The organism is Sciscionella sediminilitoris (assembly GCF_000737195.2).
GTDB lineage: Bacteria > Actinomycetota > Actinomycetes > Mycobacteriales > Pseudonocardiaceae > Sciscionella > Sciscionella sediminilitoris.
Genome location: NZ_JALM01000036.1, coordinates 56,328 through 109,852, shown reverse-complemented (window position 1 = coordinate 109,852; position 53,525 = coordinate 56,328). Strand labels below are relative to the sequence as shown.

Genomic DNA, 53,525 nt, shown 5'->3' with positions numbered 1-53,525 from the left:
TCGGGATCGACGACGGCCACCATGCCGACACCCATGTTGAACGTGCGCTCCATTTCCGCACGGTCGATGCGCCCACGCTGGGCGATCAGACCGAACACCGGAGCGGGGTTCCACGTGTCCCGGTCGAGCACGGCGGTCAATCCTTCCGGGAGCACCCGGTCGAGGTTGTTCGCCAGCCCGCCACCGGTGATGTGCGCGAAGGTCCGCACGCTCGTCTCCGCGGCGAGCGCGAGGCAGTCCTTGGCGTAGATACGGGTCGGTTCGAGTAGTTCTTCACCGAGGGTGCGGCCGAATTCCTCGACGTGCCCGTCCAACGGCATGCGCGCGATGTCCAGCAACACCCGGCGCGCGAGCGAGTAACCGTTGGCGTGCAGTCCGGAAGCGCCGAGCGCGAGCACCACATCGCCGGGGCGCACCCGGTCCGGGCCGAGCTGGTCGTCTGCCTCGACGACGCCCACCCCGGTGCCCGAGATGTCGTAGTCACCCTCGGCCATCAGCCCGGGGTGTTCCGCGGTCTCCCCGCCGAGCAGGGCGCAGCCGGCCAGCACGCAGCCTTCGGCGATGCCCTTGACCAGCATCGCCACCCGCTCCGGGTCCACGTGTCCCACCGCGATGTAGTCCTGCATGAACAGCGGCTCGGCCCCGCAGACCACGAGGTCGTCCACCACCATGGCGACCAGGTCCTTGCCGATGGTGTCGTGCACATCCATCGCCTGGGCGATCGCGACCTTGGTGCCGACCCCGTCGGTCGAGGAGGCGAGCAGCGGTTCGCGCCACCGCTCCGCCTTGAGGGCGAACAACCCGGCGAACCCGCCGAGACCACCGCGTACCTCCGGGCGGGTGGCCTTCGCCGCGAAGGGTTTGAACCGCTCGACGGCCTCCTCGCCCGCCTCGATATCCACTCCGGCTGAGGAGTAGGTGACCTGCGAGGAACCTGTTTCGTTGCGCACTACGAGATTCTCCAGCCTGAATTGATCAGGGACGCCGTACGGCTTCCTGCGCGCCGTACCCGGCCGGTACCGGTGTACCGGATGCTCCGAAGGCACCCGGATCCGAGTCCGGTGCCGTGTTGTCTTCGGGGTTCTTACCGGCGAGCGCGCCCTTCGGGAGGGCGATCGGGTACTCGCCGTCGAAGCAGGCGGCGCACAACCGGTTGCGCGGCTGATCCGAGGCCGCGGTCATCCCGTCGATCGAGACATAGGCGAGCGAATCGGCACCGATCGAGCGGCGCACCCCGTCCGCATCGAGCCCGTTGGCGATCAGTTCGGCGCGGGTGGCGAAGTCGATGCCGTAGAAACACGGCCAGCGCACCGGCGGGGAGGCGATCCGCACATGCACCTCGACCGCGCCCGCCTCGCGCAGCATGCGCAGCAGGGCGCGCTGGGTGTTCCCGCGCACGATCGAATCGTCCACGACCACGAGCCGCTTGCCCCGGATCACCTCGCGCAGCGGGTTGAGTTTGAGCCGGATACCGAGCTGGCGAATGGTCTGCGAGGGCTGGATGAAGGTGCGCCCCACATAGGCGTTCTTGACCAGGCCCTGGCCGTACGGGATACCAGAGCGCTGGGCGAACCCGACCGCGGCCGGAGTCCCCGACTCCGGGACGGGGATGACCAGATCGGCCTCGGCGGGCGCCTCGTCCGCGAGCCTGCGCCCGATCTCCACCCGGGTGGCGTGCACGCTACGCCCGGCGATGGAGCTGTCCGGGCGGGCCAGGTAGACGTACTCGAAAACGCAGCCCTTCGGCTCCGGAGTGGCGAACCGCGAGGAACGCAGCCCCTCGGCGTCGATCGCGATCAGTTCACCCGGCTCCACCTCGCGCACGAAGCTCGCGCCCACGATGTCCAGCCCGGCCGTCTCGCTGGCGACCACCCAGCCGCGCTCGAGCCTGCCGAGCACGAGCGGGTGCACGCCATGCGGATCGCGGGCCGCGTAGAGCGTGTCCTTGTCCGAGAACACCAGGCAGAACGCGCCGCGCAGGGTGGGCAGCAGGCGCATCGCGGCCTGTTCGAGGGACAGTGATTCGCTCCTGCTCAGGTGCGCGAGCAGCCCGCACATCAGGTCCGAGTCCGAGCTCGAACCGGTCAGCCCGCGCATCGGTTTGAGCCCGGCAGCCTCCGAACGTTCGCGCAGTTCCTCGGTGTTCACCAGGTTGCCGTTGTGCGCGAAGGTCAGCCCGTTGCCGTCTCCGGTGTCCCGGAAAATCGGCTGTGCGTTCTCCCACACCGTCGATCCGGTGGTCGAATAACGGCAGTGCGCCACCGCGAGATGCCCGCGCAGACTGGTCAGCACCTTCTCGTCGAAGACCTGGCTGACCAGCCCGAGATCCTTGAACACCACGATCTGCTTACCGTCGGCCACGGAGATCCCCGCCGCCTCCTGACCACGGTGCTGCAGTGCGTACAGCCCGTAAAAGGCCAGCTTGGCGACGTCCTCACCAGGGGCCCAAACGCCGAACACGCCGCATTCCTCACGCGGCTCCCGCTCGCCAACGACCTGTTCAGCTGTGGATTCGGTGGCCACGCAATCGCTCCTCGCCAGGGGCATCCGTATACGTCAAGAGTGTACGTTGCCCGAACCCGCACACCTGCACATCGGGTGCCGCCGCACAGATCACCGACCAGCCGAAATCAGATAATCTGATCCCATGCGGGAGATGACGGCGACCGAGGCCAGCCGGAACTTCAAGGCGGTGCTCGACCGGACCGAACGGGGCGAGACGATCGCGCTCACCCGCGGCGGGAAGCGGATAGCCGTGATCGCGCCCGCCGACCAGACGAACGGGGCCGCCGTCCGCGCGGCCATGCGGCGCTGGGCCGAGCACCCGGGAATGTCCGATGCGGCCGATGAGCTTGCCGGGCACCTCGCCGCGGCCCGGAAGCTCGCCACCGCCGAAGCGGACACGGATCCATGGGCCGAGTAGTCCTGGACACCGGTGTGCTGATCGCCGGGGCGAAGAAGGAGCCACTGCCCGAACTGGGCGACGCCGACGACATCGCCATCCCCGCGCTCGTGGTCGCCGAATTCCTCGCCGGGGTCAAGCTGGACCAGGACGAGCAGCGCGCCGCGGCCATCCGGGGATATCTGGGCTCGGTGCTCGAGGTGGCCCCGGCCCTCGAGTACGACGATGCCGTTGCCGAGCACCACGCGGAACTGCTCGCGCACACCCGACGGTCCGGGGAACCACGCGGTGCCCACGACCTGGTCATCGCCGCGACCGCCCGCGCCTACGAACGCACCGTCTACACCACGGACGCGCGCGCCCGCTTCGATGCCCTTCCCGGTGTCGAGTGCGTGGTACTCGGCAGTGCTCAGGCGGGCCGCAGCGCGTAGCAGTAGAACAGCACGAGCGCCACGCTGACCGCGATCGCGGTCAGCACCGGGACGGCCGAGAAGACCGCGGTGAGCGCGAAGTCGGCACGGCGCTCGGGTGCCCGCTCGGGGCCGAGCCAGCGCAGCCGGGCGCGCACGGCGTCCCGGGACATGCCGAGCGCGGGAACCGGGGCGCTGGGATGCCCGTCGGCGAGCGTGCGCAGGGCGTCCCGCACCGATCCGCTGCCGTGTTCGCGCGCGGCACAGGCATCCGCGGACAGCTCGACGAGCATCCGCAGGATCGGGGGCGCGCTGCGGCACAGCGGAAGGAACGGGAAGGCACGGGCGCAGGCCTCGGCGGCGAGCACCAGCAGGTGATGCCGTGCCCGCAGATGGGCGTGTTCGTGCGCGAGGATGGCGGCGCGCTGCGGGGCGGGCAGCTCGGCGACGCCCTTGGTGACCACAACGGTGCCGTTGCGCCCGCCGAGGCTGTACGCGACCGGGGCGTGCTGGTCGAGCCAGAACACCGTGGTCCCGCGCCAGTCGTGTTCCTCGGCACCGCAGGCGCGCACCAGCGAGAGGTGGGTGCGCCGCCAGCGCAGGTTGCGCACCAGGACCCGAGCGGCGACGAGACCGAACCAGGCGAGCGCGCCGAACAGCACCGCACCGACCAGTGGCGCGACGATCAGGCGCAAGCCCGGCACCCCGCCGGAACGGGCGACGTTCACACAGGTGTGGGTCATGCCGATGATCCCGTCCACGTCCGCGCGGGCGGGGAAGGCCAGCAGGGCCGCGGAACCGAGCGCAGCGGCGAGCATCGTGGCCAGCGATCCGGTCCAGGCCAGCAGCGCCAGCCTCGGGTGCACGCCCGGATCCACGGCGATGCGCAGATACCGCGGGGCGAGCAGCCCGATCAGGAGCGCGGCGAGGAACAGGCCGAGTGCGAGCGTCATCGGTCCTCCCCGAACACCTTGCGCAGCAGTTCGGACTCGCGTTCGGTGGCGGATTCGGCGAAGTGCAGCAGCACCCGTTCGGCGTTCCCGCTGGATTCGAGCACCTCGCGCAGCAGCTGGGCGCCCGCCTCCTCCCTGCTGCGCGCGGGAAGGTACGCATAGGCGCGCCCATCGCGTTCCCGGTGCACCCAGCCCTTGCCGTGCAGGTTGTCCAGCACCGTCATCACCGTGGTGTAGGCGAGCGGCCGGGCGGTGTCCAGGTGCTCGAGCACCTCCCGCACCCGCTGGGGCCGGTCGGCGCCCCACAGGACGTCCATCACCTTGCCCTCGAGCTCACCGAGACCGTGCACGCGGCCACCTCCTCCGCTCCTAGGGTACCGATGTGCACACTCTGCTCCCCACGGCGACGACGACCGAGGAACACCAGCGCGCGGCCCGGATCGCGGTACTGCCCATCGGCAGCCACGAACAGCACGGCCCCTGTCTGCCGCTGGCCACCGACACCGTGATCGCGGCGACCATCGCGGGCGAGCTCGCCGCCGCCCATCCGGTGCGCCTGCTGCCCGCGCTGCCCATCTCCTGTTCCCAGGAACACGCGGACTGGCCGGGCACGGTGAGCATCTCGGCGCGCACCCTGGACGCGTTCGTCCGGGATGTGGCCGCCTCGCTTCCCGAGATCGCGGGCCTGGTACTGGTGAACGGGCACGGCGGCAACTATGTGCTCGGCAACACCGTGCAGGAATCCGCGAACCTGGCGCTGTTCCCCAGCCCGCTCGACTGGGCGCGGGCGCACGAGGCAGCCGGTGTGCTGACCCATCCGGACGAGGACATGCACGCGGGCGAGCGGGAAACCTCGATCCTGTTGCACGCACACCCCGAGCTGGTGCGGCCCGGCTACGAGACGACCGATCACCTCAGCGAGCGCAAGCACATGCCCACACTCGGCCTGCGCCCGTACACCGAATCCGGGGTGATCGGGCGCCCTTCCCTGGCCAGCGCGGAGAAAGGCGCCGCACTGCTGGCGAGCCTGGTCGAATCCTTCGCGGAGTACCTGGAGTTGTTCAGCTGAGCCGTTGTTCCTCGGCGGCGCAGCCGCTCACTACCACCCACGCAGCCTGCCCCGCGGCACCCGAACCGCCACGCAAACCAGCCAAGCCCAGTACAAATTCAACTAGTGCAGGCGCGTGGGTTGGGATAGGGCGCGATGCGCGCATCCCGGCGCAGCAGCAGCACGAGGGCACCGGGCAGAGCGGCGACCAGGGTGAGCACTCCGTAGGCCACCCCGGCGGCGAGCCCGGCCCCCGCGCCGAGGCCCGCGGCACCGAACCCGATGGCGAGCACGGCTTCGCGCGGTCCCCAACCGCCGATGTTGACCGGAAGGGACATCGCGAGCAGCCCGAGCACCACGAGCGGAAGCAGCTCCCCGACTCCCGCGGTGGCCCCGGATGCGCGTGCGGCGATCAGGAACAGCAGCACGTGCCCGAGGAAGGTCAGCACCGACATGAGCAGTACCCCGCGCAGGGCCGAGCCGGTGAACGCGGTCCTGGCTTCGGCGAGAATCCGCATCAGCACCCGGTTCCGGCGCGCGAACAGGATCACGGTGAGCGCCGCCAGCAGTGCGAGCCCGGCGAGCAGATAGATCGCGTACGGGGCGAGCAGGCCGAGCAGTTGCGGCTGGGCGAGCAGGATCAGTACGGCGACCACGATGCCGGTGATCTGGCCCGCGCTGCGTTCCAGTGCGACCGCGCGCATTCCCTTGCCGACGTCCCCGATCAGCCGTCCGTGGTGCAGTCCCCGATGCACATCCCCGAGCACGCCGACCGGGAGCACCGCGTTGAGCAGCAGCGCGCGGTAGTAGTCGGCGATCGCGGTGTCCAGTGGCAGCCGGATGTCCACGGCGCGGGCGATGTGCCACCACCGGCGCGCGCTGCACACCGTGGTGAGGAACCCGATCCCGAGCGCGGCGAGCAGCGTCCCCGGGCGCAGCGCCGCCAGCCCGTGCAGTGCGGAGTCCGTGCCGAGCCGCAGCACGAGGACGAACAGCACCCCGGCGCCGAGCAGCGGTTGCAGTACCGACCACAGCTTGGCGGTCATGCCGGGCCACCTTCCGGAATCGCGAGCAGATCCTCGTGCCCGACGGTAACGCTGAACGGGGTGGCGAGCCGGTGAGCCAGATACTCCTCCGCCGGTCCGGCGAGTTCCGGGCGATACTCCACCGCGGCGCTCACCCAGCCGCGCAGCCATTCCCCGGCGAGCGCGCTCGGTGCCTCGATCCGCCACGGACTCGGTCGCCGGTGCACCCGCGCGCCCGCACGAGCGAAGGAGTCCGCCGCGGCGGCAGCGGCATCCGGGCCGAGCCCGGTGTGCCTGCGCTGGTGCGCGTTGAAGGCCTGTTCCAGTTCGGCATCGAGCGGGTCGGCCGGGGTGAACCGCACCTCGCCGATCACGGTCAGGGTGAGTAGCGCGGGACAGCCCGCGGCTACGCACCCGGTGGCGAGCGCGTCGAGCTGCGCGGTGTCCAGCAGATCGAGCAGCGCGGAGGCGGTGACCAGCGAGGTGCCCGCGAATTCGGCGGGCAGCCCGCCTGCCGCGGTTTCCCAGCTGACCGGCAGTCGCGCGGCCGCGAGCAGTTCCGGGTCCCGGTCGTGCAGGATCCAGTGCTGTTCTCCGGACTGTTTTCCGGAAAGCAGCGGGGCTAGCCAGCGGCCCATGGAACCGGTTCCGGCGCCGAGATCCCGGATCACCGCATGTCCGGGCAATCGGATGAGCTCGGCCAGTTCCCGGGAGCGCGCGGCGGCATCGGCCGGTTCCCGTAGCGCGAGCCAGTCCGCGCTGAAGGTCATTCCAGCACCCTCCCGATGCACCGGACCGTCTCTTCCCATGTGCTCAGTATCGTACGGCGCGCCCGCGCGGCCTTGCGTAGCCGGACGCGCAGCGCTTCCTCGGCGAACCAGCGGCGCAATGCGGCGGCGAAGGCATCCGGATCACCCGGTTCGACGAGCAGCCCGGCCTCCCCGACCGTTTCCCGGACCGCGCCGACCGCCGTGGCGAGCACCGGAATCCCGCGCGCGATCGCCTCGGTGAACACCATGCCGAAGGTCTCGGCGTGCGAGGCGAGCACGAACAGATCGGCGGCCACGTACCGCTGCGCGAGCGCGGTTCCGGTAAGCGGCCCGGTGAACCGAACCCGTTCGCCGATTCCGGTGCGGTCCGTGATTTCCCGGAGATGCTCGGGATTCCCCGGCCCGGTGCAGGTACAGCGCCAGTCGAGTTCGGGCACTCGCGCGAGCGCATCCAGGAGCAGTTCGTGTCCCTTGCGCGGGGTCAGCGAGGCCACACAGAGCAGTTCGCCGCGTCCGTCCGTGCCGGGCGCGAGCGGCGCGGGTTCGGTACCCGGCACCGCGATGTGCACCCGATGCGCGGGAATTCCGTGCCGGTGCACCAAATCGCGTGCGGTGGACTCGCTGGTGGCGATGACCGCGTGCACGGCGCGCAGGGCAACCCCTTCCCGGCGCTCGAGTTCCGGGTCCGCCCCGGTCTCATCGGCGAGCGGGAGATGCACCAGCACAGTGATCTTCAGCCGCTTTGCTTGCGGCACAAGGATGTCCGGCTGTCCACACGCGACAAGTCCATCGATGATCACCTGGGATCCCTGTGGCCGCATGGCGAGTTCGGCGGCCAACTCGATCCGTGCGGACTGATCCTGTTCCGGCCAGGGCCCCGGCAGCACGACCTCACGCAGGCCAAGCCCGGCGGCGATGTGCGCGTTGTAGACGTGCCCGCCGCTGGGCTCCGCCGATTCCGGGATCAGAAACGGGATCACAGCGCGCGTTCGTAGCTCGCCCAGGCGATATGGGATTCGTGCAGGGTCACGGTGATCCCGGAGAGCCCGTGCGCCCCTTCGCCCAGTTCACCCGCGTGCACCCGCTCGGCGAGCCGGTCCGCGATCACCTTGGCCAGATACTCCGTCGAGGTATTGATGCCCGCGAACGCGGGTTCCTCGTCCAGATTCCGGTAGTTGAGTTCGCCGAGCACCTCGCCCAGTTTCGCGGTGGCCCGGCCGATGTCCACCACGATGTTGTCCGCATCCAGTTCGGCGCGGCGGAAACTCGCGTCCACGACGAAGGTGGCACCGTGCAGATTGCGCGCCGGGCCGAACACCTCGCCACGGAAACTGTGCGCGACCATCACGTGATCGCGAACGGTGACACTGAACATGTTTCTACTCCCCTGGATAGGAAATTCGGTGGCACAACCGGGTCGAGTCCACGATCTCCGGCATTTTCTCCGGCAGTTCGGCGAAGGCGCTCTCCCCCGTGATGAGCGCGTCGAAAACCGGCGAGGCGAGGAATTCCACGGCGAGCGCCATTCGCTGCGCGAAATCCCGCCGTGGATGCGCCACCGTGCCGACCTGGCTGGCCCGCACGGTCAGCCTGCGCGAGTGGAAGTCCTCGCCGAGCGGCACGGTCACCGGACGGTCGCCGTACCAACTCAGTTCGAGCACCTCACCGTGCGGCGCGAGCAGTTCGAGGCAGCGGGCCAATCCCTCGGCGCTCGCGCTCGCGTGCACCACGCGATCACAGTTCCCGCGCGCCTGCCCGGGCAGGGCGAACTCCACCCCGAAGGCCGCGGCGACCGCTTCCCGTTCCGGGTTCGTGTCCACCAGCTGCACCCGGACACCGGGGATTCCGGCCAGCAGCGCGGCGACACAGCAACCGACCATGCCAGCGCCGACCACCGCGACCCGATCGCCGAGCAACGGGCGCGCATCCCAGAGCGCGTTCACCGCCGTCTCCACCGTGCCCGCGAGCACCGCGCGGTTCGCGGGCACCTCGTCCGGGATCGGGGTCACCGCGCTCGCCGGGACCACGTACGCGCTCTGGTGCGGATACAGGCAGAACACCGTGCGACCGCGCAGTTCATCCGGGCCGCGCTCCACCCGGCCCACGTTCAGGTAGCCGTACTTCACCGGGAACGGGAACTCGCCCTCCTGGAACGGCGCCCGCATCCGCGCGTACTGGCTCGCCGGAACCCTGCCGTGGAACACCAGGTGTTCGGTCCCCTTGCTGATCGCCGAATAGCGGGTGCGTACCAGCACCTCGTCCGGGCCGGGTGTGGGCAGGTCGAGGCTGCGCAACTCACCCTTTCCTGGAGAATGCACCCAGAACGCCTCTGCCATCGCCCACCCCTCCGTGTTCGGTGCGCCGGGGCAGTCACGGTATCGCGATCGAGGAGTCGTGGGTGCGCAGCGCGAGGAGCCTGGCCGGTGAGGTGTCCCACGGCGGCACCGGATGGGGCGTGCTCGGCCTTGCCGGTCTCGCGCAGGTCGCACTGCTCGCGCTGCTGTGGCGGCTGTTCGGGCTCGGGCTCGCCGGCTGGTTCGCCGGGCTGGGGTTCGCTTGCTGCCTGACCGGGCTGCTCGCCGCCGGGCTGCGCGATGGGCGTACCCGGCTCGGGCCGGCGGATCGGATCACCCTGCTGCGAGCGGTGTTCGCCTGTGTGATCACCGCTCTCGTCGCAGAACACTGTTCCGGATTTCTCCGGGAACAGCGTTCCGAAAGCAGAACAGTGTTCTCGATTCTGCTCGGCCTGACGGCCCTCGCCCTCGCCCTCGACGCGCTGGACGGCCGGATCGCGCGGCGCACCGAGACCGCTTCCGCCTTCGGCGCGCGTTTCGATATGGAGACCGACGCCTGGGTCATTCTGGTGCTCAGCGCCTACGCCGCCACCGTCGTCGGCTGGTGGGCGCTGCTGATCGGCGCCATGCGCTACCTGTTCCTGGCCGCGTCCCGCGTGTTCGGCTGGCTGACCGCGCCGCTGCCACCGAGCTTCGCCCGCAAGACGGTGGCCGCGCTCCAGGGAATCCTGCTCATGCTCGCCATGCTGCTCGGCAATCTCGGGCTGTTCACCGGGCAACCCTCCTTCGGGCAACCCTCCTTTGGGCGACCGGCCGCGATCACCCTCGCCGCGCTGGCACTCGTCCTACTCTGCTGGTCCTTCGGCCGGGACATCCGCTGGCTGCACCGAAACCGGTGACAGCTCGGGCCGTTTCGCGGTGCGCCCGTCCCCCGAGGACCGCCCGCGGACCCGCCGCGCGACCCAGGGAGCGAGGAATTCCACCGCCCAGCGCGCTTCCCTGGTCACGGTCACCGGCAGCGAGGGCGCCCGCCGCGGTGGCAGCGGCCGGGTCCAGCTGTCATCGCTTCCCGGGACCTGCAGTCCGTGCGCGAACCCGGCGGCGAGCAGCGTGTGCCCCAGCGTGTTGAGGTGCAGCCGGTCCAGGCTCCAGATCCGCAGATCGGTGCACACCGGATACCGATCGGTTTCCACGATCGTTGCCCCGTGGCGCTCCGCGATCTCCCGGATCTGCGCGTTGAACCACTCGATGCGCGGCTGCAACCGCCGCGCGATCGGCATGATCACCCCGACATCCGGATAGGTGAGCGTGGCGACCTTGGTACCCGCCGAGCTGAGCGAGCCGATCATCTCCTCCAGGTGACCGATCACCGCGGGGCCGTCGTATCCGGGCCGGATGATGTCGTTGAGCCCGGCGACGACCGTGGCCAGCTCGGGGCGCATCGCGAGGGCCGGATCGAGCTGTTCGGCGTGCACCTCGCCGACCTTCTTGCCGCGCACGGCGAGGTTGGCATAGCGCAGTCCGGGGTTCACCGCGGCCAGGTGTCCGGCGAGCCGATCGGCCCAGCCACGGAAACCCGCTTTGTCGTCCCCGTCGTGCAGTCCCTCGGTCTGGCTGTCGCCGATCGCGACATAACTGGCGTACACGTCGACCACGATACCCAGCGAAACCACTCGGACCCTCCCCGTGGGACCGAGCTCACGAACCGGCCCGGATCGGCTCGCCCGCCGAATGCAGATGCCGCAGCGTTTCTCCATAGGAGGCGAGCAGCCCGGTTTCGTAATAGGGCAACCCGAGTTCCGCGCAGTACTCGCGCACCACGACTTGCGCCCGCGGCAGATTGATCGCCGGCATGTTCGGGAAAAGATGGTGCTCGATCTGGTAGTTCAGCCCGCCCATCGCATTGTCCACGAACCGGCCACCGCGCACATTCCGCGTGGTCAATACCTGGCGGCGCAGATAGTCCAGCTTTTCGCCCTCTTTCAGGGTGGGCATTCCCTTGTGGCCGGGCGCGAAAACCGATCCCATGTAGACACCCCACAGGCATTGGTGCACCACGAGGAACACGATGGCCTTCTCCGGGGACAGCACGAGGAACAGGGCGGCGAGGTAGCCGAGCACGTGCACGGACAACAGCAGCCCCTCGAGCCATTTGTGCTTCATCGGGCTGTTGCGCAATGCGCGGAATCCGGAGAGGTGCAGGTTGATTCCCTCGAGGGTGAGCAGCGGGAAGAAGATGAATGCCTGATAGCGGCCGATGAACCGGGGCAGTCCTTTGCTCGCCCGCGCCTGGTCCTTCGACCACACGATGATGTCCGGCTCCACATCGGGATCGAGTTCCTCGTGGTTCGGATTGGCGTGATGACGGGTGTGCTTGTCCATCCAGCTGCCGTAGCTCATCCCGATACCGAGGTTTCCGGCGATCCATCCGGCGAACTGACTCGGCTTGCGCTTACGGAACACCTGCCGGTGCGCGATATCGTGCGAGACGAGCGCGACCTGGGCGTACATCAGCGCGAAGAAGGCCGCGATCCCGACCTGCCACCAGCTGTCGCCGAGCAGGAAGAACGCGGCGATCCCGCCGAGGTAGAGCGCGGCGATGACCCCGATACGCACGGCGTAGTAACCGGGCCTGCGGTCGAAGAGCCCCTTGGCGGCGATTCTCCTGGAGAGCTTCGCGAAATCGCTCCCGGTTTCCCGCTCTGCCGCGGGCGGACTGAGGGTTTCCGTTGTCATGACCACGAAATTAGGGATCGGAAACCGGAAACGGAGGCCAGCGCGCCCCCATCTTTTCCGGGGGCAGGCCCTACCATGCTGCCCTTCCGGCAGCCACGACCTTGTTGTTATGGTCCGGTCATGTCCGAGATCTCCCGGCCACCGACAGCCGCGGCCGCACGGCTGCTCGGCTGGCTGTGGGTGGCCGCCGGGGTGATCTCCGCCGGTTTCATCGCCTTGCTCGCCACGACCACGATCACCGGCCAGAACGCGGTGTGGTTGCTCGGACTGCCCGCCGCGCTCCTCGCACTGTTCGGGCAGACCCGGCGGGCACGTACCGAGGGGGCATGGAAAACGGGGCCCGCCGTGGTGTTCGCCGCGGTGCTGGCACTCACCCTGGTTTTCCTCGCCGTCCTTGCCTGGCGCTCGGTCGTGCTCGCCCCGATCGGCATCATGGCGGCCATTCCGTGTTTCCTGGCCGCACGGACGCAATTCCGCGACTGAGCACGTCTGGGATGTCGCGAATGGCATAATCGCCGGTGACCGTGGCCGACCAAATCGAGGAGTACGGTTCGCGATGCGCAGCAAGGTCCAGAAAGTCACCCCGCAGACCGGGCAGGTGCAACGACGCCGGGAACACACCGCCACGAAGAAATGATCCGCCCCTTCACGGTATCGCTGTATTCGGAGACCAGCACCGGAAATTCGCCGACCGCGCAGGTACTCGCCGCACTCGACCAGGTCACCACGGTCAGGACCTGCGAGGTTCCCGGGGCGGGAGTGTGCACTGTGGACGAAGCGCTTTCCTTGCTGGCCAACCGAACCCGGATCGGGCTGATCACCTGCACGACGAAACGGCTGGAGACCTGCCGCATCCGGGCAGAGGACGACGGCCCGGTCACGGCGTACTGGCCGCCGCTGGGGCACGTCGGGCCCGGATACCACCGGGACCAGACACACCGGGCCGCGATTCAGCGCCGTCAGGATCTCGGTGACCAACTGCTCCGCGAAGCAGGCACGCACGCCGACGCACTGTTCGGAGTGCACGGCCAGGCACAGTACGTGCGGCCGCCCGCGGACATGCTGCGTGATCGGATCGACCTGCGCGGCACCTGCTATCTGGCGCGGCGGCTACTCGGCGATCGGCTTGCCCGGCTTGGCGAACTACTCGCGGGCCACGGGATCGCCGACGCGCAGTTCCACGACTCCGGGGTGCTGCTGCGCACCCGCTACGAAACACGGCGCCCGGACGAGCTCAACGCGTTCTACCATGCGGTCAACGAACTCGTCCGGGACTGCTTCGCCGCCCTCTCCTAGGGAATCACTTGTCCACGTGGCTGGCCAGCTCCTGCTCACTCGGCCAGCGCCCGCCGTTCTGCCAGAAGAACCGCACCTGCTCGAGCGGCTTGCCCTTGGTCTCCGGAGCGAACGCGAGCACGAACACGAACGAGATCGCCGCGAGCACGCCGAAGATGATGAACGTTGCCGCCCCGCCCAGATCGGTGAGCACGGGCAGGAAGAACTGCGCGACGATGAAGTTCGCGACCAGATCGGCGGTGAGCATGAAGGTCGCACCGAGACCGCGCAGCCGCGCCGGGAAGCTCTCCGAGGCGTACACCCAGACCAGCGAGCCGAATCCGAAGTTGAAGCCCGCGGTGAACACGATGATGCCGATGAATCCGAGCGTGGAACCGCTCTGCAGGTCGCCGGTGGTGAACACGACGATCATCAGCACCGAGGCGACGAGCATGGCACCGATCCCGGTCATCAGGATCGGCCTGCGCCCGAAGCGGTCGATGATGAACAGCGAGATGATCGTGGCCACGAGCGCACAGCCTTGCACGATCGAGGGGAAGCCGAGCGTGGACGCGTTACCGTGATAGCCCATCTGTTCGAACAGTTTCGGGCTGTAGTAGGTGATCGCGTTGATTCCGGTGATCTGCACGAGGAAACCGAGGATCAGCACGAAAACCGTGGCGCGCAGATAGGGCTTGCGGAACATCTCGCCGATGCCACCACCGCGCTCGGACTCCATGTCCTTGTTGATCGCGGCGATCTCGGCGTCCACATCCACACCGGGGTCGGCGCGCACCATGGTCTTGCGCGCCTCCTCGGTGCGCCCCTTCATCAGGTACCAGCGCGCCGTGTCCGGCAACCGGAACAGCAGGAACAGCACCAGAACCGAGGGAATCGCGGAAAGCCCGAGCATGAGTTCCCAGTTGCCCGAACCGGAGAGGCCGAAGTCCACCAGGTAGCCGAGCAGGATACCGGTCACGGTGGCGACCTGGTACCCGACGACCAGCGAACCGCGGATCTGCGCGGGCGCCGATTCGGCGATGAAGATCGGTGCCACCACGAGGGAGAGACCGATCGTGAGGCCCAGGAAGAACCGGGCGATGTCCAGGGTGACGATGTCCCCGGAAAGCGCGGACCACAGCGCGAATATCGCGTAGCCGATCGCCACGAGCACCATCGTGAGCTTGCGGCCGATGGCCATGGAGAGTTTGCCCGCGATCAGCGCGCCGACGATATTGCCCGCCACGAGCACCGAGTTGAGGCTGCCGCTCCCGGCGTCCGAGAGGTTCATGTCCTTCTCGATGAACAGCAACGCCCCGGCCATGTTCCCCTGGTCATAGCCGTAGATGATGCCGATCGTCGCGGCGGCAACCGCGATGAGTTTTCCGAGACCGGATAACTTCGGCCTTGCGGCCGGACTCATTGGCGTCGCTGACAATGTGGATCCCTTCTCCTTACCCAAGCACGCCGAGTAATCGGGTGATCTCGGCTGCGACGGCCGCCCTCGCGGGACCGAGGTATTTCCTCGGATCGACCAGGTCCCCGTCGGCGTCGAGGCTATCGCGGACGGTCTTGGTAAGTACCTTGTTCAGTTGAGTCGCGATATTAATTTTTCGCATCCCCGCCGCGACGGCCCCGGCGATCCCCTCATCGGAAACGCCCGAGGATCCGTGCAGCACAAGGGGAACCGGGACCGCGTCCCGCAGCCGCGCGATCAGTTCCTCGTCGAGCACGGCATCCCTGCTGGTCATGGCATGCGAACTGCCCACTGCCACGGCGAGTGCGTCCACCCCGGTCTCGGCGACGAAGGCCTTCGCCTCTCCCGGATCCGTGCGCACCCATGGGGCGTGCGCGCCGTCCTTGCCACCCACCTCGCCGAGTTCGGCCTCCACGAGCACCCCGGCGGCGTGGCAACGTTCGACGACTGTCCGTGTCCGCGCGACATTCTCCGCGTAGTCCATTGTGGACGCGTCGAACATCGCCGAGCCGAACCCGAGCTCCACCGCCTCCGCGACGAGTTCCTCGCTCTCCGCGTGGTCCAGGTGCACCGCGACCGGAACCGGGGCCTGCTCGGCCGCCCGCAGCGCCGCACTGCCGAGCGGGGCGAGCCCGCCGTGGTAGCGCACGGTGTTGTGGCTGATCTGCAGGATGACCGGGGTGCGCGCGGCCGCGGCCCCGGAAATGATGCCCTCGATGTGTTCGAAGGCGATGATGTTGAACGAGCCCGCGCCCCGGGAGTGGGCGACCGCGTCCGCGAGGACCTCGCTCGTCGGTACCAGTGGCATCTACGCCTCCACCTGATTCGTCGTGACCCGCGCGCGAATCGCACGGTAATACTCGAGATCCACCGAACCGGCCAGTGGCGCCCGCACCGCGGCCGCGGAAAGGGCGACCGCCTCGGTCAGCGTCTCGGCGAACGGGCGCCCCGTGGCCAGTCCCATGGCGAGCGCGGCGACACAGGCGTCCCCGGCACCGGTCGGATTGCCGTGCACGGTTTCCGGTGGGCGCGCCCGCCAGGCCCCGGTGTCGTCCACGCCGAGCAGCCCCTCGGCGCCGTAGGAGGTCACCACAGCGCAGCCGTATTTCCGGTGCACCGCACCGGGATCCGGGGATCCGGGCAGCTCGGCGAGCTCGGCGTCGTTCGGCTTCACCAGCCGCGGGCGCGCGGCGAGCCCTTCGGCGAGCGCAGGGCCCGAGGTGTCCAGGATCGCGGGCACTCCGGCGCGTTCGGCAAGCCGCACCAGTTCGGCGTAGCCGTCGACCGGGACACCGGGCGGGAGGCTGCCGGAAAGCACGAGCACCCGGGCCGAATCGAGCGCCTCGGCCACCATTTCCGTGCAGGCGCGCCATTCCCCGGCGCTCAACTCCGGTCCCGGCTCGTTCACGATCGTCGCGCTGCCATCCGATTCCGCGCGCAGGGTCACCGTCTGCCGGCATTCGCCCGCGACCGGAACGAACCGGTTGGCCAGCCCGGACTCCCCGAGCTCGCGGGCGATGAAGTCCCCGTTCGCACCGCCCGCGATCCCAAGCGCCACAACGGGTTCACCGAGGGAGTGCAGTACGCGCGCCACGTTGACCCCTTTACCGCCCGCGCGCTTGTCCACCCGCTGCGGGCGAAGCGTCTCGCCGATCCGCACCTCGGGAAGGCCGTAGGTGACATCCACGGCGGGATTCGGGGTGACGGTGACGATCACGAGCTGAGCCTCCGCGCGAGTAGTGCGGCACCGACACAGCCCGCCGATGCACCGAGCGTGGCCAGCCGAAGCACCGGCCTGCGATGGAAGGTGAGCCGTTCGTCCAGCCGGGCGGCGAGTGGTTCGAGCAGTCGGGCGCCCGCCCCGAAAACCCCGCCACCGCACACGATCACCTCGGGGCCGAGAATCGTGGTGGCCGCCGCTAGGGCGACGGTGAGCGCGTCGAGCAGCTCGTCCCGCACCGCGGCGCAGTCCGCATCCGTGCCGCCGAGGATGTCCTCGCTGCCGGCCCGGATTCCGGTCCTGCGCTCGTATTCGGCGGCGATCGCCGGACCGGTGGCCACGGTCTCCAGGCAGCCGGTCGCCCCGCAGACACAGGTTTTCCCGGTCCCCACATCGAGATGCCCGAGCTCACCGGCATAACCACCGGAGGAATAGGTCCGGCCGTCGATGGTGAGCGCGGACGCGATCCCGGTACCGATGGGCAGGAACAGGGATGTGGAAAACCCTTTGCCCGCACCGAGAACGGCCTCCGCGAGCCCGCCGGCGCGCACATCGTGCCCGAACGCGACCGTTTCCCCGATCCGCTGTTCGAGCAGCGCGTGCAGCGGGGCGTCCCGCCAGCCGAGGTTGCCGGAGAAGCGGGCGATCCCCGCGGCCTCGTCCACCACACCGGGCAGGGCGATGCCGATCCCGGTCACCGGGGCATCGGCCTTTTCCCGCAGCGCGGCGACCACATCGGCGGCCTCCTCGGCGACCGCGCCCGCCGGATCCCCCGCGTCCACCGGGGTCGGGCGGCCGCACTGCTCGGTGCGCGCGTACGCCTCGTCGAACAGCGCGGCCTTGATCGAGGTCCCCCCGACATCGACGCCGATCACCAGCCCGCCAGTCATGGTCACTCCAGTACGACCGAGCGGGAGAGGTGGCGCGGCTGGTCCGGATCGAGCCCGTGGTGCTCGGCGATGGCGACCGCGAGCAGCTGGGCGCGCACCAGGCTGGCGAGCGGATCGATGTCCTCGTGCACGATCCGGGCTCCGGTGGCGCGCACATCCTCGGTGAGGCCATCCGGGACCTCGCCGAACATCCACACCACGCGGCCCGGTGCGGCGATGCTGATCGGGCCGTGCCGGTACTCGTGCGCCGGGTAGGACTCCGCCCAGCTCCGGGACGCCTCGCGCATCTTCAGCGCCGCCTCGTTGGCGATCCCGACGTTCTGCCCGGTGCCCACGAAGGTGAACTGCTCGGCGTCCACGAGTTCGCGGGTTTCGGTGTCCAGCACCCGCTGCGCCTGATCCGCTGCCGGGAGCACATCCACGCCGAGGTGGGTGCGCAGCAGCGCGAGCGCGCTCGTGGCGAACCGGGTCTGCACCACCGAGCGTTCATCGGCGAACCGCAGATCGATCACCTCGCGGGCGCGGTCCCCGATCGCCTCGGGCACCCCGGTGAGCACGGTGCTGCGGGCCGGATCGAGCGAATCGAGCAGGTGCAGCACCTCGGTCGTGGTGCCGGATCGGGTGATCGCCACGACCCGATCGTAGGCGCGGCCCTTGGGCATCTCCGAGGCCGCGAAGGCATCGGTGATCCCCTGCCCGCGCGCCTCGCGCAGCGCGGCATAGGACTGCGCGATGAACCACGAGGTGCCGCAGCCGACGACCGCGACCCGCTCGCCCTTCTCGGGCAACCCCGCGACGTCCTGCGCCAGTGTCGCGATCTTGCGCCAGCATTCCGGCTGACTGGCGATCTCGTCCCTCACGAACATACCTGCTCCATTCTCCCAAGACTCAGTTAAGCTGCGCGTTATTGCTCTGTCAATGCCTGTTTCGAACATATTTTTGCAACCTCGCTGCAGCCCGCCGGAGCCGCCCTTGACGAGTGGCCCAGGACACACCAAAGATGATCAGCGGGCATCGAAGATGTGCAGAACATCGAAGAAACGGCGGTGCGCGATGGGGCGCTCACTTGGTCGCAGCGGTGTGCTCGTCTGCTGTGTGGTCGCGGCGTTACTGCTCGGCATGGCGGGCAGCGCATCGGCAGGGCAATGGCACCGGAAGAGCCCGCCGATCTCCACCCCGTGGACCGATGCGGTCGGCCCGGGCAATGCCCTTCCCGAGTACCCGCGCCCACAGCTGCAGCGGGAACGCTGGCTCAATCTGAACGGGCTCTGGCAGTACGGCACGAGCAGGGACGCGCTCGACGAGCAGATCCTGGTCCCCTATTCCCCGGAATCGGCGCTGTCCGGAATCCAGCGCCATGACGACCGGATGTGGTATCAGCGCAGCTTCACCGTGCCGAATTCCTGGCGCGGGCAACGGATCCTGCTGCACTTCGGCGCGGTGAGCCAGGAAGCCACGGTGTTCGTGAACGGCAAGCAGGTGGCCAGCCATCGCGGCGGATACGGCGCCTTCTCCGCCGATGTCACCGATGCCATCCGCGGCACCGGTCCACAGCAACTCACCGTTTCGGCGCGCGCGGATGTGGAGAACGGCGCATATCCGATCGGCAAGCAGCGCATCAAACCGGGCGGGATCCTCTACACCGCGAGCTCGGGAATCTGGCAGACCGTGTGGGCCGAACCGGTCCCGAGCACGCACCTGTCCAAGCTGGACGTCACCCCCGATCTGGAGAACGGCGCCTTCCGGGTCACCCCACGGGCCACCGGGCACGCGGCCGTCGAGGTCACGGTGCGGGAGAAATCCGGGCGCCTGGTCGCGAAGGGCATCGGAGCAGCGGGGAAGACCCAGCAATTGCGGATCGCGCACCCGCACCTGTGGAGCCCGGAGAATCCCTACCTCTACGACATCCGCGCGCGGGTGCTCGGCAGCGGGGATTCGGTGCGCAGCTACGCCGGGATGCGCGAGATCGGCATCAAGAAGGACAGCCAGGGCCGCCCGCGGATGGCGCTCAACGGCAAGATCGTGTTCCAGCACGGGCCGCTCGACCAGGGTTACTGGCCGGACGGGATCTACACCGCGCCGACCGATTCCGCGCTGCGCTACGACCTCGAACAGACCAAGGCGCTCGGCTTCAACATGGTGCGCAAGCACACCAAGGTGGAGCCCGCACGGTGGTACTACTGGGCGGACAAGCTCGGATTGCTTGTCTGGCAGGACATGCCCGCGCTTCCCATCGATCTCGGTATCCCGCCGGAGCAGAGCCCGCCGCCCACCGCGGCACAGCGGGCCAATCTGCAGGACGGCCTCCGCGAGCTGATCGACCAGCACCGCAGCGACACCTCCATCGTCACCTGGGTGCCGTTCAACGAGGGCTGGGGCGAATTCGACACCGCACGCATCGCCGAGGAGACCAAACGCCTCGACCCGACCCGGCTCGTGAACGCCGACAGCGGGGTCAACTGCTGCTACTCGGAACCGGACACCGGGGCGGGCGATATCTACGACGATCACACCTATGTCGGCCCGGGCAAACCGGCCGTGCGGGATGCGCGCGCGGTCGTGGACGGTGAATACGGCGGGCTCGGACTCGTGCTCGACGGCCACGTCTGGCCGGGCAAACCGCAGGCCTACGAAATGGAGAAAACACAGCAGCAGCTGACCCGGCGGTACGACGAGGTCAGCAAGGATCTGGCGAAAACGGTGCGGGACAACGGATTGTCCGCGGCCGTCTACACCCAGACCACCGATGTGGAGAACGAGGTCAACGGGCTCATGACCTACGACAGGCGGATCGTGAAAGCGGATCCGCGGACCGTGCGAGCCGACAATCTCGCGGTGATCAAGGCAGGGACAGAATGAACATCAGCAGGCGAGCCGCACTGACCACCGCGATGGCGGCCGGGGCGACGGTGGCCGGGGCGAGCGCGGCTTCGGCTTCGGCACAGCAACCCGTTGCCGCGCAAGCAAAGCAGGTCGGCGAGAACGGCGCGGTCTACCGGCTCCGGCGCGGTTCGCACGAGGCCGTGATCACCGGGGTCGCCGCCGCGCTGTACTCCTGGAAGGTGGACGGCGAGGAAATCCTGGCCACCCATGATCCACGGGTGATGGGCGAGGCCGGTTATCAGGGGAAAACCATTCTCCCGTGGTGCAACCGGATCGCGGCAGGTAAGTACACCTTCGAGGGCACCGAATACCAGGTGCCGATCAACGAGGTGGCCAAGAACACCGCACTGCACGGGCTGCTGAATTTCGTGGAATGGGAACTCGTGCACCACGACGGGCACCGGCTCGTCCTCGAATACACCGAACCACCCTCCTACGGCTATCCGTTCCACCTCCGGTTCCGCATCGGCTACACGATGGACCGCGACGGATTGCAGTGCACGCTGAGCGCGCGCAATATCGGCACCACCAACGCTCCGTTCACCACGGCGACCCACATTTACGTCGCCGCCCCACCCGGTGGGCACGTGGACGATCTGGTCGTGGAACTGCCCGCGGCGAGCTATTACCTCGTGGACGACAATCTGATCCCGACCGGGAAAGCAGCGGTCGCCGGTACCGAATACGATTTCCGCGCACCCCGCAAGATCGGCGCGCAGAAACTCGACACCGCGTTCACCGATGTGACAACGCAGAACGGCCGCTCGCATGCGATCGTGCGCAGGCCGGGCTCGGTGGACATCGAGCTGTGGATGGACGCCGGGCACAACTACTACCAGATGTACAGCGACGACAGCCCTTCCATACCGCGCCCGAAACGCATCGGCCTCGCGCTCGAACCCATGGTCGGCGCCCCGAACGCGTTCAACACCGGGGACGGACTCATCACGATCGCGCCGGGCAGCGCATGGGAGGGCAGCTGGGGACTGCGCGCCGTATAGCTCACCGGCTGGTTATGCTCCCTGCTCACGTACCGCTACAGGGAGGTAACCGATGCGATTCACCACACTGATCGGCAAGGCCGCTGCCCTGGCCGCGTTCACCGGCCTCGCGGTCGCGGGCACGAGCGCCGCCGCGACGAAGGGGGCAGAGCCGCTCGGTGGCGAGGCAGGCGGAAACCACAGCACACACGCCGGGCTGATCGTGATCAACCCACAGGGCAGCGACAGCCTGATCGAGATCGACCGCGCGATCAACCTCGACCTGACGCTGATCAATATCGGCGGCGACCGGAAGAACTAGCCGATTCCGAGGTCCGCGTAGAGCGCGCGGACCAGGCCGATGCTGCGCGGATCCTGACCGCTCGTGCCGCCGCCGAACGCGTTCATCGTGTAGGCGTAGGAAATCCGGTTCTCCGGGTCGGCGAAGGCATAGGACCCGCCCGCCCCGCCGTGCCCGAAGGCGCGCGGATTGGGCCCTGCCTGCCCCGCGCCGTTGAGCATGTACCCGAGCCCCCATGAGGTCGGCACCCCCGCACCGGCGAGCGGACCGATCACGAAGTCCCGCTCCCCCGGCTTGCTCTGGTTGGTGCGCATGGCTTCCATGGTCTGCTCACCGACGAGTTTGCCGTTCGCGAGCGCCCCGTACACGGTGGCCAGTCCGCGCGCGGTGGCCTGGGCATTGGCCGCGGGCACCTCGGCCGAGCGGTACTCCGCGCTGTTCACATCTCCCGGCGGGGCATGGGTCAGCGCGGCGAACAACGCGGCGAGCGGGTGCTCGTCGATGGACCGGATCGGTTCGCTCGGCCGGTCCGGGAACATCCGCTCGAGCACGGACCGGTCCAGCATGCCGATCATGTCCGCGCACCGGTGCTGCTGCTCGAGCGGGGTTCCGACGTACAGATCCGCGCCGAGCGGTTCGGTGATCTCCTCACGCAGAAAGGTGCCAAGCGAACGCCCGGAGATCCGGCGCACCACCTCGCCGACGAGGAACCCGAAGGTCACCGCGTGATAGCCCTGCGCGCTGCCCGGCTCCCACCACGGTTCGGTCGCGGCGAGCCGCGCGCACATGGTGTCCCAGTCCCGCACCTCGGTCTCGTCGAGCTGCTCGCGCGGCGCGATCAGCCCCGCGCGGTGGGAAAGCAGCCAGCGCACCGGGATCTCGGCCTTTCCCGCCTGTGCGAACTCCGGCCAGTACCGCGCCACCGGGGCGTCGAGGTCCAGCTCACCGCGGTCCACGAGCAGATGCGCGCACAGCGCGGTCATCCCCTTGGTCGTGGAGTACACGTTGACCAGGGTGTCCGCCTGCCACGGCCGGGTACGTGCGGCATCCGCGTACCCGTCCCAGAGGTCGACCACGGTCTCCCCGTCCACGGTCACCGCGACCGCGGCGCCGACCTCACCCCGCTCGGTGAAGTTCGCCTCGAACGCCGCCCGAAGCCGGTCGAATCCTGGTGCGCTTGTCCCGCTCAACGCCACGGTTCACCTCCACTTGTTACTTACCTTAAGTTACTATCACAGATATGCCGGGGAAAGCGGATACGCGCGAACTCACACAGGCGGCTTCGGCCATGGCCTACGCGCTGACCCGCGGGCGCATCCACGAGCGGATGGCCGAATCCTGCGGGGTTCGCCTCGAACGTGCCTCGGCCGCCCTGCTGCGCACCCTGGCCGGCGCGGGCACCCCGATGCGCACCAGCGATCTCGCCGAGCAGCTGCTGGTCCGCCCGCCGCACGTGACCCGCCAGGTCACCAGGCTCGCCGAGGAAGGTCTCGTGGAGCGCGCCGCGCACAGCAGCGATCGGCGCGCCAATCTGGTGCACATCACCAGAAAAGGCAGGAACGTGGTGACGAAGCTGGACGCAGCCACCCACGCCTGGCTGGAAACCGTGCTGCACGAGGTGCCCGCCGAGGATGTGCGCGCCGCCGCGCGGGTCATGCGCGCCGTGGCCGAAGGATGCGAGTCGTGATCTAGACTCGGTGGATGGCGCAGTACTACGACGTGCACCCGGAGAACCCGCAGCGGCGGAGCATCGGCAAAGCGGTCGACATCGTGCGCGGTGGCGGACTGATCGCCTATCCGACCGATTCCTGTTTCGCACTCGGCGCGCAGCTCGGCAACAAGGACGGAATCGAACGGATCCGATCCATCCGCAAACTCGATGACCGCCACCATTTCACCCTGGTGTGTGAGAGTTTCGCGCAGCTCGGACAATTCGTACACATCAACACCGCGGTGTTCCGCGCGATCAAGGGCGCGACCCCGGGCAGCTACACCTTTATCGTGCCCGCATCCGATGAGGTGCCCCGGCGGATGATGCACCCGAAGAAGAAGACCGTCGGCGTGCGCATTCCCGATCACACGGTGGTGCACGCCCTGCTCGCCGAACTCGGCGAACCGCTGCTCTCCAGCACCCTGCTGCTTCCCGGGCACGAGGAACCGATGACCCAGGGCTGGGACATCAAGGAAGAACTCGATCACGTGGTCGACGCGGTGATCGACTCCGGCGAGTGCGGCACCGAACCCACCACCGTGGTGGACTTCTCCTCCGGGGAACCGGAGATCATCCGCTACGGCGCCGGGGATCCCAGCCGGTTCGAATGAGTGCGCGCCGACTCAGACCGTGGTGACCGCGATTCCGTGCTCGCGCAGGGCGGCCAGCTCGGACTCGGGTGCCTCGGCATCGGTGATCACCTCGTGCACCCCGGAGCTCGGGCAGATCTGTGCGAAGGCGACCTTGCCGATCTTGGAGGAGTCGGCGACCACGACCACCCGCTCCGCGCGCGTGGTCATCAGCCGGTTGATGTCCGCCTCCCCTTCGTGGCTGGCGTAGGCGCCCCGGCTCGGGTGCAGCGCGTCGACCCCGAGGAAGAGGATGTCCATGTTCAGCTCGTCGATGATGCGCCCGGCGAGCGGACCGGTGAGCTCGAAGGACTGCTGACGCGCGACCCCGCCGGTGACCACGATCTTGATGTAGGGCCGTACCGCGAGCTCGCCCGCGATGTTCAGCGCATTGGTGACCACGGTGACGAGCGCGTCCTGCACCTCGGCGAGGTCGGTGCGCATCGCGACGGCGCGGGCGATCTCGGTCGTCGTGGTACCGCCGTTCAGGCCGATCACCATGCCCGGGTGCACCAGCGCCGCGGCATGCGCGCTGATCCGCTGCTTCTCCGGGGTGTGCCTGGCCGCCTTGTGCCGCAATGGAAGGCCATAGGCCACATTGCTGGCGACCGCGCCGCCCCTCGTCCTGGTGAGCAACTGCTGTTCGGCCAGATGATCCAGGTCGCGGCGTACGGTGGCGGCCGAGACGAGCAGCTCCTCGGCCATCTCCTCAACGTCGACCTTCTCCCTCCTGCCGACGATGTCGAGCAGGGTGGCCAGCCGTTCGTGCCTGTCCACGCGAACTCCCTACGGTGTGTCCTCGGCGTCGATATTCGCACACAACCTGCCGAGCAGCGCGCGCAACGAGCCGATTTCGGCCGCGGAAAACCCTGAACGCACCCTGGCGTCGAATTCCCGGGCCGCTTCGGCGAGCTCGGCGAACCGTGCCTCACCCGCCTCGGTCAGCTCCACGATATGCACCCTCCGGTTCGCCGGATCACGGCGCCTGGTGATCAGCCCGGATCGTTCCATCCCGTTGAGATGATGGGTCAGCGTGGCAGGTTCGATGCCGATTTCCGCTGCGAGCGCACGCTGGTTCGCCCCGGGATTGAGCTTCAGTTCGAGCAGCACGATCCAGGTCGAGAAGGAACCACCGGCCGCGTTCAGCGCCTCGTCGAACCCGCGCGCGATGGCCCGCGACACCCGGCCGACCGTGCGGCCGATGGGTTCCTCGCCCTTTCGAAACATCGGGCCAGTCTAGCAAGAACATCTAATCGTTAGACATCTAATGGCGTTAATTGCTTGCGCGCCCGCCACGATGGGTTACAGTGGTTGCCATGGGCACGCTCTGAGAACCTCTGATCCCGGGCTCTTCTGACGAGCAACCGGCATCGCCGCGCAGTTGACACGGCACAGCACTTTCACTGAACGCGGCCGAAATCTGTTACGCGCACGTGGGACACGTGTATCCAAGAGCGTCTTTCGAGGAGGTCCGCCATGGCGAAATCCGTCCATTCGAACGAATCCGTCAGCAAACTCGCCGCCGAACTGCCGAGCATCGAGGATATCCGCGCCGGTATGCACGGCAATATCCCCGGACAGCGGCCGACCGGCGAGAATGCCACGCAGCACGGCGGGCGCCCACGGCAATCGGGTGCCAAGGGTGCGCTGAAAGCCAAGGGGCGCAAGGACAATGCCCCGCCCGCCATACTGCGCAGAGGCCAGAACCGTTAATCCGCCTCGCGGGTCAGCAGCTCCACCATGTGGAGCGCGCGACGGTCGGCGAGCTGGTCGAGTTGCGTGCGGCAGGAGAATCCATCCGCAAGCACGACCGCCTCGCCGGCCTCGCGCACCGCGGGAAGCAGCGCGTTCTCGGCCACCTTGACCGAGACGTCGTAGTGCCCCCGCTCGACACCGAAATTCCCTGCGAGGCCACAACATCCGCCGACCGAGCGCACCTGCGCACCGGACCGTTTCAGCAGTTCCTCATCGGCCTGCCAGCCGAGCACGGCGTGCTGATGACAGTGCGGCTGGGCGACGACCTCGGTCCCGCTCAGGTCCGGCGGTGTCCACTGTGGACGGAACTTGCGCAGGAGTTCGGCCAGCGTGTACGTGGAACCGGCGATCTCCTCGACCCGTTCGAGCGGCATCTTCTTGGTGCCTCGCAACAGTTCCGCGGCATCGGAGCGGAACACGGCGGTGCACGAGGGTTCGAGGCCCACGATCGGGACACCGAGGCGCACGAACGGGTCGAGCTCGCGCATCGAGCGGCGGATCATCCGGCGCGCGGTGCTCAGCTGCCCAGTGGAGATCCAGGTCAGCCCGCAGCAGACCGGTTTCTCCGGGATGTGCACGGCGAACCCGAGTGATTCGAGGAACCGCAGTGCGGTGACCGCGACTTCGGGCTGGAAGTAGTTGGTGAAGGTGTCCACCCAGAGCAGCACCGGAGACTGACCGTCCACACGGGAGTTCCCGGTCCGGTTCTCCGCATACCAGGCGCGGAAGGTCTGCTCGGTGAACTGCGGCAGATCACGGCGTTTGTCGATGCCGCCGAAGAACTTGGCGATCGCGGCGAGCCCGCGGTTGCCGAGCGCGCCGTTCGCGAGCTTCGGCGTCTTCGAGGCGAGCCGTGCCCAGCGGGGCAGCCATCCGAGGCTGTAGTGCGTGGCGGGCCGCGGCCGGTGCCTGTACGCCTGGTGCAACGCCTCGGCCTTGTACGCGGCCATGTCCACCCCGGTCGGGCAGTCCGAGGCACATCCCTTGCAGGACAGGCACAGATCGAGCGCGTCCCGTACCTCGGGGGAACGCCAGCCGTTGCCGACGATCGAGCCGTTCACCATTTCCTGCAGGATCCGCGCCCGGCCGCGAGTGGAGTCCTTCTCCTCGCCGGTCGCCAGGTAGGAGGGACACATCACGCCACCGGATGCCGTGGTGTCCGCCCGGCACTTTCCGACCCCGGTGCAGCGGTGCACCGCCTCGGAGAAATCCCCGTGGTCGTGCGCGAACCGCAGCCCGAGCTTGCGGGTAACCGGTTTCGCCTCGGCCACCCGGATATCGGCGTGCACCGGGCGCGGGCGCACGATCACACCCGGGTTCATCAGGTCGAGCGGATCGAAAATCCCTTTGACCGCACCGAAAAGCCCGATCACATCCGGGGAGTACATCATCGGCAGCAGTTCCCCGCGCGCCCGGCCGTCCCCGTGTTCCCCGGACATCGATCCGCCGTGCCGCGCGACGAGTTTGGCCGCCTCGAACAGATACTCCCGGAACCGCGCGGGTCCACCGGTGCGATCCAGCGGGAAATCGATCCGCGCGTGCACACAGCCATCGCCGAAGTGTCCGTACGGCATCGAGGTCAGGTCGAATTCCTTCAGCAGTTCCTCGAACTCCCGCAGATAATCGCCCAGCTGCTCCGGTGGAACCGCGGAATCCTCCCAACCGGCGTGCGCGGGCCGGTTCTCCATGGAGCGCGCGGAAAGCCCGGAACCGTCCTCGCGGATACGCCAGAGCGCCGCCGCCTCGCGCGGATCGGTGACGATCATCGAATCGAGCGCACCCGCCTCACGGACCATACGTGCGGCGAGCGCGGAGAGCTCCTCCATCCGGCGCCCGGCGAGCTCGACCATCAGCCAGCCCTTGCCCTTGGGCAGTTTGGGCACCCGGCCCGCACCCTTGCGCTCCTGCACCACATCCACGATGCGCGCGTCCAGCCCCTCCATGGCGACCGGATTGTGCGGCAGCAGCGCGGGAACCGCGTCGGCGGCGGCGGGCATGTCCGGGTAACCGAGCACGACGAGCACCGAATCGGTCGGCCGCTCGACCAGGTTCAGCGTGGCCTCGGTGACGATGCCGAGCGTGCCCTCGGTGCCCACCAGGGCCTTGGCGAGATTGAAGCCGTTCTCCGGAAGCAGGTGCTCGAGCGAGTACCCGGAGACCTGGCGGCGGAACCGGCCGAACTGGGTGCGCAGTGTGGCGAGGTTTTCCCGCACCAGATCCGAGAGTGCGGCGAGCGTCGGTGAACCGGCCGGGTCCATCCCCCGCATCGCGGTGATCGACCGCCCCGTGCCGCTGAGCAGTTCGATGCTGACCACATTGTCCGCGGTGCGCCCGTAGCCGAGCGCGCGCGAACCGCAGGCGTTGTTGCCGAGCATCCCGCCGATCGTGCAACGGTTGTGCGTGGAGGGATCCGGGCCGAACCGCAGACCGTGCGGTGCCGCGGCCGCCTGCAGGGAGTCGAGCACGACCCCGGGCTGCACGGTCGCCGTGCCTGCACGCGGATCGATGTCCAGCACCCGGGCGAAGTGCTTGGTGAAATCGAGGATGATGCCCTTACCGACCGCATTGCCCGCGATCGAGGTGCCCGCGCCGCGCGGAGTGATCGGAGTCTTGGTCTCCTCGGCGACCTTGACCACCGCCGCGACCTCGTCCAGATCCCGCGGCCGCACGATGGCCGCGGGCGGCACCCGATACAGCGAGGCATCCGCCGAATACTCCGCGCGCGCGAGGCTCGACATGTCGAATTCCTCGATTCCCGCATCGCGTAACGCCCAGCCGAGATCCTCCATTGCGATTGCCTCGGTCACCGCTGACCTCTCCCTAGACTCTGTCGATCTCGTAGACCCTGTCGATCACGGGCAAGCATGCTTGGCGTGTATGTCCTGAACAATAGTGATGTGCATCTCTAGACCCAGCGCACCACGTTCGCCGGTGGCCGCTGCCCGAGCAGCGTAGCCACCATCTCGACCACATGCCTGGTTTCCCGGACCTGATGTGCGCGGAACATCGCCGCCCCGTCCCGTGCCGCCCAACCCGTCGAGGCGAGGGTGCCGGTCACTCGCTCATCGAGTTCGACATCCAGGGTCTCCCCGACGAAACCCTTGTTCGACATGGCCATCAGCACCGGCCAGCCGGTCCCGACCAGCTTGGGCACGTTCCGCAGTACTTCGAGGCTGTGGTGGCTGTTCTTGCCGAAATCCAGTGCCGGATCGATGAGGATGCCTTCGCGCGGTACACCCTTGGTCACGGCGCGTTCGGCCTGCTCCACCAGATCGTCGACCACGGCGCCCACCACATCCGCGTACTGCGGGCGCACCGGATCGGTCCGCGGCGCCAGTCCGCCGGTATGGGCGCACACATAACCGGCCCCGTACTGCGCGGCCACATCCACGATCTCCGGATCGGCCCCGCCCCAGCTGTCGTTGATCAGATCGGCCCCCGCGGCGCACATCCGGTCGGCCGCCTCGTGCCGCCAGGTGTCCACGCTGATCACCAGGTCCGGATAGGCCTCGCGGGCCCATTCGAGGGTCGGCAGCACCCGGTCGAGTTCCTGGGCCACGGTGACCTCGGGGCCGGGGCTCGCGGGCACGCCACCGAGGTCGATCACATCGGCGCCCTCCGCGATGGACGAGCCGATCGCGGTGCGCGCCGCCTCGTCGGCGTAGGTGATTCCGTTGTCATAGAAGGAATCCGGCGTCCGGTTGACGATCGCCATGATCAGTGCGCGGTCCCTGGCCACAGTACGACCACGGAAGGTGAGCTCTGGCACCCGATCGTCCTCCTTATCGTTCGACGAGATAACGCATGAGCAGCGTATCCGCTTGCGTGAGAACCGAGTCCAGCCGCAGCCGCGCGTCGACCGGTGCACCCGCCGCGATACGTCCGGCGGGCCCGGAAAGCAGCATCGGCGCCAGCGTCAGCCGCAGCTCGTCCACCAGCCCCTGCTCGAGCAGCGAACCGAACAGGGTCGGCCCGCCCTCGCAGTCGATCCGGTGCAGCCCGCGTTCCTCCAGCGCCGACCGCGCCGCGGCCAGGTCCACCCGATCCCGCCCGGCCACGATCACCTCGGAACCGGTTCCCGCCCACGCCCTGCGCCGCTCGACGGGAACATCACCGCAGGTCAGCACGATGCTCGGAGTCAGGACATCGGTCAGCACCGGCGCGTCCGGCGGGAGCGAGGGCCCCGTGCTCACCACCGCGATCGGGGCCACCGGGGCCAGCCCGTACTCCGCACGGCGGCGCGCGGTCAGTTCGTCGGGACGCATCCCGTGGAACCCCTCGCCGACCGCCGTGCCCGCGCCGAGCAGCACCACGTCCGCCAGGTCACCCCCGAGGCGGTACACCACGCGATCGGGTGGCGTGGACAGCGGAGCCGAATGCCCGCCCGATTCCACCGCCCCGTCCGCGCTCGACACGAAGTTCACCACCAGCCAGCGGTCCGGATAGGAATACCGCCGCTCGAGCGCCTGCTCATCGAGTTGGGCCTGCTCAGGCCAGATCTGCCACACATCCACCTCAATACCAGGCCGACCTCTACCCTGGTGGTCATGGCAACCAAATCGGCCCGTGGTCTGTTCGTCAAGCAAGCCCTGCGCAACCCGGGCGCGGTCGGAGCCGTGTGGCCATCCTCGAGGCAGCTCGCCGAAACCCTCGCCAAGATCGTGCCGACCAGGGGAAACCCCATCGTCGCCGAACTCGGCGCGGGCACCGGATCAGCCTGCGAGGCCATCGACGAACGCCTCCCCGAAGGCGGGCGGCACTTCGCCGTCGAGATCGACCCGAGCATGGCCGAGCACCTCGAACGCGAATATCCCTCCGTGACCGTGCTCCGCGGTGATGCCGCCGACCTCGGCAAACTGCTCGCCGAGCACGGAGTCGACGAACTCGACGCCATCGTGTGCGGGCTGCCCTGGTCCATCTTCGGCGACGCCAAACAGCGCGCCATCCTCGGCGAGATCCGCGCCATGCTGCCCAAACACGGATTCTTCGCCACCTTCACCTACCGGCACACCGCCATCCTCTCCGGGGCACGGCGGTTCCGCGCGCTGCTCGAGGAGAACTTCGACCAGGTGCACATCTCCCGCACCGTGGTGCGCAATGTCCCGCCCGCTTATGTGTACCTGTGCAGCGGGCGCCGCGAAGTGGAGCAGTAGCCAAACCGGCGCCATGGCAACGAATGATCCCCCAAGGAGCACCGCTCTGAAATGGCAGGACCACCCGGGTAGGTTGTCTAGGTATCCGACCATGTCATCGCGTACCTGGACGAATCCGGTTATCTCACGGCTCCCGGTCACCGGCTGTCCGTGATCGCCGCCGTACTGACTTCGATTGCCGATCATGAGGTGATCACCGAGATGATCCGGGCGGCTCAATTCCAGAACCGGCCGTGGCATTTCTACGACGAAACACCGAGCAGGCGCATCGAACTGGCAGCCGTAATCGCAGCCATGCCGCTGCACGGTGGATTCCTGCTCGCCGCTACGAGCACACCGACCGGGCAGGAGCGTGCGCGGGCACGGATACTGACGCAGCTCCGGCCGACGCTGCAGTTCCACGAACAGGTCGAGCATGTGGTGATGGAGACACGTGGCGGCGGAGACAAACATGATCGTCGTACCCTCGACCGCTTACGCCGATCCCGGACCGTCACATCCGCGCTGCGGATCGACCACCGCCCTAAACGAGAGCCGCTACTTCAGCTGGCGGACTTCGTGGCAAGCGCCTACGTCAGCGCACAGCATCACGGTGAAAGCAGGCCATGGGATCTCGTGTCTGAAGCCCACCCGATCGAACTGCTTGAACTACCCCCGAGATAACGCGAAACCGGGGGTCCCACGACGACGCGGGCACGCTCCCCGGCTCACTTCCGACCGCATCCGCGGATCGACCGGCGACTGCCAGCCGAGGTGCCAATGACCGCACACACAAAACGGCCCTCACACCGGAGTTTTTCTGGATGCGAGGGCCGTTTCGGCTGGTGTGGCGGCTGAAGGGTTCGAACCTTCGTAGGCAATGCCGACAGATTTACAGTCTGCTCCCTTTGACCACTCGGGCAAGCCGCCTTGCTGCGGCCACTTGGTGACCGCGCGAAGTACGATACCAACGACTCCGGGCGCTCTGCACGGGGGGTGGGCAGACTACGATCGGCTGGCGAGCAGACCAGGATGCCGTGCAGGTCGCGGCGGGAAGGGGCGATGACGATGGCCGATCCGTCGTTCGACGTGGTGAGCAAGGTCGACCGCCAGGAAGCCGACAACGCACTGAACCAGGCAGCCAAGGAGCTCTCGACGAGGTTCGACTTCCGCGGGGTGAACGCGGACATCTCCTGGGCCGGCGAGGAAGCGGTGACGATCGTCGCGGACACCGAGGAGCGGGTGCGCGCCGCGCTCGAGGTGTTCAAGGAGAAGCTGGTCAAGCGCGGCATCTCGCTGAAGTCCTTCGACGCGGGCGAACCGGAGCTCTCCGGCAAGGCGTACCGGATCAAGGGCACGATCGTCCAGGGAATCGAGCAGGACAAGGCGAAGCAGATCTCGAAGTATCTGCGCGATGAGGCACCCAAGGGCATCCAGGCGCAGATCCAGGGCGACCAGCTGCGGGTGACCGGCAAGAAAAAGGATGCGCTGCAGGACGCGATCGCGCTGCTGAAGAACAAGGACTTCGGCATAGCACTGCAATTCACGAACTACCGCTGAGGAATCCGATGAAAGGTATTGTGCTCGCCGGAGGTTCGGGAACGCGGTTGCACCCGATCACGCTGGCCACCTCGAAGCAGCTGCTTCCGGTGTACGACAAGCCGATGATCTACTACCCGATCTCGGTGCTGATGCTGGCCGGGATCCGGGACATCCTGCTCATCTCCACGCCGTCCGATCTGCCGAATTTCCAGCGCCTGCTCGGCGACGGGAGCCAGTTCGGGTTGAGCATTTCGTACGCGGAACAACCGGAACCGAACGGGCTCGCCGAGGCGTTCGTGATCGGCGAGGAATTCGTCGGAAACGACAGCGTCGCGCTCGTGCTCGGGGACAATATTTTCTACGGAAAAGGGTTCGGAAACGTACTGCACAAGCAGGCGGCCGAGCTGGACGGCTGCGTGCTTTTCGGCTATCCGGTCAAGGATCCGAGCCGGTACGGTGTCGGTGAATGCGATGCGGAAGGCAAGCTCGTCTCGCTGCAGGAAAAGCCGGAGAATCCGCGCTCGAACCGGGCGATCACCGGCCTTTATTTCTACGACAACGAAGTCGTCGAGATCGCGAAGAACCTGAAGCCCTCGCCGCGTGGCGAGCTGGAGATCACCGATGTCAACCTGGCGTACATGAACGCCGGGCGGGCCCGGCTGATCGACCTCGGCCGCGGGTTCGCCTGGCTGGACACCGGAACCCACGATTCGCTGCTCGAAGCGGGCCAGTTCGTGCAGGTGCTCGAACACCGCACCGGGGTGCGGATCGCGTGCCCGGAGGAGATCGCGCTGAAGATGGGCTACATCAGCGCCCAGGAATGCCTGGCACTCGGCGAGAAGCTCGCGAAGACCGGATACGGCGAGTACATCGTGAACCTGGCCAGGCCCCTGCTCTAATCGCGGGCCATCCGCTCCAGCCGCGCGATCCGGTCGGCGATCGGCGGGTGAGTGGAGAACATCTTGGACAGGCCCTCGGGGCGGAACGGGTTCGCGATCATCAGGTGCGCCTGGGAAACGACCTTGGGTTCCTGGACGAGCGGGGCGGCCCGGGTGCCGTACTCGAGTTTGCGCAGCGCGGAGGCGAGCGCGAGCGGGTCTCCGGTGAGCTCCGCGCCGGACTGGTCGGCCTGGTACTCGCGGGAACGGCTGATCGCCATCTGCACCACGGCGGCCGCGATCGGGCCGAGCAGCGCCATCAGCAGCATGACGAGCGGGTTCGGCCGGTCGTCGTCCCCGCCGAAGCCGAACATGCCCGCGAACATGGCGAGGTTCGCCAGCATGGAGACCAGCGAGGCCATCGCACCCGCGACGCAGGAGATCAGGATGTCGCGGTTGTAGACGTGCGACAGCTCATGCCCGAGCACGGCGCGCAGCTCGCGCTCATCGAGCAGTTCGAGGATGCCGTTGGTCGCGCACACCGCGGCGTGCCGTGGACTGCGCCCGGTCGCGAAGGCGTTGGGCGCGGCGGTCGGCGAGACGAACAGCGCGGGCATCGGCTGGCGCGCCTTGGAGGCGAGCTCGCGCACGATCCGGTACATGGTCGGCTGCTGGGCCTCGGAGACCGGCTGGGCGCGCATGGCCCGCAGGGCGAGCGTCGCGGAGTTGAAGTAGGTGTAGGCGTTCATCGCCAGCGCCACGACCACCGCGATGATCAGGCCGGTCCGCCCGAACAAGGAACCGATCACCACGATGAGCGCACTCATCCCGCCAAGCAGTACGGCGGTCTTCAGCCCATTGAAATGCTTGTGCACGGCGTTCCCTTTCGGAATCCTCCCCTTTGTCAAAGCTACTGTGTTCAACGGCTGTGCCCGGCCGTCAGGTTCCCGCCCGCCAGTATGTGGTCGGTCGCACCCGGTCACGCGGCAGCCCCGCCTCGAGCAGGAACCGGCGCAGCTCGTGCATGACCGTGCGCTCCCCGGCCAGCCAGACGTCCAGGCCCGGGTCCAGCTCGATCCCCGCCAGCGCGGCACGCAGCCGGCCGGGATCGGCAAGCTCACCGCCCTCGCGGTGCACCCAGGTCACCGGAACCGGCATGGGCTGGCGTTCGGCCTCGTCGGCGATCTCGACCAGGACCGTGACCGGGATCGCCGGGTTCAGCTCGGGCAGGGTCGCCTGGATCGCGGGCAGCGCGCTCTCGTCCCCGATCAGCAGGTAACCGCTCGCCTCCGGGTCCGGTTCATAGGCCGGGGACGGACCGACGAAGATCAGCTCGTCACCGGGGCGCGCGTCCCTTGCCCAGCTAGCGGCCGGGCCGGACTCGGCGTGCAGCACGAAGTCGATGTCCAGCTCGGTGGTCCGCGCGTCGAAGCGGCGGATCGTGTAGCTGCGCATCTCGGGGCGCACCGCGGCGAACGCGGCCCGCGCGGTGGTCGCGGTCAGCGGCTCGGGCAGTTCGGCACCCTCGGCGTAGAAGTACAGCACCACGTGCGAATCGGTGCCCGCGTTCACGAACTCGCCGAGGTCGCCGCCACACAGGGTGACCCGCTGCATCCCCGGAGTGATTCGCTCGGTGCGCAAGACCGGCGCGCGGAACAGCCGCGTCTGCGTGGGCCGGGCCCTTCTCCTGCTGCGTTGTTTCGTACCGCTCACCGGTGAAATGCTAAAGCCATGCTGTTCTCCTTCGAGGGCAAGACCCCGAACGTGCACGAGGACGCGTGGATCGCGCCGACCGCCACCCTGATCGGCGATGTGACCGTGGAGGCAGGCGCCTCGGTCTGGTACGGCGCCGTGCTGCGCGCCGACTTCGGCCCGATCCGCGTCGAGGAACGGGCGAACGTCCAGGACAACACCGTGATCCACTGCGCAAGCGCGGGCACCGTCATCGGCCGCGGCGCCACCGTCGGGCATTCCTGTGTGGTGCACGAGGCGCAGGTGGGAGCCGGGGCCCTGATCGGCAACGGTTCCACCGTGCTCGACGGGGCCACCGTCGGGGAAGCGGCCCTCATCGCGGCCGGTGCGCTGGTCCCGCCGGGCGCCGAGATCCCCGCGGGCATGACCGCCATGGGCGCACCGGCCAAGCGGATCGAGCCGATGAGCGAGACGGCGCGCGAGTGGGTGGAGCACAACAGCCGCATCTACGCGGAGCTCGCCGCGCGGCACCGGGCGAGCACCCGGGAGGTCTGAGACCGGCGAACGGTTCAGTCGTCGGCCATCACGGTGTACACCCGCACCTCCGCGGGCACCCCCTTCGCCCGGAACCACAGGCGTTTACGCAGTTCATGGCGATCGAGGTCGAGCTGCTCGTACATGCTGGACGAGACGAGCACCTCACCGGGCGCGGCAGCGGCGGCGACCCGGGCGGCGATGTTCACATCCGCGCCGAAGTAATCCCCGCCCAGTTTGCTCGGCTTGCCGAGGTGTGCACCGCAGCGCATCCGGGGCCGGTCCCCGTTGCTGGCCAGCGCGTCCACCGCGTCCCTGGCCCCGATCATGAACTCGAGCGCGCCGTCGGGCTCGGCGAACACCGCCATCAGGCCGTCCCCGAGGCGTTTCACCAGCCTGCCGCCGTGCATCCCGATCATCGGCTCGACCTCGGCGCTCACCTCGCGCAGCAAGGCCAGCGCGGCATCGTCGCCCACCTTGAGCGTCCAGTCGGAGAACTTGCCGAGATCGGTGAACACCAGGGACACATCCGCGGTGCCGACCGCGTTCGGCTGCGAGGAGGCGTAGGCCTGCCACACCTGCAGCGCGCCGAGCCCGAACTCCCGCAGGGCACTCGGTTTCCGGTTCGCGAGGTTGGCCAACTGCTGGCCGAGCACGTTCGAGGTGCGCGATCCGCTCACCGAGAGCGGGTCGCCGTAGCCGGGATCCCCGGGGAGCAGGGTGCGCACCCGTTCCACGAACGCGAGCAGCCTCGGATGCTGGTCCAGATACTCCAGCACCCGGCGACCGCGAGTGAATTGTCGACCCACCCTTCACATACTGCCAGTACGTCATGAATTCGCTTGCTCGGTGCGCACGCTCGCGAGCAAGGTCACCGCATGACCGAGGTTCGCGCGGCCACCCCCGCAGACGCCGAAGGCATCGCGAAGGCGCAGATTCGTGCCTGGCAGCACGCTTACACGGGACTGATGCCCGAGGAATTCCTGCGCACCCTCTCGGTGCTAGACCGGGCAAGCGATTTGCGCGCGAAACTCACCCGCACGGGCGGGGTCCGCACCCTGGTCGCGGTCGAGAAGGGCACCGTGCTCGGCTTCGCCAGCCACGGCCCGGACCGGGGCGAGGCGGGGATCGGCGAGCTGTACGCGCTGTACCTGGATCCGGACCATTGGCGGCGCGGGATCGGCACCCTGCTGCACACCGCGGCACTGCGCGAGCTGCTGGAGGCGGGCCATCGGGAGGCGGTCGTGTGGATGCTCGACGGGAACGAGCGGGCGCGCCGGTTCTACGAAGCGCACGGCTGGCGCGCGGACGGGGCGCGCAAGCAGGAGTCGATCCGGGGCAGCCCGCCACTGGAGGAGATCCGGCTGCACCGCTTGCTGGTGTGAAACGGAACTCGCGTACCGCCTCGCGCGTTCCCTGGCACATGCAGACGGCATTGGCCTTCGTGATCCCCGCCGGGGTCCTCGCGGTCGTCCTCATCGGCGCCTACGAGCTGCTCCGCCAGCGCAGGCGCAAAGCCGCAGGCACCCCGGTGACCGCGACCTACTTCAACGAGGTCACCGCGATCTTCTACGGCAGCAAACGCCATGAGCTCGAGCACCGGGACTCGGTCTCGCTGATGCGCGAGGAACAGGCCGAAGGCGCACCGCCGGGCAATGGGGTGGATCTGGATCAGGGAACGGCGAGCCTGCGGCGGCCGACTACCCGCTGAGCCGCCCGGTGCTCAGGAAGTTCTCCATCGCGGCGATGTACTCCGCGGTGTGCAGGCCGTTCTCGGTGAGCCAGGCATCGTCGTAGTAGGTGTGCTGATAGCGCTCACCACCGTCACAGAGCAGGGTCACCACGCTGCCCCGCTGCCCGGCGCGCAGCATCCGCTCGATCACGGTGAACGCGCCCCACAGGTTGGTTCCGGTGGATCCGCCCGCCCAGTGCCCGGTGCGCTCACGCAGTACCCGGATGGCGGCCATGGACGCGGCATCGGGCACCACGAACATGTCGTCGATGACGTGCGGCAGGAAGGACGGTTCGCAGCGCGGCCGCCCGATCCCCTCGATCCGCGAGGGCATCCCGGTCGCGTAGTCGAGCGCCCCGGTCTCCCAGGCTCCGAAGAAGGAGGAGTTCTCCGGATCGACGACGGCGAGCCTGGTCTCGTACCTGCGGTAGCGGATGTAGCGCCCGAAGGTCGCGCTCGTCCCTCCGGTTCCCGCGCCGACCACGATCCACTCCGGGACCGGGTACCGCTCCAGGCGCATCTGCTCGAACACGGACTCGGCGATGTTGTTGTTCCCGCGCCAGTCGGTCGCACGCTCGGCGTAGGTGAACTGGTCGAGGTAGTAGCCGTGACACTCGGCGGCGAGCCGCTCGGCCTCGGTGTAGATGGCCGATGGAGTATCCACGAAGTGACAGCGGCCACCGTAGAACTCGATCAGCTCGACCTTCTCCCTGCTGGTCTTGCGCGGGACGACGGTGACGAACTCGAGCCCGAGCATCCGCGCGAAGTACGCCTCGGAGACCGCTGTCGAGCCGCTGGAGGCCTCGATGAGCACGGTATCCGCGGAGATGTTCCCGTTCACCAGCCCGTAGAGCAGCAGGGAGCGGGCGAGCCGGTGCTTGAGCGAACCGGTCGGGTGCACCGATTCGTCCTTGAGGTAAAGGTCGATTCCCCAGCTCGCGGGCAGCGGGAACACGTGCAGATGGGTGTCCGCGCTGCGGTTCGCATCGGCCTCGAGCACCCGGATGGCGTTCGCGACCCATTCGCGATCGGTCACTGACCACCCCGGAGCTCGGCACGCAGCCGCTCACGCTCGGCGTCCCGGTTCGCCGTGCGGGCGGCGAGCGCGGCCGTGGTCCGGTTGCGCAGGCCACGGAAGGCGAACACGGAGATCGGGAAGGCCACGATGATCGCGACCGGGAGGGAGACGAGCAGCGGGACGCCGATGAGCATGAGCGCCACCGTCACCACGGCGATGATGGCGATCCGCGCGAGCGTGTAGAGCGCGAGATTGCCCCAGAGTCCGCCGGACGGCCGCGCTGCTTCCTGTTGCCCTTCACTCACGTTCGCCAAGGGTACCCGCACTCTCCTCGCTCGAATTCGGCCTGCTCTCGAACCGGGTGGAGAGCACGACGGTGGTGCGCGTCCTGCCCACCCCGCCGATGCGGCGCAGCCGTCCGAGGGAGAGTTCGAGCTCGTCCACCGTGCCGACCCGCACCTTCACGATGAACGCCTCCTCACCGGCGACCCGGTAGCAGGACTCCACCTCGGCCAGCCGCTCCAGCTCGTCGGCGACCTCCTCGTCATCGGCGTTGTCGGTGGGCTGGATCCCGACGAGCGCGGTCACCCCGAGCCCGATGGCCCGCGGATCGACGACCGCGTGATAGCCGACGATCACGCCGGAGTTCTCCAGCTTGGCGACCCGCTCGTGCGCCGAGGAGGCGGAGAGCCCGACCGCGCGGCCCAGTTCGGCATAGGTGGCCCTGCCGTCCTCGCGGAGGATGGCGATGAGTTTCCGGTCGATCGCGTCCACGGAACGAGAGTAAAGCGGAGAAGGGATTCGTGTACGAGCGGTGTGAACCGTCCTGCGCTCCGTACCGCTCTGACGTGGAGAAATGTCCACAGCGTCCGCTTTGTACTTTAATTCCCCTTTACTGAAACCTAAGTGTTCGAGTACCTGGGGGTCGGAGTGCAACGATGTGTCGCATAAGTCGTACTTGGCGCAAGGAGGTTCTTTGCCGTGACCGCGACAATCGGACAGGACACCCAGCAGGTCGGTGAACGGTTGCTGACCCCTGGTGAGGTCGCAACGTTGTTCCGCGTCGACCCCAAGACCGTGACGCGCTGGGCAACCGCCGGCCGTATCGGCTCCATTCGCACCCCGGGCGGGCACCGCCGGTTCCGCGAGGCCGAGGTCCAGTCGCTCCTCACGGAGTTGACCACCGAGCCAGAACACCACTGATCGGTCGACACGAGCGGTAACCGACCGCGGGCGAGCACGGGTACGCTGGGTGGCAGACGTGCTCGGAGGTGGCTTGATGCTGTACCTGCTCGCTGCGGTCGGCGCCGTGACGATAGGGGTCGTGTTGTGGAAGCTGCTGCGGATGAACGACCCCACCCGGACGGATCAGTTCGTCCTGCCGCAGGAACGCGAGGAAGAGCAGGCTCAACCGCAGCAACAGGGCCGGGTCATCGGACCGGACGACGACCCGGAGTTCCTGCGTAGCCTGGACAAGTACCGCAACGACTGATCAGCGGGGGTTACCGGCGCCCCACTGCTGATCATGGGGGAAATCCTGGGCCACGGTGGCCGCGAGCTCGAGCAGCGCGAGCCGGGTTGGCGCGGCGAGCCGGTCCAGATCGACCTCGGCCCCCTCTTCCAGGTGCGGGTCGAACGGAATCGGGCACACCGCGCGGCAGCGGGCCGCGAAGTGCTCGGTCAACCGGTCCAGATTCACCTTGCCCGATTTGGGGCGCACCGAGCTGACCACGGTCACCGAGCGGCCGACCAGGTCGCGGTAGCCGTGCGCGTCCAGCCAGTCGATCGTCGCCGAGGCCGAGCGGGCCCCGTCGATCGAACTCGAGGACACGATGATCAGCGAGTCCGCGATGTCCAGCACGCCCTTCATGGCGCTGTGCATGAGACCGGTCCCGCAGTCGGTGAGCACGATGTTGTAGAAGTGCTCGAGCAGGTCGATGGTGCGCCGGTAGTCGGTCTCGGAGAACGCCTCGGAGACCGCGGGGTCCTGTTCGGAGGCGAGCACTTCCAGCCGTGAGGGCCCCTGCGAGGTGTACGCGCGCACATCCGAGTAGCGGGTGATCCGGTTCGCGTCCCGCAGCAGGTGCCGCACGGTCGCGGTGGTCTCCAGCGGGATCTTCTGGGAGAGCGTGCCCCGGTCCGGGTTCGCGTCCACCGCGATCACCCGGTCCCCGCGCAGTGAGGCGAAGGTCGAGCCGAGGGTCGCGGTGGTCGTCGTCTTGCCGACCCCGCCCTTGAGCGAGAGCATCGCGATCTTGTAGCAGCCACGCAGCGGCTGGTTGATGCCGGTGATCAGCTCACGGCGGCGGATGTCGGCCGGGCTCTCGCCGAGGTTGACCGCGTGCCCGGTGGCCACGTAGACGGCCTTGCGCCAGCCACCGCGCGGGGTGCGCTTGTTGTTCTTCAGCAGCTGCGCGCTGGACAGGTCCTGGGTGGCCTTGGAGGCATGCCGCGCGAGGTCGTCGGGCGCCGGTCCTGCGGGGCCCTGCGGGGTGTACGGGCTCTGCTGCGGCGCCTGTTGCGGGTACTGCTGCTGTAGGTAGTACCCCGGCTGCTGCTGCGGGTAGTACCCGGGCGGCTGCTGTTGCTGCGCGGGCTGCTGGGCGGGCTGTTGCTGGGCGAACCCTCCGGAGGCGGGCCCGTAGTTCGGCTGTGGCTCCTGGTACTGCCCGTAGTCGGGTTGCGGCGGTTGTCCCTGCTGGTAGGCGATGGGCGGCTGCGCGGGGCTGGTCGGCTGGCTGTCCTGCTGGCCCTCGCTGTTGTCCACAGCACCGTTGTTGCCCGCAGCCTCCCCTGGCCACACGGCGCGCGTCGGCTCCTCCGGTGGTTGCCACGACGCGGTGTGCCGCCCGCCCTGCGCGTCGTCTGGTCCGAACCCTCCGGTCACCGGCGTCCTCTCTCTCCTTGTCGGTCGAACACGCTCTCCTGTCGACGGTAGCCTTCACCGCCGCATTGGTCCACGTAACAAGCGTGTTCAGGAAACGCCGGCGTAGGAGTGCATACCGGTAGTGACGAGGTTGATGAAGAACAGGTTGAACACGGTGACGACGAACCCGATCGAGTTGATCGCCGCCGCCGGGTTGCCCCGCCAGCCCGCGGTGGACCGTGCGTGCAGGTAGATCGCGTACACCACCCACGCGACGAGCGCCACGGTCTCCTTGGGGTCCCAGCTCCAGAACGAACCCCAGGCGCGCTCGGCCCAGATCGCCCCGCAGATGACACCGACGGTGTAGAGCGGGAAGGCGAAGATCGTGGTGCGGTACGCGACCCGGTCCAGTGCGTCCTTCGCGGGCAGCCGCTGCACGAACCGGGCGAGCTTGCGCGGGTTGTTCTCGTTGATCGAGCGCAGCAGGTACATCAGGCTGGCCACGCCGGGAACGAGCAGCAGTCCGGTGGACGCCGAGATGATCGTCACATGGATGACCAGCCAGTAGGACTGCAGCGCGGGCATCACCGGGGCCGCGTTCGCGTAGAGCACGGTCGCGCCGAGCCACATCAGCACGATCACCGGCAGCAGCACCCATGCCCCGATGCGGTGAATGGGGAACCGCTTCGCGAGCACCAGGAAGGCGCCGATCCCGACCGCGGTGATGAACGCGATGTACTCGTACATGTTGCCGAGCGGCCAGCGCTCCACCGCGAGCCCGCGCAGCACGATCGAGGCGGCCTGCACCAGCAGCCCGAGCACGGTCAGCGCCACACCCATCCGGCCGAAGCGTGCGGAGAGCGGGCGGTCGGCGCCCTTCGGCTCGGGGACGTCGACGTCCGCGGTGGAGTCGACGATCCCGGAAGCGGGCAGCTCGGTGCCGCCACGCTCCTCCCCGGCGCCCGCGGGGACCAGTTCCCGTTCCCGCGCGCGGGCCCGCTGCCGGTTGAACGCGACATCGGCAAGGTAGAGCACGAACGCGAACACGTAGATCGCGATCGCCGTCGCGAAGGCGTAGTCGCTGAACTGCGAGAGAGTCGCGTTGATCGCCATCAGTCGTCCTTCCCACGGGTGGCAGTGAGCAGCGCACGCGAGAGTTTGGTGAATTCCTCGCCGTATCCGGCCTGGTCGGTGCGGGCGAGCGCGCCGACGGTGATCAGGGTAGACCCGTCCGCGGTCGGCTTCGCCCGCAGCCACACCCGCCTGCGCTTGATGACCAGCGAACCGAACAGGCCGAGCAGCAGCGCGATCGCGAACACGAGCACCCAGACCTGGGTCGGATCGTGCGCGATCTCGAGCGAGGCGAACTTCTTCACCCCGTCGAAGCGGACCGTGGTGCCGTCGCCGAGCTTGGTCTGCTGCCCGGGCTTCAGGTTGACCCGGTCGACCCGGTGCAGCCGGTTCTGGGCGATCATCTGGTGATCGATCTCGTAGATCGACTGTCCCTTACCCGAATCGACGCCGAGGTCACCCTGGTAGACATCGGCGGCGAACACCGGGTCACGCAGTTCCGGGTTCGTCGAACCGGCGAGCAGCTTGCCCTGCATGGCCGCGGTCGGCGCGAACAGCCCGGTGACCGCGAGTTGCTTCTTGCGCTGCTCGACCGGGTCGGTGATCCCCGGGGTCTCGGTGAACTTCACCGCACCCTCGGAGAAGTAGGTGCTCACCTCGGTCGGCCGGAACACCTGGGTCTGGGTGCGCTTCTCCCCGTTCGGGTAGGTCACGGTGACCGTGGGCGCGTAGCCGTGGTCGAGAAGGTAGACCCGGTCCCCCGCGACCCGGAGCGGATCGTTGACCTCCAGGTGATACGGGCGCCACTGACCGGTCCGCAGGTCCTTGCCCGACTGGTACTCGACATTGGACTCGTACTGGGTCGGCTGCCGGTTCGCCAGGTACCGCGCGGTGAAGTCGTTGACCTTGACGCAGAACGGCGCCAGGTTCGTGCCGTCCACCCGTGGTCCCGGGGTGAACGCGTCGTAGGCCAGCGGACCGGAGTTGCAGAACTGCGAACCGTCCGCGATGACCGCGACCTGTCCCTTGTAGGAGAACATGCTGCCCAGCGCGACCGAGACGATCAGGCCGAGCAGGGCGAAGTGAAACATCAGGTTGCCCACCTCGCGCAGGAAACCCTTCTCCGCGCTGATGGTGCGCACCCCGCCGTCCTCGGAGCGCTCCGCGATGCGCCAGCCGCGCAGCAGCGGGCGCGCACTGGCCACGACCTCCTCCGGGCTCACGGTGACCGTGGCGGATGCCTTGTGCGGCAAGCGGTTGAAGTTCCGCGGCACCAGGACCGGCTTGTCCCGCAGCTGGCGCGCGTGCTCGACCGAGCGCGGCAGCAGGCAGCCGACCAGCGAGATCATCAGCAGCAGGTAGATCGCGGCGAACCAGACGCTGGAGTACACGTTCAGGAAACCGGTCGCGTCCAGCAGCCGCCCCCACCAGCCGTGCTCGCTGATGTAGGTCTGGGTCTTGCTCTCGTTCAGCGAATGCTGCGGCAACAGCGCACCGGGCATGGTGGCCAGCGCGAGCAGGAAGAGCAGGATCAGCGCGGTGCGCATCGAGGTGAGCCCGCGCCAGGTGTTGCGCAGGAAGGAAAGCACTCGATTCGGCCGCCGATTCCGTTGCGGTGAACCGGTTTCGGACACAGTGTCCGTCGTCATATCGGCAGCTCCGTATTCGAGACGAGGTTGCCCTGGATCCACGCGATCAGCGATCCCCACAACCCGGTGACGAGTGCGATACCCACGAGCAGCAGCAACACCCCGCCGAAGATCTGTACCCCGCGCACATGCCGCTTGATCCACGCGGTCGCGCTGATCGCCCAGCGCGCGCCGACCGCGATCACCACGAAGGGCAGGCCGAGGCCGAGGCAGTAGAGCACGATGAGCAGCACCCCGCGGGTGGTCGAACTGCCCGCTTCGGTTCCCGCGGTCAGCGAGAGCACCCCGGCGAGCGTCGGGCCGATGCACGGGGTCCAGCCCAGCGCGAACACCCCGCCAAGCAGCGGTGCGCCGATCAGGCTCGCGCGCGGGGTGAACCGCAGCCGCAGCGTGCGCTGCGCGCCGGGGACAAGGCCGATGAACACCAGGGCGAGGGCGATCGTGACCACCCCGCCGATGCGCTGCAACAGGTCCTCGTTCACCCGCAGCGCCGTCGTCACCCCGAACACCGTCACCGTGAGCGCGCAGAACACCACCGTGAAACCGAGCACGAACAGCGCGGCGGCCCCGGCGACCTTTCCTTTCCCGGTCTTGGGTTTCTCCTCCCCCGCGGTGACCGCGGGAGCGTCCGCGCCGACCAGTCCGGCAAGATAGGCCAGGTAACCGGGAACGAGTGGTACGACACACGGTGATGCGAACGACACCAGACCGGCGAGCACCGCGACCAGCGCGGCCAGCAGAAGCGGCCCCGAAGCGGCGAGCTCGGTCGGGTTCACTCCTCGATGCTAGGCAGTGCTATTCGCGCCCCGATCAGCAGGGTCGCCAGCTCACAAGGGTTTCACGAGTGTGACTCAGCGATGGCGGACCTTGCCACGATGAGCGATCCGGAGGATAACTACAGCGACGCGCACTATACAAACCGTGTAGTTCGCCGAACGAGCGAGCAACACGGCTGCCGGAGCGCCGCCCCTGGTGATCGCGATGCGGTCAGGCCTGCGCTCCACCTGGGTCACATATTCCGAGAGCTTGTCGCGCGCCCCACCGAGGTGTGGCCGAACTCAACCGACCAGCTTGTGCAGCTCCGTCTCCAGATCCGACTGGGTCAGCGGCACCAGGTACATCGCCGCGACCCGGTGCCGCGTATCGAGCACCATGGTGGTCGGCACGGTGGAAAGCGGGTAGCTGCCGATCGAGAGCAGTGACCGCCCCGCGGGGTCGAAGATCGAGGGGTAGTTCAGCCCGCGGGTGGTGAGGAAATCCTTCGCCTGCTGCCGTCCGTCCCGGAAATTCACGCCGAGCAATTGCACGCGGTTCCCGAATTTCGCGGTGGCCTTCTGCAGATCGGGCGCCTCGGAACGGCAGGGCCCGCACCAGGAACCCCACACATTGATCACGACGGCCTTGCCGCGGAAATCGGAGAGCCGGATCTGTTTGCCCGGATCACGCACCGATTCACCGCTGATCTCCGGAGCCGGTTTACGTTCGGCCGCGGGGTAGAAGATCTTCGTCTTCCCGCCGGGCGAGGTGAACGAATAGGTGTTCGAGCCGTCGGTGACCGCGTCCTGCCCGGTGGAGCAACCGGCGAGCAGAACCGTGGCACAGACCAGAAGGATCAGTCGTTTCATGCGCCGGTCGTCCGTGGATTCGTCGCGCCAGCCGGTTGGCTGTACTCGATGTCGACGAGCAGTTCGCCGTCGAACACCAGGCTGGTCACCGAGGCGAGCCCGCATTCGCGACGGCGTGGATCATGCCAGAGCCGCTTGCCTTCGAGGAACCGGCGCAGCGTCCAGATCGGCAGCTGATGCGAAACACACACCGCCTCGTGCCCGTCCGCTGCCGCGCGTGCGGTGTAGGCGGCGGCAAGCATGCGGTGCGCGATCTGCAGATACGGCTCGCCCCAGGACGGCAGGAACGGATTGCGCAGTTTCGGCCAGTAGATGGGCTGGCGCAGCACTCCGTCCCCGACCGCGACTTTCTTGCCCTCGAAGGCGTTTTCCGCCTCGATGAGCCGGTCGTCGGTGCACAGTTCGAGCCGGTGCGAATCGGCGATCGGCGCCGCGGTCTGCTGCGCACGCACGAGAGGCGAGGCGACCACATGCGCGATGTCGTTGCCCCGCAAGGATTCCGCGACGGTGATCGCCTGGCGCTGGCCGGTCTCGGAGAGCTCGTACCCGGAAAGCCTGCCGTAAAGGATGCCTTCCGGGTTGTACACCTCGCCGTGCCGGACGAAATGAACCTTGGTGGCACTCATTGCTTCGCCTCGGCCGCGGCGCGCGCCGCGTGGGGCAGCGCATCGGCGATGATCTCGAACGCCTGCTCGTCCATGGCCGCGTTGACGAACACCGCCTCGAAGGCGCTCGGGGCCGCGTACACCCCGCGCGCGAGCAGTTCGTGGAAGAACGCCGGATAACGCCAGCTCTGCGCGGCCTTGGCGCCCGCATAGTCGCGCACCGGTTCCTCGCTGAAGAACACCGAGAACATGTTGCCCGCCCGCCCGATGGTGTGCGCGACCCCGGCCTCGGTGAGCGCGCCCGTGTAGAGCTCGCGCAGCCGTTCGGAGTTCGCGTCCAGGCGCCGGTACACATCCGCATCGGCGGCCCGCAGCGCGGCCAGTCCCGCGGCCACCGCGACCGGGTTCCCGGCCAGCGTGCCCGCCTGGTACACCGGGCCGGTCGGGGCCAGCTGCGCCATCACGTCGGCGCGCCCGCCGAACGCGGCGGCGGGCAGGCCGCCGGACATCACCTTGCCGAAGGTGAACAGGTCCGCGCGCACACCTTCCAGGCCGTACCAACCGGCCGCGGACACCCGGAACCCGGTCATCACCTCGTCCAGGATGAGCAGCGCACCGTGTTCATCGCAGAGCGCGCGCAGCTTCGCGTTGAACCCGTCGTGCGGGGCGACGACCCCCATGTTCCCCGCGGCGGCCTCGGTGATCACCGCGGCGATGTCACCGGATGCGAAGGCCGCGCGCACCGCCTCGATGTCGTTGTACGGCAGCACGATCGTGTCCTCGGCCTGCGCCCCGGTCACCCCCGGCGAGGTGGGCAGGCCGAGGGTTGCCACCCCGGAGCCCGCCTCGGCGAGCAGGGCGTCCACGTGCCCGTGATAGCACCCGGCGAACTTGATGATCTTGCCGCGGCCGGTGTATCCGCGGGCGAGCCGGATCGCGGACATCGTGGCCTCGGTACCCGAGTTGACCAGCCGAACCTGCTCCACCGGGTCGACGCGGCGGATGAGTTCCTCGGCGAGATCCACCTCGCCTTCACTCGGGGTGCCGAAGGAAAGGCCGTGGGACGCGGTCTCACGCACCGCCTCGATCACGCTCGGATGCGCGTGTCCGAGGATCATCGGGCCCCAGGAGGACACCAGGTCGACATAGCGATTGCCGTCGACATCGGTGACGTACGGCCCCGAACCGGAGACCATGAACCTCGGGGTGCCGCCGACGGAATGGAACGCGCGCACCGGCGAGTTCACCCCGCCCGGCGTCGCGGCCTCGGCCCTTGCGAACAGTGCGCCTGAACGAGCTACTTGCTGTGCCACCCCACCAGTCTCCCACCACCGTAGGCTCGCCCCCGATGCGCCTCGACCAAGCACAGCGGCTACTCGCGCCGTTCGGCACGGCACGTGATCTGCGTCCCGTCCCGAGCAGTCCACGCTGGGATGTGTGGACTGCGGAGCTCTCCGGGCGGCCGGTGGTGCTCAAACAGGTCGCACCCGAACACTTCGCGCGGGAACACACCGCGCTGCTGCTCGCCGCCCGCGCGGACCCGCCGGTCGTGCCCGCGGTGCTCGGCAGCGATCCGGACCAGGGCGTGCTCGTGCTCGACCGGATCGAGCACGCCGAACCCGCTCCGGACTGGGTAATCGGCTACGCCGAGGCGCTGGCCAGGCTGCACGTCACGGCCGGGCCCGCCGATGCCGGTGCCCTGCCGGACTGGGAGCCGCCCGCCGAGTCCGATGCGCTCGCGTGGTTCCGCCTCGCCGAAGCGCTCGGCGCCCCGGCCGGTGCCGCGGTGCGCGCGGACGTGGCCGGGATCCTCGCGGACCAGCCGAGGGGAACCGCCCTGCTGCACGGCGACCCCTGCCCGGGGAACGACCTGCACACCGCATCGGGGATCCGGTTCGTGGATCTGGAACAGGCCGCGCTCGGGCCCGGCGCGGTCGAGCTGGCGTACCTGCGCATCGGGTTTCCCACCTGCTGGTGTGTGACCGCGGTCCCCGGGAAACTGCTGCGCGAGGCCGAACGGGCCTATGTGCGCGCGGGCGGTCCGGATCCCGGTGACCTGCTGACCGCCTGTGCCGGGTGGCTGCTGCGCGGGGACGCACTGGTCGAGCGGGCGTTGCGCGGAGCACGGGATCACCTGGCCGCCGTGCTGGAGGCGGACTGGGAATGGGGCACGGTCACCGCGCGGGAACGGCTGGCGCACCGGCTCGGCGTGGTCTCCGGAATGTGCGCCGAACACGACCGGTTCACCGCGTTCGGCAGGCACTGCACGGCGCTGCGGGACCGTATGCAGGCACGCTGGCCGGGCCTGCGCCGCCCACCCGCGCGGCGTTGTTAAGCATCTCTTGCGGCGAAGCCGCTTTCACCAGGCTGTCCGCTGGCCGCGCCGCCACACAAGCCCGAGAGTCGAACCAGTTCTCAGGCCTGCTGAGTGCGCTCCTGTTCGAGCATCTGCTGATAGCGAGCCAGTTCACGGGCCTCCGCGCGGCGACTGCGGGGCCGGAACGCCAGGATCGACTGCCGGATCGCGTCGATGAACAGGAACCCGGCGATCAGGCAGAGCCCGATGCTGGCCCCCGCGAGATCACCGTGCATCTTGGACGAGACCAGGTGGCGCCCATTGGTTCCGACATAGTCGACCTGGTAGTTCACCGCGCGCCAGATGAGCACGGCGGCGATGACCGCGGCCGCGATGACAACGAGCTCGACCACGATGATCACCGCCCGGCCCGGCCGGTTCAACGCACTCATGACCATCAGTGTGGCACGAGCGCACGCAGCGCATCGCGCAACCGGTCCCCATCGCGCGCCCAGGCGAGCACCACCGTGCCGTCCTCGAGCAGCAGGGGCACCTCGGCGAACCGTTTCGGCACCGCCCACAGTCCACCGAGCACCCGGGCCCCGTCCGGCACATCCACCTCGTCCACCGCGCGGATCCGTTCCACGGCAAGGGTTTCGCTGCCGATCCGGAGTTCATCGGCGGTCAACCGCACCGAACAGACCGCGCGGCGCGCCCGCACCCACAGCGCGATGCAACCGGCGAGAACCGCGGCCACGATCAGCCACAGCCACAGGTTGACCGGGCCGGTGAGCAGTTCGAGCAGCAAGCCTGCCGCGGCGAACCCCGGCCCGAACAACACGAGCCACCACCGTGCGCCCGGATGCTCGTAGTGTGGTTCCGCCATCGCATTACCGCCGCGCGGCAAGGTATCCGTTCACCGAGGGCAGGAAGGAGAACACGAGTGCGCACGGCGGAATGACCGCCCACACCACCATGGTCACCCACCACAGCGCCGCGCCCGCCCCGTAGTAGGCGGAAAGGCCCGCGGTGAGCGCCCCGATCAGCTGCACGAGCACGATCGTCTCGCAGATCACCGCGCCGAAGGCGAGCCCGAGCCGGGCGTACCAATTGCCACCGCGCACCAGGAGAGCGAGCCAGCACTCCGCGATCCCGAGCACCACCACACCGAACATGCTGAGCAGGAAATCCAGGCTGCCGAATCCAGGGGACACTCCGGCACCGGTCGCCCCGGCAAGCCTGCGCACGAGCACGCCCAGCGGCCAGCAGATCCCGGCCACGAGCCACAGCGTCGTCGCCACGGTGATCGCGAGCGGGCGGGCGCGCCGCTGCACGACCTGTTGCACGGGATTCATCGGAGGAATGGGGTACTGGTTCATCGCCTGCTCAGCGTAGCCGGTCGCGGGTGCGCGCACCGGCGTTCCTGGCGAAATACTCCATCGCGGGACCGGAGAACATGCTGATGATCGCGGCGACCTCGACCACGATGGTCGCGCCGTAGAACAGGATCCGCGAAGGGTCCTCGCTGATCACTTCCGGGACCATGAGGATGACCGAGAGCCAGCCGAGTCCGGAGAGCAGTGACCGTGCCCACAACCGGCCCGCGCGCATCCGCATGATGAACACGCCCCAGGGCACGCACAGGGCCGCGAACACGAGCACCATGAGCAGCTGGGTCAGCCGGACGGTGTCCTGCAGCACGGCCTCGCTCACCGGCCCGCCCGCTCGGATGGCCTGCGAGCGCAGCTCCGCGATCGCCGTCGCCGGAATCGTGTACGCGCGCACGGCGATACCGATCAGGTGCAGCGCGAGGGTGACGAACCACAGCCCGGCCGAGTTCCGGATCTCCTTGGGCACCGCCTGTCTGGTGTCGGGATTCGTCACGACACCGACGTTACCTGCCCATCGCGGTGCGTTGCTGGTAGGCGATGTAGGCGTTGGTGTTCGGCCGGTAGGCGAAGACCAGAGCGGCGATCGCGAGCAGATACTCCACGCCGCTGAGGATCTGCGGGGCGAGCGGCAGGGCCACACCCGGCATCACGGTCAGCGTCAGCACCAGGCTCAACAGCTGGAAGAACACCAGGATCGCGGTGATCACGGTGAGCGTGACCCGGGCCCAGTTGCGGCCTTCCCGGAAACGCAGTACGAACAGCCCCCACAGCGCGAGGCCGATCACCACGGTGAGCACGCTCAGCGCGGGTGATGTGCTCGGCATCGTCGTCATGCCCTGCTGGATCGGAAAACCCTGCCGGGCCAGTTCCGCGTAGGTCTCACGCTGGATCTGGCCGCTGTACACGAACGCGTTGAGCAGCCCGCTGATCAGATAGCAGGCCATCGCGGCGATCCAGAGCCGGACCGAGATCTCCAGGTCCCTCGGCCGCGCGGGCGCCCGCTCGATTCCGCCGGGCATCGGGGGCATGCCGCTGAAGTGCTGTCCCGGTTCCCGGTCGAAACCATTCGGAAAAGTCATGACAAAACGTTACTCCGCGAGCCAGCCGGCCGCTTCCGCCGCCCAGTAGGTCAGCACCATGTTCGCGCCCGCCCTGCGGATCCCGGTCAGCGTCTCGAGCACCGCCGGTTTGCGATCGATCCAGCCATTGGCGGCCGCGCCCTCGATCATCGCGTACTCCCCGGAGATCTGGTACGCCGCGACCGGGACATCCACCTGTTCGGCGACGGCGCGCACCACATCCAGATAGGGCAGCGCGGGTTTGACCATCACCGCGTCCGCGCCCTCTTCGAGGTCCAATTCGACCTCGCGCAGTGCCTCGGAGAGGTTCGCCGCGTCCTGCTGGTAGGTCTTGCGGTCGCCGGTGAGCTGGGAATCCACCGCCTCGCGGAACGGGCCGTAGAACGCGCTGGAGTACTTCACCGCGTACGCCAGGATCGAGGTGTAGGTGTGTCCCGCCTTGTCCAGCGCCTCGCGGATCACGCCGACCTGGCCGTCCATCATCCCGCTCGGCCCGATCATGTGCGCCCCGGACTCCGCCTGGATCACCGCCATGTCCGCGTACCTGGCCAGCGTCGCGTCGTTGTCCACCGAACCGTCCTCGGCGAGCACCCCGCAGTGCCCGTGATCGGTGAACTCGTCCAGGCAGCAGTCGCTCATCAGCACCGTGTCGTCGCCGAGGTCCGCGCGCAGGTCACGCAGGGCCACGTTGAGGATCCCGTCCGGGTCGGTCGCCCCGCTGCCCCGGGCATCGTGCACCTGCGGCACTCCGAACAGCATCAGCCCGCCGACCCCGGCGCGCACCGCCTCCTCCGCGGCCTTGCGCAGCGATTCCCGGGTGTGCTGGTACACCCCGGGCATCGAGTCCAGCGCGCGCGGTTCGTCGAGCCCTTCGGCGACGAACATCGGCAGGATCAGCTGGCGCGGCTCGAGCGTCGTCTCGGCGACGAGCCTGCGCATCGCGGGAGTGGTACGGAGCCTTCGCGGGCGGTGCGTCGGAAACACACATCCAGCCTACGACGTGTGCACCCTCCCGGCTCAGGCGGTCAGCTGCTCGTGCATCCCCCGCAGCCGCACCGGGAATTCCGGGGCGGGCAGCGGCGCGCAGAACACGTAACCGTGCTCCCCACGGTGCTCGGTCGCCCGGTACCAGCGGCCCAGATCCGCGTCCACGAAGGTGAACGGCTCATCGCTTTTGCGGCTGCGCCCCATCGCATCACGCAGTTCGAGGGTGATCTGCCCACCGCCGAACTGTTCCCTGGCCACGAGCTCGTCCCACAGTTCGCGTTCCCTGCTGCGCGGCGGGGCCGGCACGCCGTGCATCGGACCGTTCGCCGGTTCCTCTTCCCGGATCGGCACGCTGAACGGTTTGAAGACCGCGGGATGGTGGTTCGGCAGCGCACCGACCAGTGTCTCGGGCAACCGCATCGGATCCGCCTGGCGCAGCACCACCCGGCCCCGTTCACTGATCGCCAGGATCCCTTCCCTGCCGAGCGAACAGGCCAGCACCGTGCGCAGTTCGCCGCGGATGTGGGTCAGCGCGAGAAAGGCCACCTCGGGGCGGCAGATGCAGCGCAGGCTCACCTCGAAGTCCCGGTCGAGCACACCGGGGCGTTCATACACCGGCAGCCCGGAAAGCTCCGCCGAGACCTGCTGGTACACCTGCGCCATCTCCGCGTCGTCGCGCCAGACCGGGATCGGCCGCAACGACATGTGCAGCCTGCCGATCTCCGCCCGGTTCGCCAGCACGACCAGCGCTTCCGCGCTGCACACCACCTCGCCTGGTAACACCGTCACTCACCGAGCACCGGGGGAACGGTCGGCGGGAGTTCACCGACGATCTGGTCCCCGTGTTCCTCGGAGACCAGATACGAGGCGGTCTCGTGTTCCTGGTCCTCGCCGCCTTTTCCGCCGCGGCCCGCGCCACCCATCGGCATCCCGCCGCGACCGGAGCCCGCGCCACCGCGCGGCGCGGACTGCTCCGTCTCGCCCAGGACACCGCGCGGTGCCGCCGCACCCGAGCGGGGACCCTGTGCTTCGGAACCGCCCGCCCCGGAGCCGTATCCGCGCGCGGAACCCGAGGAGTCGCCACCGCCCATGCCACCGAGCGCGCCCATGCCACCCATCGGCATTCCGCCGAGGCCGGTGCTGCCGCCCGGATGCGAGCCACCGTAGCCCGATCCCGGACTGCCGTAGCCGGGACCGTTCGTGGGCAGTTCCGTGGGCACCGCGTTGCTGGTGTGCAGCGAACCGGGCGGCGGCGAGCCCGGAGCCGGCTGTCCCGGGGACGAATGCTGCGGAGCCGAATGTCCTGGAGCACCGGCGGAATCGGGCGCACCCGCGCCGTGGGCCGCGGGCGAGCCGGTGGAAAGGCCACCGGATCCACCAGCGGTCGAGCCACCGCCCGAACCACCCGCGCCCAGCGAATGCGCACCGCCGCCCGCCCGGGAACCACCGGAGCCACCGGCCTGCCCACCGCCACCGGAGCCGCCGTCCCCCGATCCGGAAGGTTGCGAGTCCACGAAATGCGGCATCCCGTTCGCGTTGTACTGCGAATAGCCCACGAAATCGCGGTACCGGTTCACATTGTTCTCGCTCGCCGAACGGTGCGCCTCGAACTGATCGACCGCTTTCTGCGCCTCCCCGGGAGGTTGCCCCGGATAACACGCCATCTTCG

65 protein-coding genes, 1 tRNA gene and 1 pseudogene (2 of these 67 cut by a window edge) are annotated in these 53,525 nt (G+C 68.5%); 22 read left to right on the top strand and 45 right to left on the bottom strand.

The features are described from left to right. Nucleotides 1-950, bottom strand: partial view of a phosphoribosylformylglycinamidine cyclo-ligase gene (purM, locus tag AD72_RS16960; protein WP_031467496.1) — the 5' portion only. The gene continues 139 nt to the left of window position 1, outside the view; only the first 950 of its 1,089 coding nucleotides appear in the window; it begins with the start codon at nt 948-950; its stop codon lies beyond the left edge, outside the window. 25 nt (nt 951-975) lie between these two features. Continuing rightward, nucleotides 976-2,547: an amidophosphoribosyltransferase gene (gene purF, locus AD72_RS16955; RefSeq protein ID WP_051898702.1), complete on the bottom strand. Its 1,572-nt coding sequence runs from the start codon at nt 2,545-2,547 to the stop codon at nt 976-978. A 100-nt stretch (nt 2,548-2,647) separates the two neighbouring features. Here purF and AD72_RS16950 point away from each other — a divergent pair, with 100 nt between their 5' ends. Both AD72_RS16950 and AD72_RS16945 read left to right on the top strand, forming a co-directional pair. After that, a complete protein-coding gene (locus AD72_RS16950; protein WP_031467494.1) occupies nt 2,648-2,923 on the top strand; it encodes a type II toxin-antitoxin system Phd/YefM family antitoxin in 276 nt (91 codons plus the stop codon). Next, nucleotides 2,911-3,333 carry a type II toxin-antitoxin system VapC family toxin gene (locus tag AD72_RS16945; RefSeq protein WP_031467493.1) on the top strand — a complete coding sequence of 141 codons (423 nt, stop codon included), beginning with the start codon at nt 2,911-2,913 and terminating at the stop codon, nt 3,331-3,333. Before AD72_RS16950 ends, AD72_RS16945 begins: the two co-directional genes overlap by 13 nt. Here AD72_RS16945 and AD72_RS16940 read toward each other — a convergent pair. After that, complete coding sequence (locus AD72_RS16940; RefSeq protein WP_031467492.1) at nt 3,312-4,265, bottom strand: M56 family metallopeptidase; 954 nt, start codon at nt 4,263-4,265, stop codon at nt 3,312-3,314. The two genes, AD72_RS16945 and AD72_RS16940, sit on opposite strands and share 22 nt — an antisense overlap. Next, a complete protein-coding gene (locus AD72_RS16935) occupies nt 4,262-4,615 on the bottom strand; it encodes a BlaI/MecI/CopY family transcriptional regulator (RefSeq protein ID WP_031467491.1) in 354 nt (117 codons plus the stop codon). The genes AD72_RS16940 and AD72_RS16935 overlap by 4 nt, the downstream gene beginning before the upstream one ends. A gap of 32 nt (nt 4,616-4,647) precedes the next feature. On the opposite strand from AD72_RS16935, the gene AD72_RS16930 reads away from it, so the two are divergent. Further along, nucleotides 4,648-5,334: a creatininase family protein gene (locus AD72_RS16930; RefSeq protein WP_031467490.1), complete on the top strand. Its 687-nt coding sequence runs from the start codon at nt 4,648-4,650 to the stop codon at nt 5,332-5,334. A gap of 98 nt (nt 5,335-5,432) precedes the next feature. On the opposite strand, the gene AD72_RS16925 is transcribed toward AD72_RS16930, so the two are convergent. From AD72_RS16925 to AD72_RS16905, 5 genes are read right to left on the bottom strand one after another with little or no spacing between them, the layout of a single operon-like run. Next, complete coding sequence (locus tag AD72_RS16925) at nt 5,433-6,359, bottom strand: lysylphosphatidylglycerol synthase transmembrane domain-containing protein (protein ID WP_051898701.1); 927 nt, start codon at nt 6,357-6,359, stop codon at nt 5,433-5,435. Further along, complete coding sequence (locus AD72_RS16920; RefSeq protein WP_031467488.1) at nt 6,356-7,108, bottom strand: hypothetical protein; 753 nt, start codon at nt 7,106-7,108, stop codon at nt 6,356-6,358. The genes AD72_RS16925 and AD72_RS16920 overlap by 4 nt, the downstream gene beginning before the upstream one ends. Next, nucleotides 7,105-8,088, bottom strand: coding sequence for a glycosyltransferase family 4 protein (locus AD72_RS16915; RefSeq protein ID WP_051898700.1), 984 nt, complete (start codon nt 8,086-8,088; stop codon nt 7,105-7,107). The genes AD72_RS16920 and AD72_RS16915 overlap by 4 nt, the downstream gene beginning before the upstream one ends. Next, nucleotides 8,085-8,483, bottom strand: coding sequence for a 6-pyruvoyl trahydropterin synthase family protein (locus AD72_RS16910; protein WP_031467486.1), 399 nt, complete (start codon nt 8,481-8,483; stop codon nt 8,085-8,087). The genes AD72_RS16915 and AD72_RS16910 overlap by 4 nt, the downstream gene beginning before the upstream one ends. A gap of 4 nt (nt 8,484-8,487) precedes the next feature. Continuing rightward, nucleotides 8,488-9,444 (bottom strand): zinc-dependent alcohol dehydrogenase, encoded by a 957-nt coding sequence (locus tag AD72_RS16905; RefSeq protein ID WP_031467485.1) that lies wholly within the window; start codon nt 9,442-9,444, stop codon nt 8,488-8,490. A 62-nt stretch (nt 9,445-9,506) separates the two neighbouring features. Here AD72_RS16905 and AD72_RS16900 point away from each other — a divergent pair, with 62 nt between their 5' ends. Then, entirely contained in the window at nt 9,507-10,301 is a 795-nt protein-coding gene (locus AD72_RS16900) for a CDP-alcohol phosphatidyltransferase family protein (RefSeq protein WP_231644869.1), read from the top strand. Here the strand turns inward: AD72_RS16900 and AD72_RS16895 are convergent. Both AD72_RS16895 and AD72_RS16890 read right to left on the bottom strand, forming a co-directional pair. After that, a complete protein-coding gene (locus AD72_RS16895; RefSeq protein WP_197284996.1) occupies nt 10,248-11,075 on the bottom strand; it encodes an SGNH/GDSL hydrolase family protein in 828 nt (275 codons plus the stop codon). The genes AD72_RS16900 and AD72_RS16895 overlap by 54 nt on opposite strands. Nucleotides 11,076-11,100: 25 nt before the next feature. After that, nucleotides 11,101-12,138, bottom strand: a complete 1,038-nt coding sequence (locus AD72_RS16890; protein WP_031467482.1) for a fatty acid desaturase family protein — start codon at nt 12,136-12,138, stop codon at nt 11,101-11,103. Nucleotides 12,139-12,258: 120 nt separating this feature from the next. Between AD72_RS16890 and AD72_RS16885 the strand changes: the two genes are divergently transcribed. Beyond that, nucleotides 12,259-12,621 (top strand): hypothetical protein, encoded by a 363-nt coding sequence (locus AD72_RS16885; protein WP_031467481.1) that lies wholly within the window; start codon nt 12,259-12,261, stop codon nt 12,619-12,621. Between the two features lie 150 nt (nt 12,622-12,771). Next, nucleotides 12,772-13,434 carry a hypothetical protein gene (locus AD72_RS16880; RefSeq protein ID WP_031467480.1) on the top strand — a complete coding sequence of 221 codons (663 nt, stop codon included), beginning with the start codon at nt 12,772-12,774 and terminating at the stop codon, nt 13,432-13,434. 4 nt (nt 13,435-13,438) lie between these two features. Here AD72_RS16880 and AD72_RS16875 read toward each other — a convergent pair whose 3' ends face one another. Genes AD72_RS16875 through AD72_RS16855 form a run of 5 tightly spaced genes read right to left on the bottom strand, consistent with a single transcriptional unit; the run spans nt 13,439 to nt 18,366 of the window. Beyond that, a complete protein-coding gene (locus AD72_RS16875; RefSeq protein WP_082468988.1) occupies nt 13,439-14,851 on the bottom strand; it encodes a sugar porter family MFS transporter in 1,413 nt (470 codons plus the stop codon). Nucleotides 14,852-14,867: 16 nt separating this feature from the next. Then, a complete protein-coding gene (locus AD72_RS16870; protein ID WP_031467478.1) occupies nt 14,868-15,698 on the bottom strand; it encodes a class II fructose-bisphosphate aldolase in 831 nt (276 codons plus the stop codon). After that, nucleotides 15,699-16,607: a 1-phosphofructokinase family hexose kinase gene (locus AD72_RS16865; RefSeq protein WP_031467477.1), complete on the bottom strand. Its 909-nt coding sequence runs from the start codon at nt 16,605-16,607 to the stop codon at nt 15,699-15,701. Further along, a complete protein-coding gene (locus tag AD72_RS16860; protein ID WP_031467476.1) occupies nt 16,604-17,500 on the bottom strand; it encodes an ROK family protein in 897 nt (298 codons plus the stop codon). The genes AD72_RS16865 and AD72_RS16860 overlap by 4 nt, the downstream gene beginning before the upstream one ends. A 2-nt stretch (nt 17,501-17,502) precedes the next feature. After that, nucleotides 17,503-18,366 (bottom strand): SIS domain-containing protein, encoded by an 864-nt coding sequence (locus tag AD72_RS16855; RefSeq protein ID WP_031467475.1) that lies wholly within the window; start codon nt 18,364-18,366, stop codon nt 17,503-17,505. A gap of 187 nt (nt 18,367-18,553) precedes the next feature. Here AD72_RS16855 and AD72_RS16850 point away from each other — a divergent pair, with 187 nt between their 5' ends. Genes AD72_RS16850 through AD72_RS16840 form a run of 3 tightly spaced genes read left to right on the top strand, consistent with a single transcriptional unit; the run spans nt 18,554 to nt 21,685 of the window. Beyond that, nucleotides 18,554-20,359 (top strand): glycoside hydrolase family 2 protein, encoded by a 1,806-nt coding sequence (locus AD72_RS16850; protein ID WP_051898699.1) that lies wholly within the window; start codon nt 18,554-18,556, stop codon nt 20,357-20,359. Beyond that, the gene (locus AD72_RS16845; protein ID WP_031467473.1) at nt 20,356-21,384 is read left to right on the top strand and encodes an aldose 1-epimerase family protein; all 1,029 of its coding nucleotides are present in this window, start codon (nt 20,356-20,358) and stop codon (nt 21,382-21,384) included. The genes AD72_RS16850 and AD72_RS16845 overlap by 4 nt, the downstream gene beginning before the upstream one ends. A gap of 52 nt (nt 21,385-21,436) precedes the next feature. Next, nucleotides 21,437-21,685: a hypothetical protein gene (locus AD72_RS16840; protein ID WP_031467472.1), complete on the top strand. Its 249-nt coding sequence runs from the start codon at nt 21,437-21,439 to the stop codon at nt 21,683-21,685. Here the strand turns inward: AD72_RS16840 and AD72_RS16835 are convergent. Further along, entirely contained in the window at nt 21,682-22,860 is a 1,179-nt protein-coding gene (locus AD72_RS16835; protein WP_031467471.1) for a serine hydrolase domain-containing protein, read from the bottom strand. The genes AD72_RS16840 and AD72_RS16835 overlap by 4 nt on opposite strands. 44 nt (nt 22,861-22,904) lie before the next feature. Here AD72_RS16835 and AD72_RS16830 point away from each other — a divergent pair, with 44 nt between their 5' ends. Beyond that, on the top strand, nt 22,905-23,351 hold the full coding sequence (locus AD72_RS16830) for a MarR family winged helix-turn-helix transcriptional regulator (RefSeq protein ID WP_082468987.1): 447 nt from the start codon (nt 22,905-22,907) through the stop codon (nt 23,349-23,351). Between the two features lie 14 nt (nt 23,352-23,365). Beyond that, nucleotides 23,366-23,986: an L-threonylcarbamoyladenylate synthase gene (locus AD72_RS16825; protein ID WP_020501174.1), complete on the top strand. Its 621-nt coding sequence runs from the start codon at nt 23,366-23,368 to the stop codon at nt 23,984-23,986. Between the two features lie 12 nt (nt 23,987-23,998). Here AD72_RS16825 and AD72_RS16820 read toward each other — a convergent pair whose 3' ends face one another. Both AD72_RS16820 and AD72_RS16815 read right to left on the bottom strand, forming a co-directional pair. Then, the gene (locus AD72_RS16820) at nt 23,999-24,781 is read right to left on the bottom strand and encodes a DeoR/GlpR family DNA-binding transcription regulator (RefSeq protein WP_020501172.1); all 783 of its coding nucleotides are present in this window, start codon (nt 24,779-24,781) and stop codon (nt 23,999-24,001) included. A 9-nt stretch (nt 24,782-24,790) separates the two neighbouring features. After that, nucleotides 24,791-25,231 (bottom strand): MarR family winged helix-turn-helix transcriptional regulator, encoded by a 441-nt coding sequence (locus tag AD72_RS16815; protein ID WP_031467469.1) that lies wholly within the window; start codon nt 25,229-25,231, stop codon nt 24,791-24,793. 249 nt (nt 25,232-25,480) lie between these two features. On the opposite strand from AD72_RS16815, the gene AD72_RS16810 reads away from it, so the two are divergent. Then, nucleotides 25,481-25,717, top strand: coding sequence for a hypothetical protein (locus AD72_RS16810; RefSeq protein WP_031467468.1), 237 nt, complete (start codon nt 25,481-25,483; stop codon nt 25,715-25,717). Here AD72_RS16810 and AD72_RS16805 read toward each other — a convergent pair. The 3 genes from AD72_RS16805 to AD72_RS16795 form a co-directional block, all read right to left on the bottom strand. Continuing rightward, nucleotides 25,714-28,548: an FAD-binding and (Fe-S)-binding domain-containing protein gene (locus tag AD72_RS16805; RefSeq protein WP_031467467.1), complete on the bottom strand. Its 2,835-nt coding sequence runs from the start codon at nt 28,546-28,548 to the stop codon at nt 25,714-25,716. The two genes, AD72_RS16810 and AD72_RS16805, sit on opposite strands and share 4 nt — an antisense overlap. A gap of 116 nt (nt 28,549-28,664) precedes the next feature. Then, a complete protein-coding gene (gene folP / locus AD72_RS16800; protein ID WP_031467466.1) occupies nt 28,665-29,528 on the bottom strand; it encodes a dihydropteroate synthase in 864 nt (287 codons plus the stop codon). Nucleotides 29,529-29,541: 13 nt separating this feature from the next. Continuing rightward, nucleotides 29,542-30,273, bottom strand: coding sequence for a dihydrofolate reductase family protein (locus AD72_RS16795; protein ID WP_082468986.1), 732 nt, complete (start codon nt 30,271-30,273; stop codon nt 29,542-29,544). A gap of 33 nt (nt 30,274-30,306) precedes the next feature. On the opposite strand from AD72_RS16795, the gene AD72_RS16790 reads away from it, so the two are divergent. Beyond that, nucleotides 30,307-30,912, top strand: a complete 606-nt coding sequence (locus AD72_RS16790) for a class I SAM-dependent methyltransferase (protein WP_031467464.1) — start codon at nt 30,307-30,309, stop codon at nt 30,910-30,912. A gap of 96 nt (nt 30,913-31,008) precedes the next feature. Then, nucleotides 31,009-31,575 carry a DUF3800 domain-containing protein gene (locus AD72_RS16785; protein ID WP_197285002.1) on the top strand — a complete coding sequence of 189 codons (567 nt, stop codon included), beginning with the start codon at nt 31,009-31,011 and terminating at the stop codon, nt 31,573-31,575. Between the two features lie 164 nt (nt 31,576-31,739). On the opposite strand, the gene AD72_RS16780 is transcribed toward AD72_RS16785, so the two are convergent. Further along, nucleotides 31,740-31,821, bottom strand: a tRNA-Tyr gene (locus AD72_RS16780). Between the two features lie 138 nt (nt 31,822-31,959). On the opposite strand from AD72_RS16780, the gene AD72_RS16775 reads away from it, so the two are divergent. Both AD72_RS16775 and rfbA read left to right on the top strand, forming a co-directional pair. Beyond that, nucleotides 31,960-32,451: a YajQ family cyclic di-GMP-binding protein gene (locus AD72_RS16775; RefSeq protein WP_031467462.1), complete on the top strand. Its 492-nt coding sequence runs from the start codon at nt 31,960-31,962 to the stop codon at nt 32,449-32,451. Between the two features lie 8 nt (nt 32,452-32,459). Then, the gene (gene rfbA, locus AD72_RS16770) at nt 32,460-33,332 is read left to right on the top strand and encodes a glucose-1-phosphate thymidylyltransferase RfbA (protein WP_031467461.1); all 873 of its coding nucleotides are present in this window, start codon (nt 32,460-32,462) and stop codon (nt 33,330-33,332) included. Here rfbA and htpX read toward each other — a convergent pair. Further along, nucleotides 33,329-34,186, bottom strand: a complete 858-nt coding sequence (gene htpX / locus AD72_RS16765; protein ID WP_031467460.1) for a zinc metalloprotease HtpX — start codon at nt 34,184-34,186, stop codon at nt 33,329-33,331. The genes rfbA and htpX overlap by 4 nt on opposite strands. Before the next feature lie 64 nt (nt 34,187-34,250). Beyond that, nucleotides 34,251-35,024, bottom strand: a complete 774-nt coding sequence (locus AD72_RS16760) for a siderophore-interacting protein (RefSeq protein WP_156365233.1) — start codon at nt 35,022-35,024, stop codon at nt 34,251-34,253. 18 nt (nt 35,025-35,042) lie between these two features. Here AD72_RS16760 and AD72_RS16755 point away from each other — a divergent pair, with 18 nt between their 5' ends. Continuing rightward, nucleotides 35,043-35,558: a gamma carbonic anhydrase family protein gene (locus AD72_RS16755; RefSeq protein ID WP_031467459.1), complete on the top strand. Its 516-nt coding sequence runs from the start codon at nt 35,043-35,045 to the stop codon at nt 35,556-35,558. 14 nt (nt 35,559-35,572) lie between these two features. On the opposite strand, the gene AD72_RS16750 is transcribed toward AD72_RS16755, so the two are convergent. Beyond that, on the bottom strand, nt 35,573-36,346 hold the full coding sequence (locus tag AD72_RS16750) for an adenylate/guanylate cyclase domain-containing protein (protein ID WP_231644867.1): 774 nt from the start codon (nt 36,344-36,346) through the stop codon (nt 35,573-35,575). Nucleotides 36,347-36,415: 69 nt separating this feature from the next. On the opposite strand from AD72_RS16750, the gene AD72_RS16745 reads away from it, so the two are divergent. Together AD72_RS16745 and AD72_RS16740 are read left to right on the top strand one after the other, a co-directional pair. Continuing rightward, entirely contained in the window at nt 36,416-36,922 is a 507-nt protein-coding gene (locus AD72_RS16745) for a GNAT family N-acetyltransferase (protein WP_031467457.1), read from the top strand. A 38-nt stretch (nt 36,923-36,960) separates the two neighbouring features. Then, a complete protein-coding gene (locus AD72_RS16740; RefSeq protein WP_031467456.1) occupies nt 36,961-37,248 on the top strand; it encodes a DUF6191 domain-containing protein in 288 nt (95 codons plus the stop codon). On the opposite strand, the gene cds1 is transcribed toward AD72_RS16740, so the two are convergent. The 3 genes from cds1 to AD72_RS16725 are packed head-to-tail and all read right to left on the bottom strand — an operon-like array spanning nt 37,238 to nt 39,061. Next, the gene (gene cds1, locus AD72_RS16735) at nt 37,238-38,305 is read right to left on the bottom strand and encodes an L-cysteine desulfhydrase Cds1 (RefSeq protein ID WP_031467455.1); all 1,068 of its coding nucleotides are present in this window, start codon (nt 38,303-38,305) and stop codon (nt 37,238-37,240) included. The two genes, AD72_RS16740 and cds1, sit on opposite strands and share 11 nt — an antisense overlap. Further along, on the bottom strand, nt 38,302-38,592 hold the full coding sequence (locus tag AD72_RS16730) for a DUF4229 domain-containing protein (RefSeq protein ID WP_031467454.1): 291 nt from the start codon (nt 38,590-38,592) through the stop codon (nt 38,302-38,304). Before AD72_RS16730 ends, cds1 begins: the two co-directional genes overlap by 4 nt. Beyond that, nucleotides 38,585-39,061, bottom strand: a complete 477-nt coding sequence (locus AD72_RS16725; protein ID WP_031467453.1) for an Lrp/AsnC family transcriptional regulator — start codon at nt 39,059-39,061, stop codon at nt 38,585-38,587. The genes AD72_RS16730 and AD72_RS16725 overlap by 8 nt, the downstream gene beginning before the upstream one ends. Nucleotides 39,062-39,268: 207 nt before the next feature. On the opposite strand from AD72_RS16725, the gene AD72_RS16720 reads away from it, so the two are divergent. Together AD72_RS16720 and AD72_RS16715 are read left to right on the top strand one after the other, a co-directional pair. After that, complete coding sequence (locus tag AD72_RS16720; RefSeq protein ID WP_031467452.1) at nt 39,269-39,490, top strand: BldC family transcriptional regulator; 222 nt, start codon at nt 39,269-39,271, stop codon at nt 39,488-39,490. Nucleotides 39,491-39,566: 76 nt separating this feature from the next. Next, nucleotides 39,567-39,779 carry a hypothetical protein gene (locus AD72_RS16715; RefSeq protein WP_020501151.1) on the top strand — a complete coding sequence of 71 codons (213 nt, stop codon included), beginning with the start codon at nt 39,567-39,569 and terminating at the stop codon, nt 39,777-39,779. On the opposite strand, the gene AD72_RS16710 is transcribed toward AD72_RS16715, so the two are convergent. The 8 genes and pseudogenes from AD72_RS16710 to hemL form a co-directional block, all read right to left on the bottom strand. Beyond that, nucleotides 39,780-41,174 (bottom strand): MinD/ParA family ATP-binding protein, encoded by a 1,395-nt coding sequence (locus AD72_RS16710; protein ID WP_037346148.1) that lies wholly within the window; start codon nt 41,172-41,174, stop codon nt 39,780-39,782. It abuts the gene before it with no gap. Nucleotides 41,175-41,261: 87 nt separating this feature from the next. Continuing rightward, nucleotides 41,262-42,266 carry a c-type cytochrome biogenesis protein CcsB gene (gene ccsB / locus AD72_RS16705; protein WP_031467450.1) on the bottom strand — a complete coding sequence of 335 codons (1,005 nt, stop codon included), beginning with the start codon at nt 42,264-42,266 and terminating at the stop codon, nt 41,262-41,264. Continuing rightward, on the bottom strand, nt 42,266-43,873 hold the full coding sequence (gene resB / locus AD72_RS16700; protein WP_031467449.1) for a cytochrome c biogenesis protein ResB: 1,608 nt from the start codon (nt 43,871-43,873) through the stop codon (nt 42,266-42,268). Before resB ends, ccsB begins: the two co-directional genes overlap by 1 nt. Next, nucleotides 43,870-44,649 (bottom strand): cytochrome c biogenesis CcdA family protein, encoded by a 780-nt coding sequence (locus AD72_RS16695; protein WP_031467448.1) that lies wholly within the window; start codon nt 44,647-44,649, stop codon nt 43,870-43,872. The genes resB and AD72_RS16695 overlap by 4 nt, the downstream gene beginning before the upstream one ends. 75 nt (nt 44,650-44,724) lie before the next feature. Further along, nucleotides 44,725-44,898, bottom strand: a pseudogene (locus AD72_RS35675) (hypothetical protein); the annotation flags it as partial. Nucleotides 44,899-44,931: 33 nt separating this feature from the next. Next, on the bottom strand, nt 44,932-45,498 hold the full coding sequence (locus AD72_RS16690) for a TlpA family protein disulfide reductase (RefSeq protein WP_031467447.1): 567 nt from the start codon (nt 45,496-45,498) through the stop codon (nt 44,932-44,934). Continuing rightward, entirely contained in the window at nt 45,495-46,124 is a 630-nt protein-coding gene (locus AD72_RS16685) for a histidine phosphatase family protein (RefSeq protein ID WP_031467446.1), read from the bottom strand. Before AD72_RS16685 ends, AD72_RS16690 begins: the two co-directional genes overlap by 4 nt. Further along, on the bottom strand, nt 46,121-47,416 hold the full coding sequence (hemL, locus tag AD72_RS16680) for a glutamate-1-semialdehyde 2,1-aminomutase (RefSeq protein WP_031467445.1): 1,296 nt from the start codon (nt 47,414-47,416) through the stop codon (nt 46,121-46,123). The genes AD72_RS16685 and hemL overlap by 4 nt, the downstream gene beginning before the upstream one ends. Nucleotides 47,417-47,451: 35 nt before the next feature. On the opposite strand from hemL, the gene AD72_RS16675 reads away from it, so the two are divergent. Beyond that, entirely contained in the window at nt 47,452-48,438 is a 987-nt protein-coding gene (locus tag AD72_RS16675) for an aminoglycoside phosphotransferase family protein (protein WP_031467444.1), read from the top strand. Nucleotides 48,439-48,518: 80 nt separating this feature from the next. On the opposite strand, the gene AD72_RS16670 is transcribed toward AD72_RS16675, so the two are convergent. The 8 genes in view from AD72_RS16670 to AD72_RS36640 are tightly spaced (at most 33 nt apart) and all read right to left on the bottom strand, a layout consistent with a single transcriptional unit that may run on beyond the window. Further along, nucleotides 48,519-48,851, bottom strand: coding sequence for a hypothetical protein (locus AD72_RS16670; protein ID WP_156365232.1), 333 nt, complete (start codon nt 48,849-48,851; stop codon nt 48,519-48,521). A gap of 5 nt (nt 48,852-48,856) precedes the next feature. Further along, the gene (locus tag AD72_RS16665) at nt 48,857-49,285 is read right to left on the bottom strand and encodes a DUF3093 family protein (RefSeq protein ID WP_031467442.1); all 429 of its coding nucleotides are present in this window, start codon (nt 49,283-49,285) and stop codon (nt 48,857-48,859) included. A 4-nt stretch (nt 49,286-49,289) separates the two neighbouring features. Further along, nucleotides 49,290-49,754 carry a hypothetical protein gene (locus AD72_RS16660; RefSeq protein ID WP_156365231.1) on the bottom strand — a complete coding sequence of 155 codons (465 nt, stop codon included), beginning with the start codon at nt 49,752-49,754 and terminating at the stop codon, nt 49,290-49,292. A 31-nt stretch (nt 49,755-49,785) separates the two neighbouring features. After that, entirely contained in the window at nt 49,786-50,283 is a 498-nt protein-coding gene (locus AD72_RS16655) for a hypothetical protein (protein WP_031467440.1), read from the bottom strand. 10 nt (nt 50,284-50,293) lie between these two features. After that, on the bottom strand, nt 50,294-50,869 hold the full coding sequence (locus tag AD72_RS16650) for a hypothetical protein (RefSeq protein WP_031467439.1): 576 nt from the start codon (nt 50,867-50,869) through the stop codon (nt 50,294-50,296). Between the two features lie 9 nt (nt 50,870-50,878). Then, a complete protein-coding gene (hemB, locus tag AD72_RS16645) occupies nt 50,879-51,853 on the bottom strand; it encodes a porphobilinogen synthase (protein ID WP_031467438.1) in 975 nt (324 codons plus the stop codon). A gap of 33 nt (nt 51,854-51,886) precedes the next feature. Next, a complete protein-coding gene (locus AD72_RS16640) occupies nt 51,887-52,645 on the bottom strand; it encodes an ESX secretion-associated protein EspG (protein WP_082468984.1) in 759 nt (252 codons plus the stop codon). Further along, nucleotides 52,642-53,525, bottom strand: partial view of a hypothetical protein gene (locus AD72_RS36640; RefSeq protein ID WP_051898695.1) — the 3' portion only. Its footprint extends 325 nt past the window's final position; only the last 884 of its 1,209 coding nucleotides appear in the window; its start codon lies off the right edge, out of view; its stop codon occupies nt 52,642-52,644. Before AD72_RS36640 ends, AD72_RS16640 begins: the two co-directional genes overlap by 4 nt.

What these genes read in the sequence shown, in the direction of transcription:
- purF (WP_051898702.1), bottom strand. Translation starts at nt 2,547, where the DNA reads ATGCCCCTGGCGAGGAGCGATTGCGTGGCCACCGAATCCACAGCTGAA.
- AD72_RS16845 (WP_031467473.1), top strand. Translation starts at nt 20,356, where the DNA reads ATGAACATCAGCAGGCGAGCCGCACTGACCACCGCGATGGCGGCCGGG.
- AD72_RS16825 (WP_020501174.1), top strand. Translation starts at nt 23,366, where the DNA reads ATGGCGCAGTACTACGACGTGCACCCGGAGAACCCGCAGCGGCGGAGC.
- AD72_RS16810 (WP_031467468.1), top strand. Translation starts at nt 25,481, where the DNA reads ATGGCGAAATCCGTCCATTCGAACGAATCCGTCAGCAAACTCGCCGCC.
- AD72_RS16790 (WP_031467464.1), top strand. Translation starts at nt 30,307, where the DNA reads ATGGCAACCAAATCGGCCCGTGGTCTGTTCGTCAAGCAAGCCCTGCGC.
- AD72_RS16715 (WP_020501151.1), top strand. Translation starts at nt 39,567, where the DNA reads ATGCTGTACCTGCTCGCTGCGGTCGGCGCCGTGACGATAGGGGTCGTG.
- rfbA (WP_031467461.1), top strand. Translation starts at nt 32,460, where the DNA reads ATGAAAGGTATTGTGCTCGCCGGAGGTTCGGGAACGCGGTTGCACCCG.
- AD72_RS16860 (WP_031467476.1), bottom strand. Translation starts at nt 17,500, where the DNA reads ATGACTGGCGGGCTGGTGATCGGCGTCGATGTCGGGGGGACCTCGATC.
- AD72_RS16945 (WP_031467493.1), top strand. Translation starts at nt 2,911, where the DNA reads ATGGGCCGAGTAGTCCTGGACACCGGTGTGCTGATCGCCGGGGCGAAG.
- AD72_RS16870 (WP_031467478.1), bottom strand. Translation starts at nt 15,698, where the DNA reads ATGCCACTGGTACCGACGAGCGAGGTCCTCGCGGACGCGGTCGCCCAC.
- AD72_RS16775 (WP_031467462.1), top strand. Translation starts at nt 31,960, where the DNA reads ATGGCCGATCCGTCGTTCGACGTGGTGAGCAAGGTCGACCGCCAGGAA.
- AD72_RS16690 (WP_031467447.1), bottom strand. Translation starts at nt 45,498, where the DNA reads ATGAAACGACTGATCCTTCTGGTCTGTGCCACGGTTCTGCTCGCCGGT.
- resB (WP_031467449.1), bottom strand. Translation starts at nt 43,873, where the DNA reads ATGACGACGGACACTGTGTCCGAAACCGGTTCACCGCAACGGAATCGG.
- ccsB (WP_031467450.1), bottom strand. Translation starts at nt 42,266, where the DNA reads ATGGCGATCAACGCGACTCTCTCGCAGTTCAGCGACTACGCCTTCGCG.
- AD72_RS16840 (WP_031467472.1), top strand. Translation starts at nt 21,437, where the DNA reads ATGCGATTCACCACACTGATCGGCAAGGCCGCTGCCCTGGCCGCGTTC.
- AD72_RS16890 (WP_031467482.1), bottom strand. Translation starts at nt 12,138, where the DNA reads ATGACAACGGAAACCCTCAGTCCGCCCGCGGCAGAGCGGGAAACCGGG.
- AD72_RS16925 (WP_051898701.1), bottom strand. Translation starts at nt 6,359, where the DNA reads ATGACCGCCAAGCTGTGGTCGGTACTGCAACCGCTGCTCGGCGCCGGG.
- AD72_RS16685 (WP_031467446.1), bottom strand. Translation starts at nt 46,124, where the DNA reads ATGAGTGCCACCAAGGTTCATTTCGTCCGGCACGGCGAGGTGTACAAC.
- AD72_RS16880 (WP_031467480.1), top strand. Translation starts at nt 12,772, where the DNA reads ATGATCCGCCCCTTCACGGTATCGCTGTATTCGGAGACCAGCACCGGA.
- AD72_RS16940 (WP_031467492.1), bottom strand. Translation starts at nt 4,265, where the DNA reads ATGACGCTCGCACTCGGCCTGTTCCTCGCCGCGCTCCTGATCGGGCTG.
- AD72_RS16650 (WP_031467439.1), bottom strand. Translation starts at nt 50,869, where the DNA reads ATGACTTTTCCGAATGGTTTCGACCGGGAACCGGGACAGCACTTCAGC.
- AD72_RS16855 (WP_031467475.1), bottom strand. Translation starts at nt 18,366, where the DNA reads ATGTTCGTGAGGGACGAGATCGCCAGTCAGCCGGAATGCTGGCGCAAG.
- AD72_RS16740 (WP_031467456.1), top strand. Translation starts at nt 36,961, where the DNA reads ATGCAGACGGCATTGGCCTTCGTGATCCCCGCCGGGGTCCTCGCGGTC.
- AD72_RS16805 (WP_031467467.1), bottom strand. Translation starts at nt 28,548, where the DNA reads ATGGAGGATCTCGGCTGGGCGTTACGCGATGCGGGAATCGAGGAATTC.
- AD72_RS16905 (WP_031467485.1), bottom strand. Translation starts at nt 9,444, where the DNA reads ATGGCAGAGGCGTTCTGGGTGCATTCTCCAGGAAAGGGTGAGTTGCGC.
- AD72_RS16910 (WP_031467486.1), bottom strand. Translation starts at nt 8,483, where the DNA reads ATGTTCAGTGTCACCGTTCGCGATCACGTGATGGTCGCGCACAGTTTC.
- AD72_RS16850 (WP_051898699.1), top strand. Translation starts at nt 18,554, where the DNA reads ATGGGGCGCTCACTTGGTCGCAGCGGTGTGCTCGTCTGCTGTGTGGTC.
- AD72_RS16665 (WP_031467442.1), bottom strand. Translation starts at nt 49,285, where the DNA reads ATGGCGGAACCACACTACGAGCATCCGGGCGCACGGTGGTGGCTCGTG.
- AD72_RS16885 (WP_031467481.1), top strand. Translation starts at nt 12,259, where the DNA reads ATGTCCGAGATCTCCCGGCCACCGACAGCCGCGGCCGCACGGCTGCTC.
- AD72_RS16920 (WP_031467488.1), bottom strand. Translation starts at nt 7,108, where the DNA reads ATGACCTTCAGCGCGGACTGGCTCGCGCTACGGGAACCGGCCGATGCC.
- AD72_RS16660 (WP_156365231.1), bottom strand. Translation starts at nt 49,754, where the DNA reads ATGAATCCCGTGCAACAGGTCGTGCAGCGGCGCGCCCGCCCGCTCGCG.
- AD72_RS16950 (WP_031467494.1), top strand. Translation starts at nt 2,648, where the DNA reads ATGCGGGAGATGACGGCGACCGAGGCCAGCCGGAACTTCAAGGCGGTG.
- AD72_RS16670 (WP_156365232.1), bottom strand. Translation starts at nt 48,851, where the DNA reads ATGAGTGCGTTGAACCGGCCGGGCCGGGCGGTGATCATCGTGGTCGAG.
- AD72_RS16755 (WP_031467459.1), top strand. Translation starts at nt 35,043, where the DNA reads ATGCTGTTCTCCTTCGAGGGCAAGACCCCGAACGTGCACGAGGACGCG.
- AD72_RS16745 (WP_031467457.1), top strand. Translation starts at nt 36,416, where the DNA reads ATGACCGAGGTTCGCGCGGCCACCCCCGCAGACGCCGAAGGCATCGCG.
- AD72_RS16830 (WP_082468987.1), top strand. Translation starts at nt 22,905, where the DNA reads ATGCCGGGGAAAGCGGATACGCGCGAACTCACACAGGCGGCTTCGGCC.
- AD72_RS16675 (WP_031467444.1), top strand. Translation starts at nt 47,452, where the DNA reads ATGCGCCTCGACCAAGCACAGCGGCTACTCGCGCCGTTCGGCACGGCA.
- AD72_RS16815 (WP_031467469.1), bottom strand. Translation starts at nt 25,231, where the DNA reads ATGTTTCGAAAGGGCGAGGAACCCATCGGCCGCACGGTCGGCCGGGTG.